The 57671-nt window shown below is 42.8% G+C and carries 48 protein-coding genes, 4 pseudogenes and 1 riboswitch (1 of these 53 running past the window's edge); of the genes and pseudogenes, 22 read left to right on the forward strand and 30 right to left on the reverse strand.

Annotated features, from left to right (window positions below; translation table 11 throughout):
- Nucleotides 1-118: 118 nt before the first annotated feature.
- The 7 genes and pseudogenes from ACESLK_RS06525 to ACESLK_RS06555 form a co-directional block, all read right to left on the reverse strand.
- Nucleotides 119-307, reverse strand: a pseudogene (locus ACESLK_RS06525) (peptidase); the annotation flags it as partial.
- A gap of 96 nt (nt 308-403) precedes the next feature.
- Entirely contained in the window at nt 404-604 is a 201-nt protein-coding gene (locus ACESLK_RS06530) for a DUF6199 family natural product biosynthesis protein (RefSeq protein ID WP_372663706.1), read from the reverse strand.
- A gap of 440 nt (nt 605-1044) precedes the next feature.
- The gene (locus tag ACESLK_RS06535) at nt 1045-2562 is read right to left on the reverse strand and encodes a malate:quinone oxidoreductase (RefSeq protein WP_372663708.1); all 1518 of its coding nucleotides are present in this window, start codon (nt 2560-2562) and stop codon (nt 1045-1047) included.
- Between the two features lie 82 nt (nt 2563-2644).
- Complete coding sequence (locus ACESLK_RS06540) at nt 2645-3106, reverse strand: SRPBCC family protein (protein WP_373228543.1); 462 nt, start codon at nt 3104-3106, stop codon at nt 2645-2647.
- 30 nt (nt 3107-3136) lie between these two features.
- Entirely contained in the window at nt 3137-3979 is an 843-nt protein-coding gene (locus ACESLK_RS06545) for a bifunctional 5,10-methylenetetrahydrofolate dehydrogenase/5,10-methenyltetrahydrofolate cyclohydrolase (protein WP_373228544.1), read from the reverse strand.
- 59 nt (nt 3980-4038) lie between these two features.
- Nucleotides 4039-4117, reverse strand: a riboswitch (ZMP/ZTP riboswitch).
- Nucleotides 4118-4725: 608 nt separating this feature from the next.
- Nucleotides 4726-5244 (reverse strand): RNA polymerase sigma factor, encoded by a 519-nt coding sequence (locus tag ACESLK_RS06550; RefSeq protein WP_372663710.1) that lies wholly within the window; start codon nt 5242-5244, stop codon nt 4726-4728.
- Between the two features lie 46 nt (nt 5245-5290).
- Nucleotides 5291-6035 (reverse strand): annotated as a pseudogene (locus tag ACESLK_RS06555) (ABC transporter ATP-binding protein); the annotation flags it as partial.
- A gap of 61 nt (nt 6036-6096) precedes the next feature.
- Here ACESLK_RS06555 and ACESLK_RS06560 point away from each other — a divergent pair.
- Nucleotides 6097-6285 (forward strand): LacI family DNA-binding transcriptional regulator, encoded by a 189-nt coding sequence (locus tag ACESLK_RS06560; RefSeq protein WP_372663712.1) that lies wholly within the window; start codon nt 6097-6099, stop codon nt 6283-6285.
- Nucleotides 6286-6429: 144 nt separating this feature from the next.
- Here ACESLK_RS06560 and ACESLK_RS06565 read toward each other — a convergent pair whose 3' ends face one another.
- From ACESLK_RS06565 to ACESLK_RS06580, 4 genes are all read right to left on the reverse strand, one after another.
- Entirely contained in the window at nt 6430-11181 is a 4752-nt protein-coding gene (locus ACESLK_RS06565; RefSeq protein ID WP_372663714.1) for a LamG-like jellyroll fold domain-containing protein, read from the reverse strand.
- A gap of 119 nt (nt 11182-11300) precedes the next feature.
- Complete coding sequence (locus ACESLK_RS06570) at nt 11301-12134, reverse strand: carbohydrate ABC transporter permease (protein WP_372663716.1); 834 nt, start codon at nt 12132-12134, stop codon at nt 11301-11303.
- Nucleotides 12127-13146 (reverse strand): carbohydrate ABC transporter permease, encoded by a 1020-nt coding sequence (locus ACESLK_RS06575; RefSeq protein ID WP_372663718.1) that lies wholly within the window; start codon nt 13144-13146, stop codon nt 12127-12129. The genes ACESLK_RS06570 and ACESLK_RS06575 overlap by 8 nt, the downstream gene beginning before the upstream one ends.
- Before the next feature lie 102 nt (nt 13147-13248).
- Entirely contained in the window at nt 13249-14637 is a 1389-nt protein-coding gene (locus ACESLK_RS06580) for an extracellular solute-binding protein (protein WP_372663720.1), read from the reverse strand.
- 256 nt (nt 14638-14893) lie between these two features.
- On the opposite strand from ACESLK_RS06580, the gene ACESLK_RS06585 reads away from it, so the two are divergent.
- The 6 genes from ACESLK_RS06585 (at nt 14894) to ACESLK_RS06610 (ending at nt 22956) form a co-directional block, all read left to right on the forward strand.
- Nucleotides 14894-16213, forward strand: a complete 1320-nt coding sequence (locus ACESLK_RS06585; protein WP_372663722.1) for a response regulator transcription factor — start codon at nt 14894-14896, stop codon at nt 16211-16213.
- Nucleotides 16214-16256: 43 nt separating this feature from the next.
- Nucleotides 16257-19109, forward strand: coding sequence for a sensor histidine kinase (locus ACESLK_RS06590; protein ID WP_372663724.1), 2853 nt, complete (start codon nt 16257-16259; stop codon nt 19107-19109).
- Between the two features lie 1291 nt (nt 19110-20400).
- Complete coding sequence (locus ACESLK_RS06595; RefSeq protein WP_372663726.1) at nt 20401-21468, forward strand: alkene reductase; 1068 nt, start codon at nt 20401-20403, stop codon at nt 21466-21468.
- Nucleotides 21469-21495: 27 nt separating this feature from the next.
- Nucleotides 21496-22014: a MarR family winged helix-turn-helix transcriptional regulator gene (locus ACESLK_RS06600; protein ID WP_372663728.1), complete on the forward strand. Its 519-nt coding sequence runs from the start codon at nt 21496-21498 to the stop codon at nt 22012-22014.
- Nucleotide 22015: 1 nt separating this feature from the next.
- Nucleotides 22016-22342, forward strand: a complete 327-nt coding sequence (locus ACESLK_RS06605; RefSeq protein WP_372663730.1) for an alcohol dehydrogenase catalytic domain-containing protein — start codon at nt 22016-22018, stop codon at nt 22340-22342.
- Nucleotides 22339-22956, forward strand: coding sequence for an NADP-dependent oxidoreductase (locus ACESLK_RS06610; RefSeq protein WP_372663732.1), 618 nt, complete (start codon nt 22339-22341; stop codon nt 22954-22956). The genes ACESLK_RS06605 and ACESLK_RS06610 overlap by 4 nt, the downstream gene beginning before the upstream one ends.
- 452 nt (nt 22957-23408) lie before the next feature.
- Here the strand turns inward: ACESLK_RS06610 and ACESLK_RS06615 are convergent, their stop codons facing one another.
- The gene (locus ACESLK_RS06615) at nt 23409-24302 is read right to left on the reverse strand and encodes a Rossmann-fold NAD(P)-binding domain-containing protein (RefSeq protein ID WP_372663734.1); all 894 of its coding nucleotides are present in this window, start codon (nt 24300-24302) and stop codon (nt 23409-23411) included.
- A 767-nt stretch (nt 24303-25069) separates the two neighbouring features.
- A complete protein-coding gene (locus tag ACESLK_RS06620; RefSeq protein WP_372663736.1) occupies nt 25070-27667 on the reverse strand; it encodes an adenosylcobalamin-dependent ribonucleoside-diphosphate reductase in 2598 nt (865 codons plus the stop codon).
- Between the two features lie 573 nt (nt 27668-28240).
- Here ACESLK_RS06620 and ACESLK_RS06625 point away from each other — a divergent pair.
- The 3 genes from ACESLK_RS06625 to ACESLK_RS06635 all read left to right on the forward strand — a co-directional run bounded on the left by ACESLK_RS06625 (nt 28241) and on the right by ACESLK_RS06635 (nt 31847).
- On the forward strand, nt 28241-29905 hold the full coding sequence (locus ACESLK_RS06625; protein ID WP_373228545.1) for a DEAD/DEAH box helicase: 1665 nt from the start codon (nt 28241-28243) through the stop codon (nt 29903-29905).
- A 3-nt stretch (nt 29906-29908) separates the two neighbouring features.
- On the forward strand, nt 29909-30784 hold the full coding sequence (locus ACESLK_RS06630) for a YqhG family protein (protein ID WP_372663738.1): 876 nt from the start codon (nt 29909-29911) through the stop codon (nt 30782-30784).
- Nucleotides 30785-30938: 154 nt separating this feature from the next.
- Nucleotides 30939-31847, forward strand: a complete 909-nt coding sequence (locus tag ACESLK_RS06635) for a hypothetical protein (protein WP_372663740.1) — start codon at nt 30939-30941, stop codon at nt 31845-31847.
- Here ACESLK_RS06635 and ACESLK_RS06640 read toward each other — a convergent pair.
- Nucleotides 31838-32071, reverse strand: coding sequence for a YqzE family protein (locus ACESLK_RS06640; RefSeq protein WP_372663741.1), 234 nt, complete (start codon nt 32069-32071; stop codon nt 31838-31840). The genes ACESLK_RS06635 and ACESLK_RS06640 overlap by 10 nt on opposite strands.
- A gap of 159 nt (nt 32072-32230) precedes the next feature.
- Between ACESLK_RS06640 and ACESLK_RS06645 the strand changes: the two genes are divergently transcribed.
- Nucleotides 32231-32896, forward strand: a complete 666-nt coding sequence (locus ACESLK_RS06645; RefSeq protein WP_372663743.1) for an N-acetylmuramoyl-L-alanine amidase family protein — start codon at nt 32231-32233, stop codon at nt 32894-32896.
- Here the strand turns inward: ACESLK_RS06645 and ACESLK_RS06650 are convergent.
- The 3 genes from ACESLK_RS06650 to ACESLK_RS06660 form a co-directional block, all read right to left on the reverse strand.
- Nucleotides 32868-33695 carry a divergent polysaccharide deacetylase family protein gene (locus tag ACESLK_RS06650; protein WP_372663745.1) on the reverse strand — a complete coding sequence of 276 codons (828 nt, stop codon included), beginning with the start codon at nt 33693-33695 and terminating at the stop codon, nt 32868-32870. The genes ACESLK_RS06645 and ACESLK_RS06650 overlap by 29 nt on opposite strands.
- A gap of 130 nt (nt 33696-33825) precedes the next feature.
- Nucleotides 33826-34596 carry a peptidoglycan recognition protein family protein gene (locus ACESLK_RS06655; RefSeq protein ID WP_372663747.1) on the reverse strand — a complete coding sequence of 257 codons (771 nt, stop codon included), beginning with the start codon at nt 34594-34596 and terminating at the stop codon, nt 33826-33828.
- 207 nt (nt 34597-34803) lie between these two features.
- Entirely contained in the window at nt 34804-35214 is a 411-nt protein-coding gene (locus ACESLK_RS06660; RefSeq protein WP_372663749.1) for a WGxxGxxG family protein, read from the reverse strand.
- Between the two features lie 176 nt (nt 35215-35390).
- On the opposite strand from ACESLK_RS06660, the gene ACESLK_RS06665 reads away from it, so the two are divergent.
- Nucleotides 35391-36266, forward strand: coding sequence for a ComEC/Rec2 family competence protein (locus ACESLK_RS06665; protein ID WP_372663751.1), 876 nt, complete (start codon nt 35391-35393; stop codon nt 36264-36266).
- On the forward strand, nt 36266-36478 hold the full coding sequence (locus tag ACESLK_RS06670; RefSeq protein WP_372663753.1) for a DUF3006 domain-containing protein: 213 nt from the start codon (nt 36266-36268) through the stop codon (nt 36476-36478). The genes ACESLK_RS06665 and ACESLK_RS06670 overlap by 1 nt, the downstream gene beginning before the upstream one ends.
- A 240-nt stretch (nt 36479-36718) precedes the next feature.
- Here ACESLK_RS06670 and ACESLK_RS06675 read toward each other — a convergent pair whose 3' ends face one another.
- The 4 genes from ACESLK_RS06675 to ACESLK_RS06690 all read right to left on the reverse strand — a co-directional run bounded on the left by ACESLK_RS06675 (nt 36719) and on the right by ACESLK_RS06690 (nt 38370).
- Nucleotides 36719-37057, reverse strand: a complete 339-nt coding sequence (locus tag ACESLK_RS06675) for a DUF2512 family protein (protein ID WP_372663755.1) — start codon at nt 37055-37057, stop codon at nt 36719-36721.
- 86 nt (nt 37058-37143) lie between these two features.
- Nucleotides 37144-37374 carry an alpha/beta-type small acid-soluble spore protein gene (locus tag ACESLK_RS06680; RefSeq protein WP_372663757.1) on the reverse strand — a complete coding sequence of 77 codons (231 nt, stop codon included), beginning with the start codon at nt 37372-37374 and terminating at the stop codon, nt 37144-37146.
- A 137-nt stretch (nt 37375-37511) separates the two neighbouring features.
- Nucleotides 37512-37691 (reverse strand): DUF3973 domain-containing protein, encoded by a 180-nt coding sequence (locus ACESLK_RS06685; RefSeq protein WP_372663759.1) that lies wholly within the window; start codon nt 37689-37691, stop codon nt 37512-37514.
- Nucleotides 37692-37839: 148 nt separating this feature from the next.
- Entirely contained in the window at nt 37840-38370 is a 531-nt protein-coding gene (locus ACESLK_RS06690; protein ID WP_372663761.1) for an SRPBCC family protein, read from the reverse strand.
- A 155-nt stretch (nt 38371-38525) separates the two neighbouring features.
- Between ACESLK_RS06690 and ACESLK_RS06695 the strand changes: the two are divergent.
- From ACESLK_RS06695 to ACESLK_RS06725, 7 genes and pseudogenes are all read left to right on the forward strand, one after another.
- Nucleotides 38526-40033, forward strand: a pseudogene (locus tag ACESLK_RS06695) (spore germination protein).
- A complete protein-coding gene (locus ACESLK_RS06700) occupies nt 40017-41099 on the forward strand; it encodes a Ger(x)C family spore germination protein (RefSeq protein WP_372663763.1) in 1083 nt (360 codons plus the stop codon). Before ACESLK_RS06695 ends, ACESLK_RS06700 begins: the two are co-directional and overlap by 17 nt.
- A gap of 1 nt (nt 41100) precedes the next feature.
- Nucleotides 41101-42186 (forward strand): GerAB/ArcD/ProY family transporter, encoded by a 1086-nt coding sequence (locus tag ACESLK_RS06705; protein ID WP_372663765.1) that lies wholly within the window; start codon nt 41101-41103, stop codon nt 42184-42186.
- A gap of 96 nt (nt 42187-42282) precedes the next feature.
- Complete coding sequence (locus ACESLK_RS06710) at nt 42283-42717, forward strand: DUF6173 family protein (RefSeq protein WP_372663767.1); 435 nt, start codon at nt 42283-42285, stop codon at nt 42715-42717.
- 487 nt (nt 42718-43204) lie between these two features.
- The gene (locus ACESLK_RS06715) at nt 43205-43465 is read left to right on the forward strand and encodes a hypothetical protein (RefSeq protein ID WP_372663768.1); all 261 of its coding nucleotides are present in this window, start codon (nt 43205-43207) and stop codon (nt 43463-43465) included.
- Nucleotides 43446-43841: an aspartyl protease family protein gene (locus ACESLK_RS06720; protein WP_372663770.1), complete on the forward strand. Its 396-nt coding sequence runs from the start codon at nt 43446-43448 to the stop codon at nt 43839-43841. Before ACESLK_RS06715 ends, ACESLK_RS06720 begins: the two co-directional genes overlap by 20 nt.
- A 44-nt stretch (nt 43842-43885) precedes the next feature.
- Nucleotides 43886-45166 carry a HEPN/Toprim-associated domain-containing protein gene (locus tag ACESLK_RS06725; RefSeq protein WP_372663771.1) on the forward strand — a complete coding sequence of 427 codons (1281 nt, stop codon included), beginning with the start codon at nt 43886-43888 and terminating at the stop codon, nt 45164-45166.
- 145 nt (nt 45167-45311) lie between these two features.
- Here ACESLK_RS06725 and ACESLK_RS06730 read toward each other — a convergent pair whose 3' ends face one another.
- The 6 genes from ACESLK_RS06730 to ACESLK_RS06755 all read right to left on the reverse strand — a co-directional run bounded on the left by ACESLK_RS06730 (nt 45312) and on the right by ACESLK_RS06755 (nt 53184).
- Nucleotides 45312-46340 carry a hypothetical protein gene (locus ACESLK_RS06730; RefSeq protein ID WP_372663773.1) on the reverse strand — a complete coding sequence of 343 codons (1029 nt, stop codon included), beginning with the start codon at nt 46338-46340 and terminating at the stop codon, nt 45312-45314.
- Between the two features lie 37 nt (nt 46341-46377).
- A complete protein-coding gene (locus ACESLK_RS06735; protein ID WP_372663775.1) occupies nt 46378-48444 on the reverse strand; it encodes a protein kinase domain-containing protein in 2067 nt (688 codons plus the stop codon).
- Nucleotides 48445-48534: 90 nt separating this feature from the next.
- Nucleotides 48535-49737, reverse strand: a complete 1203-nt coding sequence (locus ACESLK_RS06740) for a hypothetical protein (protein WP_372663777.1) — start codon at nt 49735-49737, stop codon at nt 48535-48537.
- Between the two features lie 53 nt (nt 49738-49790).
- Nucleotides 49791-50132: a hypothetical protein gene (locus tag ACESLK_RS06745; protein ID WP_372663779.1), complete on the reverse strand. Its 342-nt coding sequence runs from the start codon at nt 50130-50132 to the stop codon at nt 49791-49793.
- 340 nt (nt 50133-50472) lie between these two features.
- Nucleotides 50473-52176 (reverse strand): ATP-binding protein, encoded by a 1704-nt coding sequence (locus tag ACESLK_RS06750; protein ID WP_372663781.1) that lies wholly within the window; start codon nt 52174-52176, stop codon nt 50473-50475.
- An 18-nt stretch (nt 52177-52194) separates the two neighbouring features.
- Complete coding sequence (locus tag ACESLK_RS06755) at nt 52195-53184, reverse strand: SIR2 family protein (RefSeq protein WP_372663783.1); 990 nt, start codon at nt 53182-53184, stop codon at nt 52195-52197.
- 663 nt (nt 53185-53847) lie between these two features.
- On the opposite strand from ACESLK_RS06755, the gene ACESLK_RS06760 reads away from it, so the two are divergent.
- Nucleotides 53848-54108, forward strand: coding sequence for a hypothetical protein (locus tag ACESLK_RS06760; RefSeq protein ID WP_372663785.1), 261 nt, complete (start codon nt 53848-53850; stop codon nt 54106-54108).
- Nucleotides 54109-54120: 12 nt separating this feature from the next.
- Nucleotides 54121-54552, forward strand: a pseudogene (locus ACESLK_RS06765) (IS21 family transposase); the annotation flags it as partial.
- A gap of 63 nt (nt 54553-54615) precedes the next feature.
- On the opposite strand, the gene ACESLK_RS06770 reads toward ACESLK_RS06765, so the two are convergent.
- The 3 genes in view from ACESLK_RS06770 to ACESLK_RS06780 are tightly spaced (at most 41 nt apart) and all read right to left on the reverse strand, a layout consistent with a single transcriptional unit that may run on beyond the window.
- Nucleotides 54616-55926, reverse strand: coding sequence for a copper amine oxidase N-terminal domain-containing protein (locus ACESLK_RS06770; RefSeq protein ID WP_372663787.1), 1311 nt, complete (start codon nt 55924-55926; stop codon nt 54616-54618).
- A 41-nt stretch (nt 55927-55967) separates the two neighbouring features.
- Entirely contained in the window at nt 55968-56183 is a 216-nt protein-coding gene (locus ACESLK_RS06775; RefSeq protein ID WP_372663789.1) for a hypothetical protein, read from the reverse strand.
- 34 nt (nt 56184-56217) lie between these two features.
- Nucleotides 56218-57671, reverse strand: partial view of a hypothetical protein gene (locus ACESLK_RS06780; RefSeq protein WP_372663791.1) — the 3' portion only. Its footprint extends 175 nt past the window's final position; 1454 of the gene's 1629 nt are visible here — the last part of the coding sequence; its start codon lies off the right edge, out of view; its stop codon occupies nt 56218-56220.

Raw genomic sequence — 57671 nt, forward strand, 5'->3', positions numbered from 1 at the left:
TGTGCACTTTTTTTTTGCTTTCACCAAAAAAACAAACGGCACAGGACTTTACCCATGCCGTTTCGGATTTCATTTTTATTCCTGTTCTTGTCTTTGAGCTAAACTAAATGACATTGCCCAGTTGATAGCCCGGTTTTTCCGTATAGGTTTCCAATCCCTCGAAATCATGCACGACAGTGCGCAATACTTTTCTCTTCGGTGAAGCAATTACGGCCTCATAACCTTCTTCCAGTATCCGAAAGTACGGGTAATACACTTCTAAGGCTTCTACCGCATCACCTGTTAAAATCAGAATTCTCTTAGTCATAAATGTCACCCCTGTAAAAAAATCACATTCCCCTTATTCATACTCCTCCTTAAAAAAGATATTCTATGTCCATTAATTGCATCAGCTGAACATTTATCACATAATTATAAAACCCAATATACCTGCCAAGCCAGCAAGAGTACACATTACCCCACCAAAGCGTGTTGACCAAATATAAAGGTGAGAGGGTTCTGTTCCGTCGTTGGATTTCCAACTTTCAGTGATCGACCAAATTAATGAAGGCTTGAAAAACATTAATATTCCGAAAAGTGCAAGAATAATGCTTAGAAAACCCATTGTAGTCCCCCTAGAAATGTCAATAGTACAGCGTATTAACTGATGATCAACCTTAATCGGTATTAATCAATCTTAAATAACTTCCAGCCTCCATCCGTATTGACAAATATGAAGTTAAGAGAGTCTATTGTGCTACCCTTAGTTTCTATGTGTATTTTTACAATCGAAGATTCTTTTGCTGCTTTTATTGAATACTCCTTAATCAAATCGATTTTACTATTACGATCAGCATCTAACTCTACCTTTTACCTGGTATGTTTTTGTCGACCTGCAGATTTTTCATAGAAATTTGTATATGGTCTTTATTACTACTCTTATTTCTCAGATCTTTAACATTGGTTCCCTGTACCTTGACGCAAAGTACTTTCTATTGTTGGGTAAACAAAAGGCCGCCGATCATGCCGGCAGCCTCGTCTTGGTCGATTATTGAACTTTAGTTTTTATGATACGGTTCGACGTGCTATCTGTAACGGCAAGTTTTCGCTTAGACCAAGCGTCCGCGCTGTTGAAGTATGAATTTCGCGGATAAGCTCTGGGTTTTTCAACAGTGACACGCCATAAGAAGGAATCATTTCTTTTATTTTCGACTCCCACACTTTTATATGTTGCGGGAAGCATTTGTTTATTATCTCAAGCATGACGGAAACGGCGGTAGAAGCACCCGGAGAAGCGCCGAGCAATGCAGCTATCGAGCCATCAGCGGCACTAATAACCTCCGTACCGAATTGAAGCGTTCCTTTGCCGGCAGCAGTATCTTTGATAATTTGCACACGCTGGCCTGCTACTAGTAGTTCCCAATCCTCGCTTTTGGCGTTCGGGACAAACTCCCTTAAAGCTTCCATGCGCTTTTCTTTTGATAACATAACTTCCTTGATCAGGTATGTTGTCAATGGAATGTTTTTTACACCTGCCGCCATCATAGTTACAAGATTATGCGGTTTTACCGAAGTTAACAAATCAAACATTGAACCGTATTTTAAAAACTTTGGTGAGAAGCCGGCAAACGGTCCAAAGAACAATGATTCTTTCTTATCGATAAATCTTGTGTCAAGATGCGGAACAGACATTGGAGGAGCACCAATCGCAGCTTTTCCGTATACTTTTGCACGATGTTGCGCTACAATATCAGGTTTCTGACACACCATAAATAGTCCGCTTACCGGAAATCCTCCGATACCCTTTCCTTCAGGAATACCGGATTTTTGCAGTAAATGCAGGCTTCCTCCCCCGCCGCCGATAAAGACGAACTTTGCAGTCTGGCGTTCGACGGTACCGTTATCGACATTCCGCACTTTCAATTCCCACGAACCGTCGCTAGTACGTTTAATATCATCAATGTTATGTTTGAATTTTATATCGACGTTTTTACTCTTTAAGTGGTCAAACAATGTGCGTGTTAAAGCGCCAAAGTTGACATCAGTTCCAGATTCGATTCTTGTTGCCGCTATAGGTTTACTTAATGTCCGGTCTTTCATCATAAGCGGAATCCATTCCATCAGTTTTCCCGGGTCATCGGAAAATTCCATCCCTTCAAACAGGGGATTGTTAGACAGAGCTTCAGAACGTTTCTTTAAAAACGTTACATCTTGATCCCCCTGTACAAAACTCATATGAGGCACTGATACGATAAAGTCCCGCGGATTACGTATCAGATTGCTGTTTACAAGATAAGACCAAAACTGCTTTGAAACCTGATACTCTTCATTAACTTTTATAGCTTTGCTAATATCTATGGAACCGTCCGGTTGTTCGACGGTGTAGTTAAGCTCACACAGCGAAGAATGCCCCGTTCCCGCATTATTCCATTCATTAGAACTTTCCTCTCCTGCGTTTGCACACCTATCAAACACTGTAATTTCCCAGTCCGGTGCTAATTCTTTCAGTAGTGACCCCAAAGTAGCACTCATGATACCAGCACCAATTAAGATAACGTCTGTTTTAGTTTGTCTGCTGCTCATTTTTACCGTCCTTATACCCTAAGATCAATTATAACTCTATCATAGTGTATCATTATTATTTATAGATGATAATATTTATTTACTAACGATTAACGTGGGAGTCCGGAGCCTTATCTGCTACGAGATTCAAGACGATGTTATGCTCAAGAAGCGCCTTTAGCCCGCAGAGAACAATCGTAAATCCTTCTGTTGAATCTATAGCTTGCTTTACGATGTCATCCCCATCTCCCTCAAACCCTGTGTTTATAATAGAAACGAAAGTTTCGTTCTCTGCCCGAGGAGTAAAAATCCACTCAACCGTGGTGCCAAGTTCGATGAGTATTCGCTTGTTTTCCTCAACTTCTTTTACATCAACGTCTGCAGAAGCACCGTACATCTCCCAATCCCACTGGACATTTTTTCCCGATTCTAATCTTCCGCTGCTTTTGGTGAACCAGAATTTTGTAGTAATCGCAGGGTCGATAAAAGCCTCAAACACCTCTTCCACAGGTTTTCTAATAAGCATTTCTGCCTTTGCAATCGGTACATGATTCAGGGTTGGCATCATTATTTCTCCTTTCATCGGGCAAGGTTCCTAGGCTAATTTTTCTGCTGATTCAACAGTGTGTTTGAGCAATATAGCTATTGTTACTGGACCTACCCCTGCTGGAACAGGAGTAATCGCGGATGCGTTTTTTAGACAATTATCATAGTCAACATCCCCAATGTTACCTTCGTTGTAACCAGCATCTAACACAATAGCACCTGGCTTTATCCAATCACCCTGAACAAATTTGGGCTTACCAACCGCCGCCACTACAATATCGCCTAAACGAACCATATCTTCTAAATTAGTTGTTTTGGAATGGCATGTCGTTACCGTTGCATTTTTGTTTAAAAGCATTAGGGATACAGGCTTTCCAAGGATTGGACTTCTCCCAATTACAACAGCGTGTTTCCCTTCGATAGGGATATTGTAATAGTCTAAAATAGCAATTATTGCTGCTGGTGTACAGGAAGGAAAATCGGCGAAACCAAAGGCGTTTTGAGCAAATCCCAGAGTTGTTACCCCATCTACATCCTTTTCAATACTTATTGCTTCAAATGCTGCTCTTTCGTCTATTTGATTAGGAACGGGGTGTTGTAACAATATTCCGTGTACTTTTGGGTCAGCATTAAGCTTGTTAATGGCTGCAACTAATTCACTCGTTGAAGTATTCTTAGGAAGATCAACACGAATTGAATGGATACCGAGTCGCTTACATGCGTTACCTTTCATCCGTACATAGGTGGCTGATGACGGATCTTCACCGACTAAAATAGTTGCCAAACAGGGTACAATACCTTCTTCAGACAGACGATTAATTCTGGCCAACAAGGTTTCCTTAATGTCAGCTGCAACTCGATTACCATCCAAGATTAATTTTTCTGCTGTCATCATATCATTCCCTTCTAGATGGATCAAAAAATAAAGAGGTAAGGGAATCATTCTCCCCTTACCTCTGCCCAGGCGTACGGCTAATTATCCATGTGCTCCCTCATGGTTACCCATGCTCCGCCAGTCACACACAGTCGATTTATGAGATAATCATAACAACGAAATACAAATATTTCAATATATATAAGCGGGCAACCTGAGCTCAACAAATTTCCTTATGCTGGGCTACCAAATGGAACTGACTCTTAAAATACGAGCCAATTCCATTACCGAATTATCATTGTTTTTTCTTTTATCATGTTTATATTCGGAATACGTTGTCTGTCTGCTATTCCTTCTCACCTAATGAACGAATTAATAAGATACCAGAAAAAGCAGTAAGCAGCATCTGAATTTCAGGTTTCCATAACATATCTAAATAAAAAGGACCTCCGAGTCCGTACCATTGTACCCAATATATCCTTGGAATGAAGATTATCACCGTTAAATAGTAGTTGGTATAAGTAACTTCCACTTAACTTTAATATGCCCGCTTATCAAGTTGTACAAAGCTTTCCATTCAATTAAAACTCCAAATAAGAACCCCCATAAACTCATCATTAGAAAGGAATTATGATTACTAGTCAATGTAGTAACGGTTACTTGAATTCTATAATAAGTTTCTGTCATCAAGTAAAGTAAAAATGCCATACCGATTATTATTAGTACAGTAAAAGACACTTTCTTTATCAAAAGCCTACACCCCTTTATAGAACACTATTCGATACCCTTATTGTACATCCCTGCCCGTCAATAGAATGAGGAGTTGCCACATAGCCAACTCCTCCACTATCGTTCCTCGCAGTTGGCAGAGCTATAAATCGATTTCCCAATAGTAAGTTCGCTAATTGTGCTTTGCCACGTCTAATGAAAGATTTGACCGTATTTTCGGAGCAACCGAGCTTTCGAGCGAATTCTCCATAACTGAATTGCTTGAAAATACGCAAATAAAAAGCAGTGCGCATCCGAGGCTTAAACCGCAAAAGCAGTCGAAGCACGAGCGTCTCGAATTCCTTGTCGAGTAAAGCTTGTTCCGGAGTGGCCTCGCTTGACACGGCATAATAATCCAACGGCAGCCATGCTGCCCGTTTATTGCGGCGCCATCGGTCGACAAACAGACGATATCCCGTCAGGGACAGCCACTCCTTCGGATGTTCGGGCATTCTATCCTGTTGACATAGCTTCAGAAAAATCTCCTGTACCAGATTGGTCGCGACTCGTTCCATTCGTCCGTTCGCCTCCCGCTTTGAGAGTTAGATCAAGAGTCATATCAGGTGGACCTACGTTGAATCGTTTACCGTCAAATTCGAGCACCGCTTTACCGTCGACGTTCATCGCTTCCAAGTAAGCTTTGGGTATTTGCAACCGGCCAACACGATCGATGATAACAAATTCCTCATGCTGAGCACCAAAGCTGGCACCTGCTGAAGCTAGAGTCGAATCTCCGTTCGAAGCTTCAGAAGTGCTAGGCGCAGGTTCAGCGCCGTTGCCGCGCTTAACCCATTCCGTGCTTGTCAATCCATCACGAATGGCGACAACGCGGTCTACTTTGTCCGCGACGGAGAGATCGTGGGTGACGATCACGATCGTCACCCACATATTCCGATTGAGGCGGCGGAAGATATCGAGAACCTGCTCTCCCATTGCGCTGTCTACAGAACCCGTGGGCTCATCGGCGAGTACAAGCTTCGGGCGATTGGAGAGCGAAATCGCGATAGCGACCCTCTGTTGTTCGCCGCCGCAGCTGTGTCAGACGGTTACCCATCCGATGCTCCAGCCCGACCGCACTCAGCAGCTGTTTGGCGTAGGTACGATCTGCCTTGCCCTGAATGAGCATCGGCAGCTCGACGTTCTGAAGGGCGGTGAGGTAAGGCACAAGATTTCTTGCATTATTTTACCAGATAAAACCAACGGTTTTCCGCTTATATTCAATGAGCTGCTCCTTAGTCATCTTCAGCATATTCCACGCCCCCACGACAGCCTGACCTGCGGATGGTTTGTCGAGACCGCCTAGAATCCATTGACTTATCAAGCCAATAGCAAGCACTCTTTAGTAACTCTGAAAGGAGCTCATCCCGATGGCAAAAATGACTATGAAGGAAATAGCAAAAAAGGCGAAAGTGTCCCAACCGACCGTATCCCGGGTCCTTAATGGCCATAGAGGAGTCAGCGAAGAAATCGTCAATGCCGTTATGAAAGTGGATGATGAGGCTGGCTATGTTCCCAATAAAGCGGCTCAAACGTTGAAACATGTTGAACAGCAGTAGCTTTACCACTTCGCCTACGGTGGTTAAGCACTGCTGTTCGAGAGGCACAAGTTGATCCATTTTCTTGCTTAAGAATATCCATTGCCGCACCTCATGTGAGGGTGCGGCAATGGACTTGTCAAATGAAGACGATTTACAGCTAAATCATTTCACCAAGATATTATCAAACTCCACTGTGCTCAACTTCGTGTTATCGTGCGACGACACAGCCAGTCCAATATAGGCTGCAGACGACATGGAAACCGTCGTGGAACCGAGCAATGTCCAGGCTGTTCCATTCGATGAGATATAACCGGTGAAAGTGTTGCCGGTGCGCACCAACTTCAACCAATATGGCGCAACTGGTCCCGCGGTGCTTACATTGGAGGTCGTTCCACCCGTAGCCGCACGGTATTGGAAGATCGCTCCGTTGGAGGGTGTAATCGCAACCAACACGTTCTTGGCATTCGCATCCAGCGATTCCCGGATCATCAGCCCTGCCTTTGCCCATCCATTGGTGTTCGTCTGACTGCTCACGCGAGCGATAATGGTTTGATCTCCGGTCACTGGGCTATAGGCGAACTGGAATGCATCGGCTATATCCCAAATATCGGCCCCGGAACCTTGAAGAACAGTTTGAGTTCCATTATTCGTTGTACTTCCCGCCAGCCCTGTCGATCCAATATCCTGATTTGCTGCAAAATTACTAGCCATCGATTTGAATACTTCCTGTGAATTGGCGCTTTCATGACCAGGACTTACTGCACTTACGACATAATAATATGTTGTGTCGGGAGTCAGTCCCTCATCTGTATATGCTGGATTTGCGACTGAAGCGATCGTTGTATAAGGGCCGCCGCTAACAGTCGCGCGTTTGACGTTATAACTGGCCGCATTGAGTGAAGGCATCCAGTTTAACTTGATTGCCGAATTGCTTAGTTTTTCGGCTGATAAACCTGTCGGAATCGTCGGTTCATCCCCGTTCATTACTAGCGATACTTCCTCAGCAGATAAAGCACGATTATAAATGCGGAACTCATCTACCCGTCCGTCCAGATAGGGATCGACAGACCACTGGGAGCGGCCGATCCAATTCTGCGTGGTGACGCCGAGTTGTGATGGTCTGATGTTTACGCCACCACTGCCCACCTTCTGGCCATCGACGTAAATCGTTCCCGTAGCGCCGTCCAGGGTAACGGCCACATGATGCCACCCTCCTGCCGCGAACGCAGCGGTTGCGTCAACGGAATTCACTGCTGAACCGTTCTTGATCTCAAAACGGATGTTGCCTGTTGCCCCGCTCTTCGGCGTCAGGAACATGTACTTGGACGTTCCGGAGCCGATGTCGAAGATCCTCGACCAGTTGCTCACGGTATCCAGATTGACCCAGGCCGCGATAGTGGTCGTGTCAGCGCCAGAGACAACGCCGGCTGGCAGAGCAACATAGCCGTTCGTTCCGTTCAGGTCCACAGCGTTGCCGCTGTTGCCGGTCACCCAAGTGGCGCTGCCCGTCAATGTTCCGTTCCAGCCATTACCGGACACATCGGTTGCCGTCGTTCCGCTTGTTTCGTTAAACGGAAGCTCTGCAATCGGCAACGCGGTTTGCCCTTCCATGACATGCGTGACTTCCGAAGCGGTCAGAGCGCGATTATAGATGCGGAAGTCATCCACCCGTCCGTCGAGATAAGGATCGGGATATTGGGAGCGGCCGATCCAGTTTTGCGTGGTAGCTCCCAGAGTGGACGGTTTCAAGGTCATCGCGTTATTGATTCCTACTTGTACACCGTTAACATAGAGGGTACCTGTCGGGCCGTTCAAGGTGACGGCTACATGATGCCAGCCGCCGGTCGGCAGCGCCGCCTGCCCGTCAATGATTTGTTCAGCTGAGCCATTGTACTTGATCCCAAAGCGGATTTTGCCGTTCACTCCATTTTTCGGCGTGAGGAACATATTGGTAGCCGTTCCGGAACCGAAATCGAAGATACGCGTCCAGTTGCTCGCCGTATCCAGATTCACCCAAGCCGCTACGGTGATCGCATCATAGTTGGAAACGACACCTGCAGGAAGTGCGACATATTGATTCGTTCCGCTCAGATCCACTGCGCTGCCGCTTTTGCCGGATACCCGATTCACGCCGCCAACCAATGTGCCGTGCCGGCCATTGCCGGTCGCATCGATAGCCGTCGTTCCGCTTGTCTCGTCAAATTGCAGCTGCGCCATCGTCACGGTATCGCCTGTTTCTCCGAAAACCTTGAAATCGTAAAAACTAGGGATATCGCCGCTTGATACTCCAGTAACGGTAATCCGGACATACCGGGCGGTTGCAGCAAAGGAATCGAATTGGACTTGGGCGTTGATTCCATTGCCGCCCTTATCAACTTTTTGAGTCCAGTTGACATTATCATCCGATGTTTCAATCTTATATTTGTAATAGGTGTCAAGCTTCTCCCACATCACTTGCGAACCGGCAATCGGTCTGCTTGATCCAAGATCTACCGCCCACCAGTGCCCAGGGTTTGCATCACCCGCGCTCCAGCGAGTCGAAGTGCTGAAGTCGTTCCCATTGGCAGCCGGATTGGCCGGATCAGCGCTATCCGTGAAAGCATGCTTGCCAAGCGCCAGATTGACAGGGTCTTCGCCAAATACTTTGAAATCGTAGAAGCTGGCATTAGCCCCGCTTGGCACGCCTGTTACCGTAATTCGGACATACCGGGCGGAATCGGTGAAATAATCGGTTTGCACCTGTTCCGTGCTCGTATTCGCCGTCTTGTCAACCTTTAAGGTCCAATTGGTATTGTCCTTTGATGTTTCAATCTTATACTGATATGCGACACCGCTCTTTTCAAAGCTTACCTGGGTTCCATAGGAAATATTCTTGATATAGCCAAGGTCCACCTGCACCCAGTGACCTGCAGCTTGATCAGCGGCCGACCAACGGGTTATCGAGTTGCCGTCAACTCCACTGGAAACTGGAAATCCAGTAAGTATGCTATCCGTACTGGAGGCCTTGTTCTCCGCCAGATTGACCGTTTCTCCAAGCACCTTAAAATCGTAGAAGCTGGCCCAAGCGCCAGTTGGCAGTCCGGTCACGGTAATTCGGACATACCGGGCAGTTTCGTAAAAGGGATCGTTCTGGATTTGGTCCGTACTGGTATTATTGGTCTTGTCAACCTGTAATGTCCAGTTGACATTGTCATTGGATGTTTCAATCTTGTATTGATAGGCTTTGCCGCTCTGTTCCCACATCACCTGGGTTCCACGGGTAATATTCTTGCTCGAGCCCAGATCCACCGTCCACCATTGACCGGTACTCCCATCAACCGCACACCAACGGGTCGATGTGCTGCCGTCGTTTCCGCTCGAAGCCGGATTACCTGCTTGCGAGCTGGACGCACTGGCGGGCCTGTTCAACGCCAGATTGATTGGAGCAGGGGATGGAAATTCCGGCGGCGCAACAGGCACCGGATCTCCGGAGGCAATGAAGTTAATGTTCCTGGTATAGCCGTTCGGGGTAATATTCCCTTCTGCGGCATTCGTAATGACCGTTCCGTTAATTTTTAAATTTTCAAAGGTTATGTTTTGAATCATACGACTGGAATCGTAGCCTGTAATTGGATTACCGGCATCATTACTGCCCGTATAGGAGACATTCTTGAAATGAACATTGTTAATTCCACGACCAACACCATAATCCCATTTCTTTACATCCATAATTAAAAATCGGCCTTGTACGGTATCATTGATCCGAATGTCCGAGAAGTTAACATTCTGGATCAGATTTCCGTCCGCGGAAATGAACTGTATCCGATGTCCTGAATTGTGTATCCAGAGGTCCAGATTGGAGAAAGTAAGATTTTCTATGGTATGCCCGCCGCCAGGTGCCCATGGAAAACCATGAGTTCCGATATTGATGGGACGAGCAAGATCGGGCTGAAGAATAGAGTTCGATACCGTAATGTTTTTAGTATTGCCATAATAGACTTTGCCGCCAAAATTGCGTGCATTATAGATCGCGATCGAATCATCATGACTGCGTATATAGGAGTCATTGATGGTTACATTGGTAGCGGCAAAGGCATCTATGCCATCCCCCCATTTATTAATACCAAAGGTTTTATAGTTATTGACCAGGACATTGGTTGCATTTCCGAGCATAATCGAGTAACCGCCATTATTTCCATAACCGTAATTATTAACGATGACCCCATCAATCGTGACTTGGTTTGCATAGTCAGCGATTATGCCTACATACTGAGGCCGATCAATTACACCACGGCCTATAACTTTGACATTGGTGGCATTGCTCATATCAATGCCGCCCTGGACGACCGCTCCGCCTGCGATGTAAAGCGTCTTGCCGCTTGGCACGGTATAGTTCTGTTGATAAAGTCCCGGTCCGAGATAGATAACATTAGGATCGGTAGGACTCGGAGGATTGACTTCCAATGGGTTGGCAAAGATCATTATATTGCGATTTAATTCCCCGTTCACCTCTACAGAGAGCTTCATTGGACCAGACATGGCAAATGTCATCGTATTGCCGTTGATGGTAGGGGTAATCTCCGTGTTCAAACCACGAATTCGAGTCGATGTAATGGTTCCGGCATTATAGGTCACGGACATCTCGACCTGACCGTCCGTATCGAAATAAACAAAGGAAGCATTGGATTTCGTAGGATGGCCGACAGTTGTCCTATACTCATCCAGACCCTTCCAGACCCCGCCCGGTTCCCGTACTTGTGCCGTAAAGTCAGCGTTTAATGCGACACCCGAAGGTGCTGGATACACCTTTAATGTCGTAGCCGCTTCAACATGTGCCGGAAAGCTTAACGCCACAGGAAAGAAAGATACCAGGATCGAGAATACGATGAAAATCGATAATGCTTTTGACCTCATATTACCTCTGCTTGCAAACATGCTGTCAACTCCTTCTCATTCGAAATTAGTAACGACATATGGTTCATGCCCGGCATCGGTCGGAATTATCAACCGATGAATCATCGATTATTACTTACCACCTCCTCTCCAGTTGCTGGCTACCCTTTCAAACCGGAAGTGATCATGCCTTCTTTGATATACTTTTGCCCGGCGAAATAGACAATCACTGAAGGGATCATAAACAACAGCGAAGCCGCCAGCTGTAGAGGCACCAATACGATACTTGCGTTGTTGGGCAGCGTGTATCGAACGCCAAGAAGCGCAGTCGAGAGCGGCCAACGTTCTTCATTAAGAAACATAAAGGGCTGGACGAAATCCCCCCATGAATTCAGAAACTCGAACATGAAGACAACGGCAACGACAGGAATCGTAAGCGGCAGGAAAATGCGGAACATGATCCCGACTGTTCTGCAGCCGTCTATTGTCGCGGCTTCCTCAAGCTCCTTCGGAATCGTCTGCATGAATTGGCGAAACAGGAAGGTATAGAAAGGACTGCCGCCGATGCCGTTTAATATCCAAATCAAATAGGAATCCGTAATTTGCATTTTGCTGAACAAGACATAGGTTGGGATGGAGGTGGCGAACCCAGGCACCATCATGAGCGAGATGAGAACGCCGAACCAGATATCCTTTCCCGGCGCTTTCATTCTGGCGAACGCATAGCCGAGAATAAAATTGATCCAAACCGCGAAGAAGACGGAAATACCGACGATGATCATCGAGCTTTTGAAATACCGCCAAAACGGTATGCGTGTGATGGCCTCGACAAAATTCTCCGGATGCAGCGTCTTGGGCAAGGTCAACACAGGTGTGGACGCCAGGCCGTTCAGTGCGTTTATAAACGTAAAGTACAGCGGAACTAAGAAAATAACGGCCAATCCAACAGCAGTTGTGTACCAAAGAAAACGATCGAAGCTTCTTTTCCTAAGCAACGGAAGAGACCCCCTTCTGCCTTGCTGCGGGCTTCTTCTTTATCACTCGTTCGCTGACAGTCTCATTCTCGTAAAAGACCCAAAATTTGCTCGTATAAAAGACGAGTCGCGTGCAAACTATGCTAAATACAAAGAGCAGCCAGATCATCGACAGTCCATAGCCAAACCTTTGATTGACGAAGATTTGCTGATAGACATGCACGAGATAAACATAGTTCGGTTCATAGGGGACCGCAAGCAGGCTCCCGGCGTTGGCTGCGAGAAAGATCGGCTGGGCGAAGAGCTGCCATGCGGCAATCAATCCATTCACCAAGTTGAAAAAAATGACAGGGGTAAGCACAGGGATCGTTATTTTCAACAATTTCTGCAGGCCGTTCGCACCGTCGATCGATGCGGATTCATAGAGTTCTTTCGGAACGCCCTTTAATGCGGCCAAATAGGTCAAGATGCCGCCGCCGGCAGACCACGCCATGAAGATGATCAGCGCTCTGCGGCACCACTCCATTCCCAGCCAGTTGATAGGAGCGATCCCGAATAAGCCGAGCAGCTCGTTGAAAGCTCCGCCGTCGTTGTTGAACAGAATGCGCCACATCAGACCGGTTGCCACTACCGGTATAATTGATGGGAAGTAGTAGATCGTCCGGAAGATGCCGACCCCCTTCTTGTTGCTGTTAAGCAGAAGGGCGAGCGCAAAACTGAGGAACAAACCTAAAGGCACGGTGATAAGCCCGATCACCGCCGTTGCTTGCAGCGATTGAATGGCGAAGTTGTCCGTTACAACGCGCTCATAATTATCGAAACCGATATATTTCAAGTTATCGTAATTGAATCCGGTGTAATTGGTGAAGCTCATGATGACTCCCCATGTGAACGGGAACAGCTTCATTAAAAAGAGCATCACGATAAACGGCGAAATCAGAATATAAAACGTGATCGCTTCCTTCGTGCGGAAGTTGATTCGTGACTTAGGCTCGAGCCGCTGCGGTTTATTCAATAGCACTTCTTTGCTCATGTCTTGCACCTCATATTTCAATGTTTTAGAGGGGAAAAAGCGTCATGAGCAGCCTTTGGATGGCTGCTCATGACATTGGCCAGAGCGGCTGCGGTCTGCGCTCTATTGTACCCCGGCGATATCCATCCCTTCGTCAATCAGGGCTTGTATTTGCTTCTCCAACTCCGGCAGCGCTTTCTCCGGAGTATCCTTGCCAAAATAGATAGGCGTGATGAGTTTATCGATTAAGCCGTTGACTGCGCTTGCATTCAAATAAGGATTGAATTGCAATACGTTATCGGTTTGACCATTTTGGATTTCGTCATTCAAGACTTCGTAGGATTGCTTATCGAAGTTCGTTTGCTGCGGCATAAGGCTCAGCTTGGATTTGAAAATCGGCACGCCCCAACCGCTTTTCGCGCGGTCGTCAGCAGGCTTGCCTGCCATATACCACTCCAAGAATTTGAACGCTTCTTCAGGGTGCTTGGATTGCTTTAAGATAATAGCGCCGGTTCCGCCGGTGACAGGGCTGTATCGGGTTCCGCCGTCAACAACGGGTGCAGGCAGCAGCATATACTCATCCAAACGATCTTTCGTCTTCGGATCGCTGCGCAGGATACCGGTGTACCAGTAACCGAACTGTGCGATTGCGAGTTGGCCATCAATAAAGGTGCCGCCAGTCCAGTTTGGCGCAGGATTGATCGGGCTATAAACCGCTTTGGCTTGGACGAATTGGTTGATCCGGTTAAGGACGTTATTCACATCATCATTGTTGATATTCGCTTTTTTCATATCGCTTGACCAAAGGGATTTACCGAGCTGCTGAAGCTGCATCTGCACGTTGGTCATCGAGAACAAGTCGTCTCCATCCATCCCTTCGATGATCACCTTGCCGTTCTCAATCTTCGTGAGCTTTTGCGTCATAACAAGAAGCTCGGAATAAGTGAGCGGAGTCTTGGGATCCGGGATCGGAACGCCAGCTGCCTCAAAGATCTTCTTATTAATATACAGCGTTTGGTCCGGGCTCCAGTCTTTCAGCAAGCCATACCATGATCCGTTAAATTTGAAAATATTGGCTACCGGAAGCAGGTCATCCTGCTTAATCAGCTTACTTTTCATAAAATAGGGGTCCAGGTTGAGCGCAAGGCCGCGCGTTACATAGGTCGGCAGCTCCTGGACCCCGCTGATGCGGATCACATCTGGCGCAGTGCCGGCAGCAATCATGGCCATCAGTTTCGTTTCGTCGGCGGGGATGAGTTCGACATTAATATTCGGATTTTCGCTTTCGAATTCTTTGATCTGATCTTCACTAAGCTCGCCTGGCGGCATGGTTGTGCGAATGGTGACGACACCTGTTGATGCTTTATTATTTGTTGAAGCGCTTTCATTTGTTCCAGAGTTGCCTTGCGTGGCAGCAGGCGAGCTGGAACCGTTTCCGCTGCCGCAGCCCGACAAGGCGAAGGAAGCGACGAGCAGTAAGGTTACAGCGAGTGAGATCGTACTTTTCTTCATGGTGACCCTCCTGAATGGTTTGAAAGTGGGATATCATTTCGCGGCCGCAAATGATCATGGCTTAATGATAGATTAGGAGGTGCGGTGGCCGCAATGCTGATAAATTTGGATTTCGTCCGTTATTTTTGGCTTTTATCGATACTCCCGGGCTGGGTTATTATTACCATTTGTCGATTTTTCGAAAAAAACTTTTCACTGTCCATGAAGTAATATAATCTATTTATAAATGAGTACCTCAAGATAAGGGGAAATGAGCATGTATTCGCTGATGATAGTTGACGATGAGATGGAGATCCGCGAAGGGCTGCTTTCTTTCGATTACCACGCACTTGGCATCGGCAGGGTGAAAGCGTGCGAAAACGGTCTTAGTGCACTCGAGGCTCTGGAAAACGAGTCGTTCGATCTGATCATTTCAGATATTCGGATGCCCTTTCTGGACGGCTTGGCGCTTTCACAGCAAGTCTCCAAAAAATATCCGCAAGTGAAGGTCATTATTTTGTCGGGCTACAGCGATTTTGAATATGCCCGGAAATGCATTTACTACGGCGTGGTCACTTATCTTCTCAAGCCTGTAGATTTTACGGAACTGGAGGAAGCTTTGGCCAAGACGGTACAGCTTCTGGATTCGGAGAAGGAAAAGACCTTCCGGCAAAACGCGATCGAGCGCAAATTGCTGCTGTCAATTGCCGTTCACCGTAAAAAGTTTCTCCAATCCATTACGACTCGCCCTATGGGGGACGAAGAGATGGAAGAGGGAAGCGTGCTGTCGGAGGTTCGGCTCGACAGCGGCCGATACACGGTTGTGCTGCTGCGCATGAACACTTATCCCAAGCGGCCTCCCTCCTGCTCAGGCAATGACTGGAGGCTGGCCATCTTTGCCCTTGATAATATTTTGAAGGAATTTTGGGTCGAACAGGATTACGGCTATCACGACGTAGATGCGGAAACCGGGGAGTGTCTGCTTCTGGTTACGGACACTTCCCTGCAGACAAATGAAAGCGGTTTAAACGCCTGCATGGCGGCTCTCCTGTCGGAGCTTGCCCGTTTTCGGGGGCTTTTCCGGACTGCACTGACCTACGCCATCGGCAGCTGCGTTCAGGACTTACGGTATTTGCCGCTTTCTCGGCATTCAGCGGCTTGTCAGATGGAGGGAGAACAAGAGGATGTGCAGACGAGTCCGCCTGCGATTCATTCCGGCATCGAGGTTCCCGGTTGGGACGAGGCTGTGGCTGACGTGAGGCCTGCGGATGAAACGACAAGAAAACAGATTCAAGAGGCTAAGGCATATATATTGGCAAATTTCAAACGCCCCCTTTCCCTGCAGGATGTCGCGGATCACGTTTATATGAACCCGAGCTACTTAAGCTACCTTTTCAAGGAAACCACCGGGCAGAATTATATCGATTTTCTTATCGCTTGCCGTGTGCAGGAAGCTCAGAAGCTGCTTAATGATGTCCAGTTGAAGATCTATCAGGTTGGAGAAATGGTAGGGTATGAGAACCCGAGGTATTTCGCCTATATCTTCAAGAAGGTTACGGGTAAAACGCCAGTCGAATTCCGCAATCAAACCACCTGAGCGGGTGCCGTCCGCTCTTGACCGAAGGAAGGGCCGTCGTAACATGACTTTTGCGAAAAATCGAAATCTGCTCGTGGGCTGGGCTGTCCTCTTGTTTCTCGCATCATGCGGTCTGCTTGCGGCCATTAACCTGATCAATGCGCGCGATGTCAGCTCGGAAATGACAGGCGCCGCAGAACAGAATTTGTCCGCTTACATGCATGATAATGTAATGACTTCCTTAAAGGAAGCATCCACATTGCTAAACCAGCTGGACTCGCCCGCATTCATGAAGTATTCCAGTTCTTACGCGAATCTTCTGCCAGCTGACGACGCAGAAGCCCTGCGGCGGGATCTTGTCGCGCATCTAAAAAACCTTTCCCTGTCGCCAGCGCTGTACAACACGATCACTTTCCTGGGGAATAACGTCAACCAGGCAGGATTCAGCATGGTCGTCGATTCGGGCGAATGGATTGGAGCAAACAAGCTGCCTTCTATCGATGACTTGAAAAGCGCTGGTTTAACCAATACATTGCTGCAAAATTATGGCACCCCAGTTTACATCGCGCCTGGGCAGCTGAGCGATGAATTGGCGGCTGCCAAACCTGGATTGAGTTCGGAAAGCTACTACCGCTTGATCCGCTTTGTGCAGGAAATCGAGGGGCATGTCGTCATCAACAACGGCATCAACTTATCAAATGTCATTTCCTTCGTGGTTCTGAATGATGATTTCTTGAAAGACATTGTGGCCCAGCAGCGGGAAAGAAATCGAGATCTTTATAGGCTTACAGCCGGGGACCATGTCATTTGGAGCAGCGAGCCAGCAGGCAGCATCGAGCCGGGAGCAATCGAGGCAGCAGCCAAAGGAAACCGCGGCATGTACAAGCGCCAAACAATCAGCCTGACGCCTTTTTCCTTGCAGCTCATTGTTTACCAAAACAATGAAAAGGAGACCGCGCAGCAATGGGCGCTGCTAGCAAATTTCTTGAAACTGCTCGGCATCGGGCTCGTCTTATCAAGTGCTCTAGCCTATTATTTCGCAAATCGCTTCTTATACCCTTTCCGCGTTTTAGCCAAAGCAGCGAGGCAGGCGGGCAAGCATACGCCGCTGAGGAAAATTCCGGAGGAGCCCTTCGAAGCCAAACGCTTTTCCTCCATTTCTATTCGCCGAAAAATTTTGCTGCTTCTGGCCGTTTCGGTTATCGTCCCCGGCATCTTTTTCGGCATATCCATCAATCGGGTCATGTATGCTTATAACATGGACCAGAACAAGGAAATCTCCCTTGAAACCTCGCGGCAGATGGTGCTCAAGCTTCGGAATAAGATGAATGAGTATGAAACGATGACCAGGCAGCTTTCGGAGGATCCGCAGTTAACGACGTTCCTGAAGGCTTCTTCGTCCAAGCCGCCCTCGGCGGAGGTTTATGTTCCTTCGGTGTCCTATTATCCATCGTTGTATAGCATTTCGTATTTCATTCTTTACGATGATGTTGGTACTCCCAGGTATTCGTCCATATTCTCAAACAACTTGTCTTTGTTTAATGGAACCCGATACTCCGTGCAGAACGCTGATGGGAATGGAGCGGGAAAGGTTTTCTGGGTAACTGATGCCAAAAATATCTATAACCGTTCTGCGGTTATGCTTGTTGAGCGTTTAAATCCTTTGGGCGGCGATTACCGGGGTACACTTCAGATCGTATTAAAAGATGAAGCGCTTGAATCGATCGATTTGGACAACCGGCACAGCTTCTTGGTGATGAATCGCACAAACGAGGTCATCTACTCAAGCTATACTGCGCAGGAGCCTTTCAAGCAAGCGGCAAGCCAACTGGCTGTTACTGACCCCGTGCAGACTGGCGGTTCCGTTAAAAACGGCGTTATCACCATTAACGGAAGCCATCAAATCATGGTTTCGCAGCCAATCTCTAATACGGATTGGAACTTGATTGTTTTTCATGCGATCGACGATGTGCTCTCTAAATATAACGAGTTGCTGTACCGGAGCGTCATCGTGTTTATCGGAGTCATGCTGATCATTTTCGTTGTGATGGGGCATGTCTCAAGCAGGTTTGTTCGTTCCATCATGGCCTTGCATCGATCGGTAGATACACGGGGGCAGCTCTCCATCGTCGAAGACGGCGGTCCCAAGGACGAAATTTCCGAGCTTGTGATGAAATTCAACCAAATGGTTCTGCAGTCGAATGAGTTATCGGAGCAAAATGTCAACAACCGATTGCGGGAACAAAAGCTGATTTCTATGAAGACCAAAGCCGAGCTCGCCATGCTGCAGCAGCAAATCAATCCTCATTTTCTCTATAACACGCTGGAAGCCATTAATATGCGCGCACGGCAATATGGCGCAGAGGAGGTTGGCACAATGGTCGTTTCGCTTGCGAAGCTGTTCCGCTTCAGCATTGACCGTGGCAAGGAGGATGATACGGTTTCGTTGCAGGAGGAGATCGATCACGTTCAAAATTATATTCTCATCCAATCGATTCGCTTCAAGGATAAATTCACTACGCATTGGGAGCTGGAGCCGGCCGCTCTGGAAGCCAGCGTCATGCGGTTTATTTTACAGCCGCTGGTGGAAAATGCTATTCAACATGGCATTAACGATTATTCCAGCGGTGGAGAAATTTCTATTTCGGCGAAGTATACAGGCCTGGCCCTTCAGCTTACCGTGGCGGACAATGGCATCGGGATGTCCGCCGAACAGCTGGCAAGGGTGCGCCAGAAGCTGGAGAATTCCGATGATGCCGCTGATAATTCAGAAAACGAACGGCACGAGTTCAAGACTGGGGTAGGCCTCAGGAATGTGTATCTGCGGTTAAAGCTTTTTTATCGCGACAAAGTGGATTTTCAGCTCGACAGCAAGGAATACGAAGGCACCGTAATTACCATTCGAATCAGACAATGAGCGTTAAGCATTGAATTACTGGGCTTATCCAAATTACCAGTTCAGTTTAGTGCTTTTGTTACCACTATGAAATAGACTCCCGGAGATTAGGGGGCGATCATGGCTGAAATGTGGCTCAAGAAATGAAAAGCGCCGATCGTAGGGCTATTCTCGAACAGAGATTCCGTTCTGGAAAATGCATTCGACGAGCCGCTTGACTTTACCGTCAGACGTGGCGGGAGAGTTATCTCCCGTCTTGCCTTTCAGCGGCTTACGCCGCTTTGGTTTCTTATTGGGTTTAAAGTTAATCTCATCGGCCGACCTTAAACCCCTCGCTAATTTTTGACACACATACTTATACATATAAAAGAATATTTACTTGTTTTTTCATCAATTATGACAATCCGTTCTCACTAATTTTGAAAATTATCTCAATAATTCTGACGACACACACCTAACAACTTTGTCACCCAACAAAAAAAGAAAGACCCCTGTATGGTGTCATAATTGTTGAGAAAACTGTGGCAATAATCGTTGATTTATCAAGTGGTGTTTTCACAATTAATGAGAAAGACATTTGCCTAGAAAGCCCGAGAACGTGCTAATTTACATAATCGATGAGAATATCCGGCAAGATCCGAATGCATATTTATGCATGAATTGTATGATGATCCAAACATACTGTATTTGGGCCGGAAGCACAAAAAAAGTGCTTGCCATTGACTTATCAAGCCAATAGCAAACCAGATCAGGAGCTTCTATTAATTGAACCTATAAGTTGTCAAGAACTTGATGTCATAAATGACAAGAACTTGACCCCGTTTCCTTGCAAAAAACCATCGCCCAGGACGATGGTTTTTTTTAATAATCAAATCATATTGTCAGTCTCGATACATATCGTTCTAACACCTTACTTATATGTTTACGTGTTTGAAAATTATAAGTTTAGTTCTGTCCTTCTGTTGTTATATTAAAAACCGGCTGCTTACTACTCAGCAACCGGTTTTTGTCAGTATATCTTACGATTTATTATTAAGAAAAGTTTTAATTCCTGATGCGATACAAATCGGTTTATTATGACTTCATGGTTTTTGAGATGGTGTTCTAATAGCTTGTCTAGACTTCCTTCTGCTGTTTGCAGAGGCGTTAAGTCGTCAGGATTAAGAAGGTTGATTAGGTTTAGAAACTCTAACTCATTATATAAAACCTGTATTACCCTTCATTTTCCTATACACGAAATTATGTTGACGGCAACATATCTCCGTGCTATATTTATGTTGCCGGCAACATATTCGAAAGGAGCGAACTGGATATGACAAAATTATGGGAAGAAAATAGAGTGGGGCGAATGCAGTTGCCTCATCGATTAGCTATGGCCCCAATGACTCGATCGCGAGCACTTCATAACGGAGTGCCAAGCAAACTAGCAGCTGAGTATTACGCCCAACGTGCATCGCTTGGATTGTTGATTAGTGAAGGATCACAACCCTCCGAAGATGGTCAAGGCTATCTGAATACGCCTGGCATATATACCGAAGAGCATGCCGCAGGCTGGCGTGAGATTGCAGACCGTGTCCACGAGTCGGGAGGCCATCTGTACATTCAATTAATGCATGTAGGGCGTATGTCCCATCCAGACAACACACCGCATCACCGGCAAACCGTCGCACCTTCAGCCGTTGCACCGAATCCAGAGATCGCAAGCATGTATACACCGACCGGAATGCAGGCTATTCCAATCCCTCGAGAGCTAAGCTATGATGATATCAAAGCCACAACCGCAGATTTTGTGCGTGCTGCTGAGACAGCAATCCAAGCTGGTGCCGATGGTGTAGAAATTCATGGAGCCAACGGTTATCTCATTCATCAGTTCTTATCCGAAAATGCGAACTTAAGAACTGACAACTATGGCGGCTCAATCGAGAACCGTTCCAGATTTGCAATTGAGACAGCTTTAGCAGTGGCCGAGGCCATCGGAGCGGATCGTGTAGGATTCCGGATTTCCCCAGGCATTCCTTTTGGAGATATCCATGAAGGGGAGCTTGGACCTGATGTCTATCGCTATCTTGTCCAGGAATTAGCCAAACTGCGCTTATCCTATCTTCATGTGCTGCATGTAGGCAATGATGAGCTGCTTCACGATATTCGCAAAGCTTGGCCAACCGCATTGCTTGTGAATCGAGCTGGCCGGCCTCTCGAGCAATTGGCGGCTGATATCGATTTAGATCTTGCAGATATTGCGCCTGTGGGCTCCTGGGCGCTCGCGAATCCTGATTTTGTAGCGCGCGTTAAAGCAAGAGCATCGTTGAATGAAATAGATCGCTCCACCTTTTATGAGGGCGGAGAGAAGGGTTATATCGATTATCCAACCATGAAATAAAGTACAACTATTACAATGGAGGTAACAATGAAGCGGGATCAAGGCGATGTACACATGGAACGAAAAGATGAAGCATTAACCGCAACGGTAAGCTATTCGATATTTGCGTTAGCACGTTCTCATCGAGCTCTGGCTGCTCAACTGCTTCGAGAAATCAATTTATTCGCGGGTCAGGAAATCATGCTCATGTACCTGTGGAATAATGACGGTCAATCCCAACAAAGCTTGGGCCGTTCGATTGGTTTGGATCATTCTACAGTAGCCAAATCGATGAAACGCCTGGAGGAGGCCGGCCTAGTCACGCGCACCCGTTCTAACCAAGACGGTCGAGTGACACTGGTCTATCTAACAGAAACCGGCCGCAATCTCGAAGCCAAAGTAAATGACATCTGGAAAGAGCTCGAACAGATTACAACACGAGGTTTAACGTCGTCGGAATGCGATATCATCGTTTCGTTGGCACACCGGATTACCGCCTCAATTGACGCTGCAGATGCCCCTTTTGGCGTGAGCAGCGTACCTCCCATCATTAAGGAGGATATATGAAATGTTAAAAGAAACAATGAGCGCTATACAGGTAAATCAATACGGGGGACCTGAAGTAATGATGCTGGACAGAGTCGAAAATCCCGTCCCTAAAGCAGGTGAAGTCACGGTTCAGATTCATTATGCAACCGTCATGCCAATCGACTATAAAATTCGAAACGGCTGGTTGCAGCAGGTATATCCTAAGACATTTCCGTATGTTCCCGGCAACTATGCAGCAGGTGTGATCCATTCAGTCGGATCAAGCGTGACTCAGTGGATCCCCCCGGTGATCGTGTGTTCGGTGCTGTTAACGGAGGGTATGCGGAGTACGCTACAGCTGAGGTGAATCGTCTATTCCCTTTGCCTGATTCACTGAGTTTCGAACAAGCAGCTACCATTCTAGGGGGTGCTGACTCGGCTTGGAAGGCATTGTTTACGGAAGGTGAACTGGAAGCGGGACAAACGGTATTGATTCACGCTGCAGCCGGCGGTGTCGGTCAATTCGCAATACAACTGGCCAAATGGAAAGGCGCTGAGGTGATCGGCACAGCTTCCGCACGAAACCTTGATTTCATTAAGTCGCTTGGAGCCGATGTGGTCATCGATTATGAGACCTCCCGCTTTGAAGAAATCGCTCGTGACGTTGATTTAGTCGTCGATACAGTGGGTAGAGATACCGAAGATCGCTCGTGGTCTGTACTGAAGCGCGGAGGTCGTCTGGTTTCACTGGTACAACCACCGAATCAGAATCAGGCTGAGTCACATGGTATAAAAGCAATGTTCAATTCAAAATTCCCTACCCCTGAAGATCTGGTGCTAATTGTGGAATTGGTGGCCAATGGAACCATTAAACCTGCCATCGACCGCATCTATCCTCTAAGCGAAGCCGCACAGGCTTTGTCTCGAAGCGAAAACCGTCACGGCCGCGGTCGGATACTGCTAAGCACTCTCTTACCATAAATAAACGAGCCAAGTTTCTAGGCCAAATCCACTTTGCTTTGCTCGTCTTCGCAGGAGTCTGCTAATTAAAGAAATTGTTCATGGGTATCGTGATACAATTAAGAGTTTTGATATCGATGACAATCATTCATTAACAATGACAGAGGATTTCTTTGAAGGCACCTGATTGGTGCCTTTTTCGTCGTAAAAATCGCTATTCGGTGTAACGTGTAACGCTCGTAACGATAAGGTTTGAAGTCACGTCGTTACTGGTGTTTAGGTATGAATTGGGATTATGAGGATTTAACGCTAACGGATGAGCAGACTGCCGCAGCGATCTGACGTAAAGGGCAGGATAGTGTAATATCAAACGGTTCACATCGTTCCTGACTTTACCAGGAAATAAACAAGACCCTCGAATAGGGTCTTGTTTTGATTGAGAAGTTTATTCGCTATTAGGCCAAGCAAGATTGTTACTTTAGTCGATTAGTTTTAACACGATTGACAAGTTCTTCGGAAGCTTTTATAAAAGCACCAACGTAATCATTAGTCATCGTAGTTGATGGATGAATTGCAATAGCCTTTCGGTTAAACATCGCACCGTTGTGGCCTTCAATCTCAGGAGTGAAAAGTAGTGGTACGACACGCTCAGCATATGTCTCTGGACTTTGCGACAAAAGACCAACTAGAGACTCAATAATTCGAAATTTTATGCTGTCTTTACCAAGTGTATTGCTGCGAATATTTGTTTTAATTAGTCCAGGATTTAGACCATAAAAGTTAATGTGCGGGTAACGTTTCACGGAATCAAGAACGAGTGCTTCGTTACCAATTACAGTATTCATATGTGCAACCATGGTTTTGTAAGTGCGTTCGGAATTTAGATCATCTATGCTCGCGGATTGGTTTGAACCTGGAAAACCCATAATAAAGACACGGGGTTTACTTTTAGCGTTTAATCGATCATTGCCAAGCCGTGGGGCAATTTCCCGAAGCAATACTAGCCTGTTTAAAAAGCTTACAGCCATATCTCGTTCGAGACCCTCACTTGTTTCTTGGCGTTTCGGGGCGGCCATGATTCCTGTAGTCAGGACAAGTAGGTCGAGAGTTTCCGCAGGTAACAGATTGCTGACGCGTTCCGCTTCTGAAAGTAGACTCAGGTCGGCCTTGATGAACGAAATGCCTTTTATATCTTTATCTCTGAATGTTTGTCCTACTACAGTAACATTCGCACCTCGTAAAGCCATCAGGCGACTGAAGGCTCGGCCTAAGCCGCCAGTTCCACCAACTACTGTAACGTTTCTCCCTTTTAGGTCAAGTTTATTTGCAGCAATTGCATTCCATGTAATGTTTTTATTTCGTTTCATATTGCACACCCTTCTTCGTGTCTTATTAATTAAGTGGAGTTAGAAAATATTGGGATTAAAATTGATGGATACAACGAACTGGTAATTGATGATAATACTCCGCACCATCGCCTAGGGGTTGCTCCTTCTGCGATTGCGCCTTTTATATGTTGCCGACCACACTAATATAGCATATGATTATGTGGTTGGCAACATTTCTTGTGAAAGATAATCCGTTTGTTTGAATTTCATTCTATATTTTATACTTATTTAAATTTTTGAGATTTCAATAAATTTCTACCGCAAAGACATCTCAAGTAATTCCCTTTAATCCAAGAGTTATTTTCATTACGCTTTTCACATTTGTGCTCCAAAGCCCAAAAATATTCATTCATTTTCCAGAACAAAAAAGGGCTTACCTCTGCTTTACTCTTTGACAGCGTTATTTTATTCGGTTGAATTTCAGCATTCATAAAAGTCTAAGATTGAACTCCTCAATAAATAACCATTTTAAGATTCAACATCAAACTGTTGAAGGTGTATCAAAATCATGATCGTTTTTAAACACTTTCCTAACAATATTTCATCGGTTGAAGTAATTAACTTTCTTTCAATAAATAAAAGACCAAGTTACCCGTTAATTAAAAGGGTAACTTGGTCTTTTATTTATTTATTCATTATTATGCATATTGGTGTAATTCTAACAAATTACGAAACAGAAATTCTAATCAATTCTGGAATATCATCAACAAAGACCGACCCCGAAGGGTCTTTTTCCTCACCTTAAATTACGAACACTTACTATAACCACAGTTCCCACAAGTTTTACATCCCTCTACGTTCAGCAGCGATGCTGATCCGCAGGATGGGCATAAGTCCTTTGACGTGTATGCAAGCTTGGATTTCTCCGTGCTAGCGGTATAACTAGTTGCCGCTATTGGTGTTTCGACGGCTGAAGTATATTCCTGCTCCATGATTCCGGCATGCGTCTCGAGCGCTTGGGATACAGCGTCCGCGATGGACTCGACTCTGTTCGGACCAAAGCCGACTGCGCCGGAGCCGCCGATACCCTTGAGATGCTTCACGAGCAACGAGACTTTATTGCCATGATCGCCGTAACGCAGGAACAAGGAGCATACACGGCCAAGCGCTTCCGCCATTGCGAATACGTCGGAGCCCGCTTTACCAACGTTCAGGAAGATTTCCCCAGGAGTGCCATCGATGTCGTTCACTGTAATGTAAGCCATACCGAATGGCGTATTGTATTTGTATGTCGCCCCGCGCAATACTTTCGGACGGCTCTTGTATTGCTTGTCGAATACTTGCTGCTGAGGTGTCACGTTGACATTCAGAGCGGCATTCAGAGAATCGACTTGTGCGGATTCCACTACTGAAGCCACGTCTGCTGAATCAACCTCGGCAACAACCTCCGCTTTAGCATCATCTTTCTTCTCATCCTTAGCCGTGCTAAGAACTTGAACGTCGCGACTTCCGTCACGATAGATGGTTACACCCTTACAGCCAAGCTCGAATGCCAATTCGTACAGCTCAGCCGTCTCTTCGACTGTGAAGTCCGCTGGACAATTCGCCGTCTTGGAGATGGAGCTGTCTACCCAACGCTGAATAGCTGCTTGCGTACGGATATGGTCCTTAGCGGACAGGTCCATCGAGGTGACGAACCACTCTGGAAGCTCCTCATTCGGATGAGCATCCTTCCATTCTTGCGCAATAGGGACCAATTGCTTATCGAAGCCTAGTCGGCTCTGACGGAAAAATTCAAACGCGAAGTAAGGCTCGATTCCAGTGGAAGTACCTACCATCGTACCTGTGGAGCCTGTAGGCGCCTGCGTAATAATGGTAACATTACGAATACCGCGCTTCGTAATGGCTTCGCCAACTTCCGGATACTCTTCAACCATATTTTTCATAAAGCCGCTCTGCATGAATGGCTCCAAATCGAAAGCTGGGAAGGAGCCTTTCTCTGCTGCGATTTCCGTTGACGCAAGGTAAGCCTCGCGCGCCATGAAACCATACAGCTTATCGAGGAATTCCAAGCTCTCTGGGCTGCCGTAGCGAACCTCAAGCTTGATCATCAACTCCGCCAAGCCCATCGTACCCAAACCTACGCGGCGCTCGTTCTTCTGATTGCGTTTATTCTCTTCGAAATGATACGGCGTCGTATCGATAACGTTATCCAGAAAACGGGTCGAGTACTTGACAACCTTAGCTAACTCATCCCAAGCTACATCTTGTTTCTCCGCATCATAGAACTTGGATAAGTTAATAGCAGATAAATTACACACTCCCCATGCTGGGAGCCCTTGCTCGCCACACGGATTCGTGCAAATTATCGGATTGAAGTACCAGCTGTTGGACATTTGGTTGTAATATTCCATGAATACTACACCAGGCTCAGCGGACTTCCATGCGCCATCGATGATCGTGTTCCACACATCGCGTGCGCGAACTGTCTTGTAATGAACGACATTCTTGCCAAGCTTCTTCCACTTCTCAAGGTCGCCATCCCACAGCTCGTTATATTCCGGATCCTTAGCATCTGGGAATACCAGCTCCCAATCCAGATCTTCTTTAACAGCTTTCATGAAGGCATTGCTGACGCAAACCGAGAGATTCGCATTGGTAACTTGGCCCATCGTCTGTTTAACCGTGATGAAATCCATCACATCTGGATGCCAATCGTTAATCATGAGCATCAATGCTCCCCGTCGGCTTCCACCTTGCTCAATCAATCCAGTTGTATAGCTGAACAACCCGCCCCAGGAAACTGCACCGCTGGAGGATCCGTTTACTCCTTTAACCACTGAACGACGAGGACGCAAGGAGGATAAGTTAATACCTACGCCGCCTCCGCGAGCCATAATTTCAGTCATCTCAGACAAGGTTTCCATAATACCGCCGCGGCTATCATGAGGAGAAGGGATGACGTAGCAGTTAAATAACGTAAGCTCATCGCTCGCGCCCGCTCCTGCTGCAATCCGGCCGCCTGGAACGAGCTTCCAGTCATCGAGCAGCCATCGGAATTTGTCCGCCCATTCTTTCTGCTTCTCTGGAGTGGATTCTGCCGCAGACAGTGCTTTAGATAACCGTGTCCACATTTCCTCAGGTGTCTTTTCAATGGTTAAAGTTAGCTTCTCAATAGTCGATTGTACTAACTCTCCGTTGCGCAGCTTAACCGTTACATTCTGTCCTTCGCGGCTAACGACTTCACCAACATCCTTAGCTGGGAACTTCGGATCGTCCTTCGTTAGTACCAGAACAACATCGCCGACTTTAGTGTTCGTAGTATCGGCATTCTTCCAAGCGTAACGATCTAAAAATATTTTCTCGCTTAAGCCTTCCAAGCGTCTAGACTGCATTGTTTTCAATCCGGTACACCCTCCCGAACTTCATGATTTAATTGCTTTTAACTGATATACATTATTGTGCAGTGTATGTAAGTCACACAATATATTGGTATGCTTACGATTATACTACACCACATCTGGTGATTCCATAGGACAATAAGCACAATGATAAAAAACTGGCGAAAAATCGCGAACAACCTCGAATTAAGGCGTTTGAACCCTGCTGATAAAGATCATCTCCATCTATGGATCGCAAAGTATTCGCACTTGATGAATGAGTATTGTTTTGAAAGTCTCTCGTTTGCTCATACTAAGGAATGGCATCCAAAAAGGATTCATACTCATACCCTGCGATACTTGTCTCATCCTTATTCATGATGAGAAGACGATCGCCTAGGAGGTACTTAGGTGCACATCCCGTATTCCTCTCCCGCCGATTCTCCGTCTGGATCTGGCTCCGCATCTCTTATCGGGCATCCCTCACAAGAGAATCTCTCTGTTGCCGTTCCTGAGGGAGGGACTTTCGTTCCTTTCAGATCTCCCTCTAGCTTCTCTTCCGATCCCGCTCCTCGTAAGCTGCACCCGTTAGTGGATATGCATGTGGATCGCGGGGCTTTCGAAGAATTGGAGCGCAGAATCGAGCGCAACGGCCCATGGGATGATTGGAACATGTATCAGTTAGCCTTGGAGGCAGAGGAAGTTTCACTGGTCCCTGACTTCCATGCTTTGCTATGCCTGCAGCTTCTCCCGCATTTCAATCCGCTTCCTCATCAGATAGATACTGCACGCAGAGTGCTGCATGAGATGCGAGGACGTGCCATCTTGGCGGATGAGGTCGGGCTGGGCAAGACAATCGAAGCTGGACTAATTCTTAAGGAATATCTCATCCGCGGCTTGGTGAAGAAGGTGCTTATCCTCGTTCCCGCCTCCCTCGTGCTTCAATGGGTTCGGGAGCTTAACAGCAAGTTCGATATACCCGCCATTGCCCAGAGAAAAGCCTATACCTGGAACAATGATATCGTCGTTGCTTCCATGGATACAGCCAAACGCGACCCGCACCGCTCGATGCTTATGAATGAAGAGTTCGATCTACTCATCGTAGATGAAGCTCATAAATTGAAGAATAAGCGCACTGGGAATTACCAATTCATTAATGAGCTCCGCAAAAAATACTGCCTGCTGCTAACGGCTACCCCTGTTCAGAACGATATGACGGAGCTGTATAATCTCATTACGTTACTCAAGCCTGGCCAACTCGGTGGAGAAGGCGACTTCGCAGCCAACTTCGTAGCTGATCGCAGAGTGCCCAAGAACGAAGCCAAGCTTCATGAAGCGCTTGGACAGGTGATGATCCGCAATCGACGAATTGATGGAGGCGTGGAGTTCACTAAACGTATCGTCACGAACGTTCCTCTTCGCCTATCCGAGGAAGAGATGGCTCTGTACGAAGGAGTAACCGATTATGTCCGTAAGAACGCAGGTGCGGAGAACGGTGATCTAACCAGTATGCTTTCCCTCGTTACCCTGCAGCGAGAGGTATGCTCGAGCAGAGATGCCGTATTCCTTACGCTTATCAATCTATTTAAGAAAACAACGGAGGACTCTCCGCTTCGCGCGAAAATCTGGGAGCTTGTCGAGCTCATACGCAGCATCAAAGCGAATACAAAAGCAGAGAAAACGATGGAGCTCATCCAGAGCATGAACGACAAAGTGATCGTCTTCACCGAATATCGTGCAACCCAGGATTATCTTCTTAAGTATTTCAAGGAGCATGACCTATCAGCAGTCCCTTACCGAGGCGGAATGAACAGAGGCAAGAAGGACTGGATGATGGATTTATTCCGTAGACGCGCACAGGTAATGGTCGCAACCGAAGCAGGGGGCGAAGGAATAAATCTGCAATTCTGCCACCATGTGATCAATTTCGACTTGCCTTGGAACCCAATGAGAGTTGAGCAGAGGATTGGACGCGTTCACCGATTAGGGCAGACCGAGGACGTTCAAATCTATAATTTATGCACACTTGGAACTATAGAGGAACATATCGTACACCTGCTTCACGAGAAAATCAATATGTTTGAATTGGTCATCGGAGAGCTGGACGAGATCATTGCACAGTTCGAAAAAGAAGATTCCCTAGAGAAAAAGTTAGCTCAGCTCGTACTGGAATCCAGCAGTGGCGAGGAGCTCCGCAAACGAATTGATGTACTAGGCGATTCTTTACTCGCTAATAAAAATCAATCAAAGCAGGAGAGTTAAACCATGAATGCCAAACAAGTCCAGAAATTCGTTCTCTCTTACCTGGATTCCACAGGCTGCCAATTAATAGAAAAGAGCCCAAATCGCATAACCGTGAAGCTGTCACCCAAAGCGGATCGCTCCTTGACGAACCGACCCTTCTATTGGAGTTTTGTCGATCGGGCTGGAGTCGATCCAGAGACCATGACCTATGGTTGGTCCTTCGAGAATCCTTCCACAGAACAGGGATCATCCGGCTCATTGATTTCTTATCTCATGACGGATAATGGAAGAATTGTTCAGGAGGATATTTACTTTGGCTCAAGACGTCTGCATCAGCTGTTCGAAGCCGTTCGACAAGAGGGTCGTTGTGTCACCATGTTCGAGGAGCCTTCTCGCGGACGCCTTGATCCTCTTGGTTCTCAGCCCTACACGGCGTGGTTAGGCGTAAATTTCAAGGTTAGCTTCGAATGCGATATGAAACGCGAGGAAATATACGGTTGGGGAATATCCCTGGCAACGGGGATTATTGACGAGAATTTTCTAGAAACACTGAAGGATAGGAAGCTTTCCTCCCGTCTCCCTTCTAATGTTCATCTCTTAAGAAATGGATTATCCCTCCGCAAAGGGATGTCGCAACTCGAGCTTACAATGGAACGGAAGCTCAAAAATGTTGACTTTTCGTGGGCGGAGGATGCGGAGAGGCGGCGACAGGATGAACTGCAACGCATCAAGCATTACTATGCTCCGATGTTAGAGGCTATGGAACCCTCCGTGCAAAGGGAGGAGCTTGCCATTCGGTCCCAGCAGCGCGAAGCAGAGATTGATTGGCAATACCGGCCTCGAGTTTCATTATCCGTCATGAATTGCGGTATTTTTCATCTTCCCGGCATTCATTAGCGTCAGATAGTGGAATTATTTGTTTTCTCGGCACAATTAGAACCTTGGATACTCATGTGTATAGACAGGTTCCAACAGCCTTGGCATAGCCTGTCCATTAGAATGAATGAGATAGCTTGTTTAAACCCATCCCAATTACAACAGGTGAGTCCTTATGAAAAGCAATCGACAAAGCATACGAATACGAATAATCAGTGCTGTTACCTTATTACTCATGCTTTTTGTTTGGTCCTTTCCTTCTCAAGCTTACTCGAATCCATCTACCGCCGCACCAGACGCGGCTCCATTACCGTCGAAGCTTGAACAGCAAGTTAAAGAATGGGCGGTCTTACTTGCAAAACAGAAGCCCTTCGCCGTATATCAAACCGCCGATCCGCAGATCGAAGCACTCGGTCCGGGAACGCACAGCTGGCTGGTACTGTTTACTAAAGAAGGCAAAGATATCGGCTATATGGTTGTTCATGCGGTAACGGACGGTTCTTTCCGATTAGGAGAATATGGTCTTGGACCTTATTCCCTCTTCTCTCAGCAGCTGCTTACGCGATCGTTAATCGATAATGGCCTCCTATCCGAGGAAGACAGCCATTTAATGACTAGCGTCAAGCATTACATCCATCCCTTCGCCGCTGCATGGGAAGTTACAATCGGAGATGATCGCTATTGGCTCGATGCCAAGACCGCTGAGCTGCTGCCTGTCGACGCTTTGACATGGCAGCAATTCATTGCTGATTCTGCCGCTCCCCCCGACAAAGATATCAAGGAAAGCGCACGTATAGATTCACTAATGTTGAATGAATCCTTTGACGCATATGAAAGGCTTCCTTGGTTAACCAAAGAAGCCCCTTTTCCGGCAAAGGACGCCAAAAAGCTGCAGAGTCGCCTCAAGAATAAGCAACATTTGCGTTATGTAACCGAACCATTCGGAGAAATCATGCTGTATGCCGTTCCCGTTATCGGCTATCAGCAATGGTCAAACGGCCGAATGGATCTAGCCTTAGACATGGAAGGTACTCGTTTTATCCCTTTAAAGGCGTTGCTTCGCAAAGGGTTGTTTTATCGATAGTTAGATGAATCCAAGGAACGCACTTCAGGGTGTGTTTTATTTTTTTTGTCCGCTTTCTGACCCCACCACATCATTAGACCCATAGGAAGAACTCCGAACCAACGGGTTAACCAAGGCTCACGGCTGATTTTCTTATCCGACTTCTTTTCTTCCTCAATTCCGTTGCTGTCCAAGTAACTAACGACCCGTTCAGTCATGTATTTCAAGTATTCAGAGCTGTCCATTGTCTATCGCCTCCTTGGCATTAGCATGCCCGGAAAACGCAATCGGCAATCCTATTGCGGCGGCGTTCGAGGGATATAATGTTTTTCGCTTGAATGAGGAATGCTTGTTTAAGCCACGATACATAAGTGAAGATCATTTCAGGATTGGAGGAGATCAACATGTTCCGAGTTATGATTATCATATGCTCATTCCTTCTGCTAACAGGCTGGGAAGCTCAGTCAGAGCCCCCGCAGATACCTACTGCGGATGTGCTAATCGATGCTGGCCATGGCGGGATTGATGGGGGAACCCATTGGAATAAAATTATGGAGAAAGATATTAACCTTGCCATTTCTCGTAAGCTTTATTTGCTTTTGCGCAGCAAAGGGCTTAAGGTCGTTCTTAACCGCACTGGCGACTATGCCCTAAGCGACGATAACCGCTGGCATCTTACACGATCAAGACATCGCCGTGATTTGTCCCAGCGGAGAGGCCTATCTGAGGAAATAAGCCCCGCTCTGTTTGTAAGTATCCATGTGAATTGGTCGCCTAAGGGCGGCAAGCGAGGGCCGCTTGTTATTCATCAATCCGAAGGTCGAAGCGCATTGCTCGCAAGTTTTATTCAGAATAGTCTCAATCAGCAGCAGGGCCTTAGGCGACGACTCCCCATGGAGGCGAAAAAGTACTATTTGCTTAACCGGGTACAGCTCCCAAGTGTTATCGTAGAAACGGCTTTCCTAAGCGACCCGATGGATAGAGCGATGCTTACTTCTATTCCAGGCCAGAATCGTCTGGCGGCAGCCATAGCTAACGGAATTATCGGTTATCGCTGTCTAGCTCCATGAAAGGCGCGGGTAAGGGAAGGAGCTGCGATAACGGAACGAAGGTAGCGCTCCCCTGAAGCTCGGGGATAACATTCTTCAATACACCTGATGTGTTAAGACCTGATGGTCCAACATGCCCAATGACAACGCAGCGTTCATTTTTCTTCAAGAATTTCTTCAGGACAGCAATCTGTTTCCTCACATGTCTCTGTGTATACACATCATCTAGGAATACATCATTATGTAAGGTAAATACACCTAGATCCTTTGCAACTTTCGGTATTACAGTCTGGTAGGATGTCCGGCTATCTAAGAAAAATAATCCTTTCTCCTTGCACACTTGCAGTACTATCTGCATGACTCTTTTGTCCGATGTAGCTCTTGATCCCATATGATTGTTCATGCCCACCGCATGCGGGACATCAGCGATTGCAGCTTCGACTCGTTTACGAATTTCATCGTCCGTTAAATCCGTAGTAATCGCTCCTGGACCCAACCAGCTCCGTGAGCCTCTGATCGGTTCCATAGGAAGATGGACAATAACATCATGTCCTTTGCGGTGAGCGGCCTCTGCATCCTGTCTGGTGCTAGGCAAAAAAGGCATTACAGCTACTGTCAGCTTAATCGGCAGCTCCAGCATTTGCTCCGTGCCTTTCATTCTATTTCCCAAATCATCGATAACCACCGCGATTTGCCTAACAGGCTTGTTCGATGTTACGGAGTCTGGTGTTGCTGCATCGGCTGTTAACCCTCCACAGACGATTCCTGTAAATATGGTTACGGCTATTTTCCAAACCTTGATGCGGTTAACTAGTTTCAATGGCTTTTCCCTCCAAGCTAATAGTAAATCAAATGCACCCCTTCTCTTATAGCATTTGTAAAATTGGTAAAATTTATGTACCTGGGCACGTAAGAACAGTTTCTCACGTGCATTTCGTTTACTTTCATTACTATTCTGGTTTCAATCCTGCCGCTTGACGTATTTCATTGGCAATCCGATGAATTTCATCTTTTTCTTCTTTGCTTTGCGCTGCTGCCCAAGCTGGCTGGAGATAAAGCTTGATGATTGCATTCGCATCTTTCGTTGTTAATGCTGATTTCGTAGGTTCAGACGGAGATGGCGGTTTTACAGCTTCAATGGGGGATGGAGATGATGTGGCCGAGGCTTCTAAAACAGCGGGAGCATAACTTGTCACCTGTGTTATAAATTTCGCCTTATCTATACCGGAGCCCGGACAAGATTTACCTGATTGCATTTCCCTGTGAAAATGAATGTTTGAAGTGCTTAAGCTCCACCTTTCCATAATTCCGCGGCATAATCCCAACGTTGTGTGTAGCTGCGCCCCTTTCAAAACCTCCGCCCCTGCATCGAAATTACCAATCATCTCGAACATGAACGGATGAACGCCATCTCTGTCCGAATCGTTATGGTTATAGGCAGACGCGGGTGGATTCAATAGGGAGCGCCCTTCCCAAATATAACCGTTAGGATCTATAGTCGCATGCTGGGCAATGTCCGAAAATTTTCTTGTTGCTGTATGGAAACGCCACATCGCCTGAATCAAGGACTCCTTATTCGATGCCTTCCGGTAATCTGCTATTGTCGGCTTCCAGGTGCCATGTACGTGAATCCCATTGAACCGCACCTTATTCACATAATTATCTAAGACAGCAAGAAATTCAGGCAACGTGTACCGATGAAAAGCTGCATGCTTAGCCATCATGTCCCTCCTCTCAGCTTGTCATTTATAGCTTATGCCTGTCACTGTTCAGTGTCCACTGCATTTGCCTAAATGAACCAGCTCATAGAAAAAAACATAACCGTGCATACATACCGACTGCCCGTTAAGCATGCTTTATTATAGAAAAAATAGGAAATCCCCGCGAACCCATAGGCTTTGCGGGGATAGCTTTTTTACCAACTTACTTTATCGTGCTTCATCACGGTTTCTGCCGCGCATGCCGGCTAATCCAATTAGCCCTAGGAGACCAAGCCAGCCCCAGTCGAAATCATTATCTCCTGTCGCGGCTGCTCTGAAATTGTTTGCCCCAGCCCTTGCACGCGTACCATTCGCTGTACCGTTCATTCTATTCGTGTCGTAAGCACCGTAGTTATTAACTGTGCCATTGCCTACCCCTGTACCCACAACGCCATCTACACCTGTTCGATTACCGATTGTTCTGTCGAGCATCGTGTTGCCGCCATTAGCCATCGTTCCATTGATCCCCGTATAGCCGCCGTAAGTCGTGCCACCCGTTGTGTGTTCTGCAAACGCTGGAACCATGAGAATCAAGGAGAGGCATGTAATTACAGAAAAGCTGGAAAGAAATTTTCTCAAGACTGAACCTCCTCAGAAGTAATTGTTTTGACCTCCATAATCTCTCCCGCAGGGTTCAAATTATTCAAAACAACTTCTAACAGTCACGATGGACAACAAAAACCGCTAATCTATAGAAGTACACTTACAAAGTGGTTTGTTGTACAATTACCATGAACATCGAATGGGGGCCCATCATGATTAAATCACTCATCTTAGTTGGTCTAATTATTCTTTCTTTCCTATCTCCAGATAACTCTGATGGATCAAGCAGCGGCTCCGAGCTTAAAGCGGATAAACTCAAAGCGCCAGCTAATGGAAAGCTCTCGGTCTACTTCCTTAATATCGGGCAAGGAGATGCAACTTATATCAAAACAGCAGCTGGGGACGACATCCTAATCGATGCCGGTAAGAACCAAGCTGGGGAAGTCGTAGTCAATTACCTAAAGCAGCTTGGAATTGATGATATCGAGATTATGATCGCCACGCATCCGGATGCGGATCATGTTGGCGGACTAGACACTGTATTAAAGAGCTTCAAGGTTGAAGCTGTGTATGCTCCGAAAGTATCGCATACAACCGATACCTTCAGAGACTTTCTTCTTGCGGTGAAGAACGAGGGGCTTTTAATTAAGGAAGCCAAAGCAGATGTTACCCTACCCTTGAAAGGATTAACAGCCAAATTCATCGGTCCTGTTAAAACCTATGATGACGATCTAAATGATTGGAGTGCAGTGCTTCATCTTGCTTATGGGAAAAAAAGCTTCCTCTTCACAGGCGATGCCGAGAAGAAATCAGAAGCAGATATGCTCCAGGCAAAGCAAACGCTGAAAGCAGATGTACTTAAGGTTGGACATCATGGCTCTGTCTCCTCAACTACACCTGCTTTCCTAAAAGCTGTTGTACCTAAATATGCCGTCATCAGCGTTGGCAAGAATAGTTACGGGCATCCAGCGAGCACCATTCTGAATCGACTCAAAAGTGCAAAAGCGACTATTTATCGTACGGATCTGAACGGGACGGTAACCGCAGTAAGCGATGGAAAAACGATTTCCTTTAGGAAGGTGAAATAATGGAACGCGGAATCATTGATCGGTTCGAAAATATGATTGTTGTCATCGAGGTTGATGGATTAACACGAGACTTACCGCGTGCTCTTCTCCCGCGAGATGCTAAAGTCGGGGATGTTGTTTTATTAGATAATGGAGAGATTCGCCTCGATCAAGCAGAAACAATTCACAGACAAAAGGAAATAAAAGGTTTGATGGACGAATTATTCGAATAGCCAGCCTACGCTAATATATGCGAAGAAGGGGACTCAGCTTCAACTCGGACGAAATCCCGAATGAATTTCCCCATTTGTTCGCCATTCCGCCACAGCCTGCGACTACGATTCGATGTTGATTAGACATAATGATCACTACTCCATTATTTTATTAAGAGTTTCTATAGGCAATTGTAACTTCAGTATACACAAAATAAGAGCAGTGAGGTCATCCCCCCTGCTCCTTATTTTTTATATAATTTACGCCACCTTAAAACTATTCGGTTTAAAGATATAACGGTGAATAACCCATTCCGCTATTGCTAATATCGCTGAGATAGTCAATATTTCCCCTAGATTTAAATCCCATTTCATTGAATAAGCTGCGATCCATAAAATAAAAAATCCTAAAACCCCGTCTGAGAAAGTTGCAACCGCATTATTTGTTGACCGCAATATAAGCTGATCTCCCACTACATACGCAATTATAGTCAGGGCCGTAGCTGCAATAGCCGCTTCAAAAAAAGGAACATCCGCAAAGTACATGAGTAACAACACTACAACTGCTCCATTTATAAGCCATTTCAAAATAAACTTCACTATGTTAAACCTCCTTAAAGTGTTCGGCTGATTATCGAAAGAGGAATAAGAGCAGGTGAGGGTGATCGCCTGCTCTCAACAACTGATTACCGATTGAACTGGGCAGATTGTCCAGCTATTTGTTGCTCAGCCATTTGGACCAAACGTCGAGTGATGTTACCGCCGATCTGTCCGGTTTCCCGAGTAATCATATTTCCGTAATAGCCATCCTTGGGAAATTGAATGCCAAGCTCTTGAGCAATCTCAAATTTCAATTGCTCTAAGGCTTGGGCGCACTGAGGAACGAGAAGCTGATTTCTATTGCGATTATTTGGCAAAAGTCTCACCTCCACTATTTACCACGTATTATGCTTCCCACTGTTTCCTCCTATGCATATGATTACCTAATTATTTGATCAAGCTTTTAAATGAAAAAAAGCACCGGTTAGGGCGCTGTTGCTAACTGTATATTTTATCATCCACATTCATTCATGTTCTCATCCTCTGAATTTTGTTGAAGGAATGCCATTTGAACACAAATACCTACACTAAACACTTCACCTGATGAAATTGCTCTAAATCCAGTTGAAAACAAAGTAAAGCTAGTATCTCCTTTATGAACTTCATTACATAAAATACAATAATAATGGATCATACAGTTTCCTCCGTGAATGCATAGTAAGCTTTATATAAACAGAAAGTATATGATTCAAACATTGTTCCGTATCCGCTAATCTCTCCTTAAACAAACGAAAAGGAGTGTCGACGTTAGCCGCACTCCTATAGATGATTTTGTTCTATAGTCAAACTTTCGCTAAATATTCATCGAGTTGATCGAAGGTTCCACCGAATCCTTGCTTCATAGACTCGAACATGCCTTCAAAAAAGTTTCGCTCTTCTTCTGTAGCATTGATCGGACCACCGCGCAGGGTTATCGTTGTTTTGCCTTCTAATTCAGTAAAAGTCAGAAGATTGTGTATTTCCAGCGGGAAAGCAGCGCTGAATGGAGCCCGGACAATGTTGCCCTCCGGATCTGAAAAGGAGTTGACGTATACGATCTTCTCCGGCGACTCAATTTCGTGATATACGAACTTACCCCACATTTCGTAGCCGTCAGGGGACAACATATTGTAGTGGAAAAAGCCGCCCGGACGGAAATCAAACTCAACGACACCCAACTTGAATCCTATCGGTCCCCACCAGTTCTTCAGATGCTCGGCCTCGGACCATACCTTGAACACTAGATCGCGTGGAGCGTCGAAGACCCGGGTAATTACCAATTCATTATCTTCCATCTTCGTTGACATGTTGTTTGTTGCTTTGTTTTCAGCCATTTGTAATCCTCCAAATTTTATTCTTGCATCAAACATACCTCATAGGGAATATATCTGTCAAGGAATATTGTCTGCCAGAGAGCGAGGTAAATGAATATTTAAGGATAGCAAAGAAAATACTTTTACATAGTCATATATCCAAGGAGGTTGCCGTCCTGTTTTCCTCTCGTCATGAAAAACCCAAACAGACTTCTCAAGAAGCATCCAGCTTACCGGAAGTACTCCAACAAGCTTCGAAGTCTGATGACTTTATACAGTACGCACTATCTGAAGATAAGAATGGTTTAACCTTATCGTGTTATCAATCGTTGGTGGATGAAGAGAAAATCAATCGATTTATACTGTCGCCGCTTCAATTGATCGATAATAACCAAATCATTCATATAGAAGAATTAATTCGAATTATTCCTATTAAAGATATTCAGATCAGTTCCGATCCGGCTGAAGTTGAACTGAAACTGACACAAGGCTATATTGCGGTGCAATTAAACAATCATACGTCGCCGCCCTAATTAATACTCAGAATTCCAAAAGAGGATTTAGACAATATAATGACACCGAGAATGAATTCAGCGTAGTTGGTCCAAAGACAGGCCTTGTTGAAGATATACATACGAATATAAATTTGCTGCGAAGGCAAATTGTAACCTCCAAATTAATCTTCGAAGAGATCACCATCGGGTCCCTATCTAAATCTAAGGTAATGATTGCTTACATTGAAGAGATTACCAATAAAGAACACGTCAACACTGCTAGACAAAGATTACAGGAAGTTGATGCCGATGTGGTTTTTGACAGTTCGATACTGGATCAACTCATTTCGGATAATTCGAATAGTCCATTTCCTTTGTTCTTATCTTCAGAAAGAGCAGACCGTGTAGTGTATGCCTTACTTAGTGGGCAAGTCGCCATCTTAAGTGATGGTTCACCTTATGTCATTACAGGACCCTCCACGATTTTTGATTTTTTTATTTCCCCCGAAGATTATTACTTGCCATGGGTTGTAGGATCCTTTTTCCGCCTCATCCGATTTCTCGGTGTTTTCTTCTCTATATTCGCCTCACCCATCTATGTAGCTGTAGTAACCTTTCATTATGTTATTGTACCCGTTGATTTATTAGGTCCACTTATTGAATCAAGGGCTAATGTCCCTTTCCCGCCTATTATTGAAGTCCTATTCTTGGAAATTACAATTGAACTTCTTCGTGAAGCTGGTGCACGCTTGCCTACAAAGATTGGTCAGACATTAGGAATAGTTGGAGGTATCGTTATCGGTCAAGCAGCGGTAGCTGCCGCTTTAACTAGTAATATTTTGCTTATTATCGTAGCACTTTCAGCCTTGGCTTCGTTTACGACACCTATATTTAAAATGTCTAACACGATACGGTTGTTACGGTTTCCATTTATCGTTTTTGCAACCATTTGGGGAGGATTAGGTATTGTCTTTGCGCTAACAATATTACTTACTCATTTATTACGCTTAAAGTCACTTGGTACCCCTTATATGGTTCCGCTATTTCCATTTAGAATCAAACAATTTGCTGATAGCTTCATTCGATCATCCCTTAGTATCACTTCAAAAAGATCAGCATATCTTCGCCCGCAGAATCTAATCCGTTATCGTGTTAAACAGGGAAAGGATGATTATGATGATGATGAGTAAGGCACTCTGTTTATTTTTACTATTAGCCATCATAACCTCGACCGGATGTGAGAGAGCAAGGATAATTGATGATATCGTTATCCTTTCAAGTAAAGGTTATGATTTTAAAGATGGGCGTTTACATGGAAGTGCGGTTTTTTCAACATATGTTAATAAAGATGAACAAGATATTCTTATCGGAAAAGCGGAAACCGTACATGGGCTGTTTATAGAATATAATGATCAAACTTCCTCTCCAATTGAATGGGGAAAAACGATGGTTATTGTCATTGGCCAGCAATTTGCTACGAAAGGGTTATCCGATCTTATTAGTTCCTTGAATAGTGATCAGCAATTGGGGAGCAGTATATTCCTCGTCGTGTCTAATCAGGAAGCCGAAAAAATAATGCAGGTTGAGAAGACAAAACCTCCCTTTTATTTATCTCATTTAATTAAACAAAACATGGAACATAACAATACGCCAACTACAAATTTGCATTCAGCGCTTTATCAATACTTTGGTTCAGGACAAGATGTTTATTTACCCAGTATTAGAATAAACCAACGAGGAGCCATAGAATTGAATGGGTTGGCGGTTTTTCAGAAGGACAGAATGAAATTACATCTCAATGCAGCTGAATCCTTATTTCTAAAGCTGTTAAAAGATGATAAGAAGAGTGGCAAATTTAACTTTCCATTCGGTGAAGGTGAAAGGAAAGTACAATTATTTGGGCAAGCCCTGTCTGGCAGTACGAAGATGTCCGTTAAGAATCTGAAGAACAGTCCACAGATATTATTCAAGCTTTCTTTGAATTGTAAGATTACTGATGTACCCTTAGGGATAAATTTGAACAATAAACGAGATCTTCAATCGATTCAACAGGCTATGGAGCGATACATATCAGAAGATACAAAAAAATTATTAATTAAGTTCCAGAAGAGTAACGTTGATCCCGTGGGGATAGGAGATTTTGTAAGAGGACGAGATAGGGACTGGAAAGAGGATGAATTTGATTCAATTTATCCTAACTTACCATTAGATGTTGAAACGGTGGTAAAGATACTGCAGTCAGGGGTTGGGGAATAGAATGGAGCAGACCATAAAGGAAAAATATTTAGTCTCCACATTTATGACTTTTTTCCTTATTTACTCTTCATTAAAAGGTGTAAGTATTCTTAACTTTCAAAGAATCATTGCAAAGTATGCAGAGCAAGACGCATGGTTATCCGTAATAATTACAGGGTTAAGCGTCCATATTATCATTTGGATGATCTATAAGATGTTATCTCCTTCCAAAGACATACTTCAAATTCACCATTTTTGTTTGGGTAAATTATTTGGGGGAATTCTGTCCTGCTTGTTAAGCGTATATTTTATACTGATTTCGACAATGGTTTTCCGTACGTATATTGGAATACTCCAATTATGGGTATTTCCGTATCCAACATGGGAGCTGGCATTGATTATGATTGCAATTATTTATTACATCGTGTCAGGAGGCTTTAGAGTTCTGGTCGGCTTAAGCTTTATAGGGGTGATCGTTGCCGGAGGCTTACTCCTTTTATTGTTATTCCCACTCCGGCATGCACATTTGAATAACCTGTTACCTGTCTTTAATCATTCTCTTTCGGAAATCATTCAATCATCAAAATCTGCAAGCTTTTTATTCGTGGGATTTGAAACCTTGTTGATTTATCTTCCTTTTATCAGGGATCCCCAGAAATCAAAAAAATGGGCTCATTTCGCATTGTTATGTTACATATTATCAAGTCTACTAATCAGTATTGTAACCATTCTTTTCTTCAGTCAAGGACAATTGCTTGTAACACTTTGGCCTACACTATCCATGACGAAAATTATAGAGATGCCCTTTGTGGAACGGTTCGAGCTTATCTTTATCTCCATGTGGTTATTAGTGATCATTCCTTCCATCTGTATTCCTATCTGGTCCTCTACAAGAATCTTAAAGAAAACGATACATATTAAACCCAATATTACTTTGCCTTTCCTTCTCGCTATTATATTTATTACTACAATTCTGATTGATGAACGCGTAGAGCTAGATGCATTAAATGACTTTATATCGGAAATTAGTTTCTATTTTGTATATGGATATATTCCATTGATCTTTATTCTGTTTTTTATTAAGAAAAAGGTCGTTAAGCGAATCTGAATGGAACACTTACCCATTAAGCCAAAAAAGGAATATGTTAAAGAATGTCGAAATTTAGTACTGAATTACATTTAATTTTGAAGGGGGGAAAAACACTTGTCCGATCCTATGGATCCTATTAAAAAATTAGGAGAACAGTCTATGCAGAGAGATCGTCAACTCAATTTTAAGATGCCAAAAGTTTTAGAAGCTAAAGATGTTAGTTCTCTATCTGTAAGGAACTATCAATTCGCTGACTATCAATATGAAGTTATCATGAAGTCAATAAATGAGTTCGAAGCGACACTCGATGACAATTTGGAAGTTGCGGTTCAGCTAGCAGCATTTGGGCAATCAATCGTATTGCAGGTAAGTAGTATTGGATATAGCAACCCATCGCTTATACATTTCTATGGTTACGTGAATGGAACTAAGTCAGAACTAATTCAGCACGTTAGTCAACTTAGTTTTCTTTTGACTACCGTCCCAAAATCAAACCCAAACGAACCTGCTAAACGTATAGGATTCGTAATTGGAGAGAAAGATGATTAATTCCATGGCTTCCAATTCCTCCGTACGCTCTCCCTAACTCTTTGTTCGTTCATCCTCTTAAGGAGATAGTACCTATGGCGTTTTCGTTGCAGGAAGTAAAAGCAAAAAATACATATTCACAATAAATAATTATTGGGTAGTTCATGTGCTGGGCGACACTAAAATAAAACCCCTTACTGGGTAAGGGGTTTCCGGTTTGATAGTATGGTGCGGCCAAGAGGACTCGAACCTCCACGGCTGTTACACCACTAGAACCTGAATCTTGAAAATGTCGTTTGGGCGGTCACTCTGCGTGTCGGATTCATCGGCTTTAAACCCAATCAGGACAAGGGATTTCAGCTGATGTTTCTGATTTTTTTGTGATACGTTCGAGGTATTGCTATCGTACTGAAGTTAGAAGAAATGTTAGAAAGAAATACGAGTTAAAGTGGCGTGTCCTGCAGTCCAATGATATGATCAAATTATCAAATACTCGGGGGTGTTCTCCTTGCAATGGCAGGAAGTTAGACAGTTGTATCCCGATCGCTTCGTGAAAATGCAAATCCTAAAATCTCATATTGAAAATCAGGTCAGATATGTTGAAAATGTGGCCGTCATCCAAGCCTTTGACGATGAGCAGACCGCAACCAGAGAACTCGTTCGCTCGAAAGATGATGTGCTTGTCTACCACACAGGCAAAGAAAAAATCGAAATCGAAATCAAGCCGCTATTCGGATTCAGAGGAAGCTATGATAAACATCGAATATAGGGACGGTCTGCTGTTCACTTCATTGGAGATTGAGTTTAGAGGCTCCCGGAAAATCATTGACAATATAGTCATCGACACGGGCGCTGCGGAAACGATTCTTTCGCCCGACGCAGTCGAAGATATTGACTTGTTTGCCGAGTCTGACGACTTTGTTCATTCATTCTACGGTGTCGGCGGCAGCCTGCACAACTTTTTCTCCAAATCCGTTGACAGTGTGCTTTTGGGAACGGCTCGTTTAGAGGAAATAAAATTGGACTTTGGTATGATCGATCCTCATGGCCATATTAATGGACTACTTGGATTGGATATTCTAATCAAATTCAATGCTATTATAGATTTAAAAAGGTTCACTTTATCACTCGATAACCTTGAATAGAATATTCAAGCCTTTTAGTAATAAAAAATTATCGCCTTACAATATTGCTTGATCAGTCAAAGAAAGCAGGTGTAATTAATATAGGATCATATTGTGAGTTGTCGATAAATGGAATACACCTGTTCGCTGTCAAAAATACGTTTAGTGGGACCCATTTAAGATTATTTTCACCACTTGAATTCATAAGAGTCAAGGAAAATTTAGATGAAGATGAACGACTCTTATTTAGAACGTCTGTAAATAAAGCCAGAACACGATTGGAAATTTTGGGTTGCAGTGAAGAAAAGTTAAAAACCTACTTCAAGAGTGGTTTAGAGTATCAACAATCAAATAACTTAGAGCATAATTGTGATGATGATGATGAACAAATGTATTATAGGGATTTAACTTTTGAAAACTATTCTAATTGTTTAAGGTCTATTTTAGAGATTTCAAATTTAGATATTTATAACGATGATATAATGAAAATTTACCCACACTTGTCCATTCAGCCTATATCAAAGGTGATAATCGAAAAACTATCTTCAGGTGGTTATTTAAATCCTTTTTTTTATGATGAGATATATGAAAATGAAGAGCACTTACTTGATTATTTACTCGACATCTATATGTGTCTTATAAACTCACAAGATGATACTTTTGTCGAATATGATTTAACTCATATTATTCACGGCAGATGGGTTGATGAGTTTGAAGTTCTAAAATATTATGATAATTTCATGGATACTACAGTAATCGTGACAGAGGGAAAAACAGATATTAAGATTCTATCAAGGAGTCTGGAAATACTATTTCCTGAATACAAGCATTTATTTACTTTTTTTGATTTCCATAATTATAAGGCCGATGGAGGAGCCTCCTATTTAACGAAGTTGATTAAGTCATTTTCTGCTGCTAGAATAAGAAACCGTATAGTTGCAGTATTTGATAATGATACAGCAGCTGAGGCAGAAATACAAAGTCTTTTAACAATACCTATACTCAAAAATATCAAAATTATAAAGTTGCCCAAACTTGATTTTTGCAGTTCTTACCCTACACTAGGACCCACAGGAAAAAGCTATTTAGATATTAATGGTTTAGCTGTAAGTATCGAATTATTTTTTGGGGAAGATATAATTAAGAACAATCACGAATTTTTTCCAATCAAATGGACAAATTATGTTGAAAAGTTGGATATGTACCAGGGGTCTATCGTCAATAAAGGAGAGCTTATCATTAAAATGGAAGAAAAATTAAACAATCCTGATCTTAATAATCAAGACTGGAGCAAGCTTATATTACTTTGGGAATCAATCTTTTTAGCCGATCTGTCAGCAAATTAAAAGGTGCGAGCTATATCAAGCATAAGATTTAGTATGTTACACACTTGCAAATGCTTCGCCCACTCTCTCTCCCAAAACAAACTACCTTCTAATTAGTAGATTTGTAAAGCATAATTAACCGTGATTTTGGGAAGATTATGAGCGTTCACAATAAATCATAGATTTCTAAACTCCGAAGTTTAGAATCTAAGTACCGGTTTACAGACAGATTCTTACTCTCATTTACTTTTGATTGGCAGTAATCATATATTTTGCTACCGTTACCCGTAAAGTCTTGAATTACACTTTGGTTTATTCCCTTTTTAATCATTTCAATTATAGCGAATTTGATAATTCCTGTAGTATCTCCTCTACCTGTAAATTGAACCAAAGTATCAGAGACAAAAGAAGTTCCTTTAAGTTTTTCCCCATCAGTACGAATAAACAATGATTTAGAGTTTTGTTTATAAAAATCACTTTGTATCTTTTGCTTTATCTTCGTATATTCTAGAAGCTGTGTGAAGAGATTAATAGGTAGACGAATACAATATCCATTAATGATTATTGTTTGTTGACTCAATTTTAAATCTGATGATCCAAGGTTAATGATTATTTGATATTTCGCCCCTGTAAACAATAAGAGCTTAATTATTAAGCATGACGTGAAATCATTATACTGGGAGGGATATTTTTTATACTCTAAAATTTTACCGCCATTTAACAACTCTTTGATTTGCTGATCACATTCCGAAATTAATACTTCAACTTCTTCCTGTGTCAGCTCTGTTTTTGAATCTTTTCTCTCTAAATTACTATTTTCGAAAATTTCTTTTTTTATTTTGTACGCAAATGAGTCAATATTATCTTGGGAAAGGCTAAATGATTTAATTAAGTTTTCATTTTGAATTTTCAAATTTTTAACCTCATAAATAAATAAAAAATATCTTTTTACCACTGATATGTAATGCCAAGCAACACTTTCACTATTAATTTTGTTGCTAATAATATAGTCGTTTAAACTCTCAATAATTTCCTCAGTTTTCATTCCTTCAAGATATGATTGATAAGACTTATCATTTATTCCTTTTTCAATAACTAAAAATTTGTAAAAAACCGTTATTTTATTTTTATAAATATCATAAGAATTCTCAGATACTTGGTCTAAAAATAATTCAATGGTTTCCTTAAAAGTCATAATATCACTCTTCCTTGATTAGGGCTTTCCCATTTAGTTATTTTTTATCAAAATCAAATGCATAGATTCCATCATCGCCACTAAAAACCATTATATTGGATACAAAAACAGGTGGTTTAAATTCAATACTAAATGGAATTTTACAATGAGTCGTACTCCATGAATATAGTGATTTTATCTTTTCGAAATAGTTAAAATCAATCACCTTTATCTCCAACTCACTAAAATATAATATTTGATTGTCAGAAATAATTGGTAACACACCTTTTATTTTTTCATTGTAGTGATGATCTATTTCAACCTTTTTTAATGTCGCTCCAGTCCTTTTATCACACATATACAAGTAACCTGCATCAGTTGTAAAACAAATATATCCTTTATACGAGTATGGTAATGATGGGAATTCAGCAGTTTCTATTTCCCATATTAAACTTCCAGACTCTATATCACTACAGCAGACCGCACCATTGCTAGCAGTTGCATATATATTTTTATCATCAATTGTAAACCCCACAAAATATTCCGAAAAATTTGAATAGCGATAAGTTACAGTTGGTAAGAATACATGCATTATTTTATTGCTGTTAACAATGTCCTTAAATATTTTTATATGATCACCAAAACATACATACAAGTTATTTTTGTGTTGCATCAACATATTTATTTCAACATATTTGACGTTATCTTCTTTTTTCAAGTGATTATATTCAATTTCAACTTCTTTAATAATTTCCCTTTTGTCAATATTGTACAACAAAATCATATTTTCATTTGTAGTTAGAAAAAGTAAATCTCCCCACATTTTCAAGGGGCTTGTACATTCTTTGTTAATATTTTCTTCCCAGATCAAATTTCCTGTGTATAAATGCACACATATTATTTTTCCGACTTCATCAACAAAAATACATTTATCTTTATATATAATTGGAGTACTGATAATTGGATTCTCAGAAATTTTTTTACACCAACTCATTGTACCCCTCATCAAAGATACAGCTGTTGCATAACCAGTTGACCAACCTACTACTACAACTTGGTTTTTAATTACTACTTCTGTTGGCTTGCTGAAATCTTCGGTCTCAACTTGATATTCCTTCAATACATCAAATAAATCAAAAGACCAAAGTTCACCTTTAAATGTGATTTTATCCAAGTTTATTTCATTTATCAAATTTGAAGAACAGTACTCGGTATTAACGATTATGTCTCTCTCTCTGACCCATTCCGGAAATTGAATTTTTTCGAAGTCCCACCTCCCTTTTTTTATTAATGGTTTGAAATCGAGCAAAATATCATTAACACTTTCGTATCTAAATTTCAAATCATTTTCACACATTCGTCCTATTATATTTTGCAATAAAAGTTTGTCATTATAATCAAGGTACACCCCATACTTTTGTTGATTTAATCTAATTTCATAGGTATCATTAATTAATAACTGATAAAAGATTAACCCTAAAGCGTATATATCAGTTTGGCAATTTAATTTTTTACCCTGTCTTTGCTCAGGAGATATGTAAGCAAGAGATCCAAATCTATCTTGTATTTGTGTCTCAGGATTTTTAGAGATGTCAGAGATATCAAAGAAAGTTCCAAAATCAGATATTTTAATCGTGATATTTCTAAATTCTAGATTGCTGATTAAAATATTGTCCGGTTTTAAATCTCTATGAACACCTACCTGATGAATATAATTCAGTCCAGAACATATTTGAAAGAAAATATCAATTTTGTCACTTAATTGAAGATCATGCTGACTTCTTATTAATTCTTTTAGAGTTTTATGTCCACAGTATTCCATCGAGTAACAATGAAAACCGTTAATTGTAGTGATATCATATATATTCACAACATTAGGATGTTTAAATTCTTTGCCTCTTGTTGCCTCGTGATAAAATCGTTCTACTATTTGTTCAAAGTGAGGTGCGTATTCTTTCCTTGGGTTTAATACCTTGACACATATCTTATGATCATTTGCAACATTGGATGCTGCGTAGATCACTCCGATACCCCCTGAACCTAAAAGCTCTGTAATTCTAAACTTCTGACTATTTAATTCATATTCTCCGTTTAAGATAATATCTAAATCATACATTCTCTCCATTTTGAACACCTTTTCACTCAACTATTTTCCAAAATGTATTAATAAAACATAAGATAGGATCTCTTCTGGCAATAAATATTGAACTACGAATCATTTTATCAAAGACATCGCTTGACTCAGAACTGATGGAGTAGAACTTTGAAAATGCTGAATAATAATTGCAAAAAGACCACTTCCGAATATAATACTGACTATGATTAAATAACTATTCAAGAAAATCAAAGATTGCGAGAATGAAGTTCGTTTATTAATCCAACCAAGGATTTTTGACATAATACTCTTAGAATTTTTACGTTTGTTCAGAATAATATGCGTAGTATGAAATACTTCAAACGTGAGTAGGAGCAAAGATAAAAAGGCAAGAAGCCACAAAGATAGTACTTGTCCTAAAAGAAAAACAAAATCCATCGGATTCTTAACGGACATCTCAACAATACGCGATACAATGCCGTTCATTCCATTCTGTATTATTTCCTCTTTAACCATTTCAATTTGTGCAGAACTGTAAAAGGGGAATATTGTAATGCTCATAGCCCCCATAGCTCCTACCCAACCAAATACAGGAGTCCAAAGTGCCCTCTTATATTTAGAATTTAATGTTTCGAAAACATTTTTCTTTTTAAGAGTGTAAATTCGGTATATGGCTTTAAGAGCCATTACAACAAAAATGGAAGTTCCTGTCCAGAAAATAAGAGGTTGATGTCTTAAATAGATCACCATTGTAATGACGCTCAGAATCACTCCTATTCCAATAAAAACTCGGGGATCTGAAGATGGCTCAATCTTCTGTAATGGAGTAACCAAAACCACTTTATTACTTTTATTAATATCCGGTGTTATATTTAAAAAATATTCTCGTAAATCGTGGTTGAACACTTGATTCAAAGCTTTTGCAATTTTACTATTATGGAAGATTTCAAATCGGCAGCCATTCTGTTGGCATAATATCTGACATCGAAGTACTTCATTAGACTGAGGTTCGGTATTTACAAATGCTATACAAAGTGCACCTTCAGCTCTGTTTTCTTCCAAAAGTCGCTCGACGCTTTTTGCAACATCCTCATACATTTTCCCGAATCTGGAATCAGTCGTCACTTGAACATAAACAAGATTACCTTCGTCAGACTCCTTCCACATATCAGGTGTACCCTTCCTGGTTTTGTGGGTACCTTCAACAGCTCCACTATGAATAAGTCCTTCCAATTCATGATTCATTCTTGGTAATAGCTCAAATGCAAGCTGCTGTAATTCTCCTCCACTTAAACCCTTTAACATGTACTCTGTATCTTTCAAACCTTCTACCACCTTTATTAAAATTAAATGAAGTCAAGTGCTCTTAGAGTTGATCAAAAAGCAAGCATTTTTGTATATTTTAACTTTCCTTTTATGTAATACTCCATATATACTTTCCCCTTCGCGGCATTGATTTCATAATAAACGCCTAATCCGTATCTACAAACATGTTCAGGAAGACTTGTACCGTCAAACGACCAGACATCATCAAACTTATCTTTAGTTAAAGCGATTAGCCTGTTCTTATCCTTAATTTTTTCTGATTCTCTATTTACCGATTTTTTCATTTCTAAAGCAATCAAATTATCTTGATAAATGATCTCGCCTCTACTATGAATTATTATGTCGCAATTAATTGGTATCACTTCAATGTTTTCATTTATGATAGTCTTCACTTTTCCATTATTTCTGTTATATTCGACATCTACATAGTACCTTGAATATGCAGATCTTTTCAGTTCATCTTGTAGATAAATCATCAACGATCCGCACAAAGTTCGTTCAGCTACACCACTGATGATTAATTTATCTTGTCCTAGGAGAAACCTTTTATTGGCTTTCTCGAAAAGAGTGATTAGCTCCTTAATAATCTCACCTCAATGACATGTAATAAACGTCCAGAATCTATACACGAATAGGAAATATTGCGACCGTTCAACACTATTCAAATTTTACATGTTGCAAACTAGAAAACCGAGTGCTTATCCTGAATCCTCTGTTGAGCTAAGTTTTCATTTACTTGGACTGTTTTCGCAATGATTCTACAGCAATAGATATTACATCTGGAACTTGCCCTTCTGACCACTTATCCCAAAATTTAACTGTGGCACTATTAGGTCGCTGCGTAGGTTCAGCTATTTTAACTCTGCTCGGTAGCAAACTAGCATCACCGACAACCAATGCTTCTCCAATATCCAAAATAGGTAATAATTCCGCAAAGTTCCCCAAGCTATCTGGAAGGAGTTTTCTTACAACACTTTGATCATCCGCATTGGTTAATCGCATTGCGATAAAATTGCTACTTTGACTAAGTACTGTACGATTAACCTCAGATGGTCTCTGGGTAATGACTACTAAACCAACCCCATATTTTCTTCCTTCCTTTGCAATTCGTTCAAAGCTTAATAAACTTGAGGCTTCAACCCCTTGTTGTACATTAGCAGGGATATAGAGATGAGCTTCATCGCAAAATAAAGCAATAGGATGAATTTTATCTTTGTCTACCCATTGTTGAATAGAGAATACCACTCTTGCTATCAAAGACACCATTAGTGGTAAAATATCGGATGGCACTTCTGAGAAATTAATAATTTTAATTCCCCCTCCCTGAGAAGCGGGAGCCATCAATTCCTTGCATAGTGAATTCATATAATCATACGATAGTAAATCTGGTTCTTGGGAGAATATAAAATTTAAACGTTTGTCTTCTATTTTTGCAGAAAGCCTTTGGATGAATCTAGACAATTTACCATAGAACTCTCCTTGTTTTTCTTTACCGGCTGATGCCCCAGGTACCATCTTTGTATCCAAATCTTCTAAACCTTTAATAAGATCATTAATCTTATATGGGACCGGACTGTCTATAGTTAGATTTTCAAGTAAAAATAATTTATCATTCTCTTTTAGGAACAGTTCCTTTTCTTGTAGAACTGTTCTACTAAATATCATTGCCTGATTGGGAGCGTTGTTATCACTACGATCAAGCATCAATGATAACATTTCATCATAAGTGAGTAGCCAATACGGCAAAAACATGCTGCCATCTTTAACATTGTCTGCCGGCCCAGCAATTTTATAATGTCTGATTCCTTTTCCTTTAATTGGCTCATATTCCCCATGAATATCAAACAGAATTGCATTTGCCGAGTCTAACTGCGCAATCTGTTCAACTAAAGAGGCCACAGTATAAGACTTTCCTGAGCCAGTACTACCAGCAATAACGGCATGGCGTTGAAACAACTTATTACCATCTAACCAAGCTTTCGCATTATCATTGATTGTATAAGTACCAATGAACAAAGGATTTTTAGCATCTGCGTTACTTTGGGATATTACCCCCATAAAATTAGTAAGAGTTACATCATCCATGATAAAACAGTCAGCATCAATTTCTGGTACAGACTCTAAAGTACGCTTGAATTGGTTATTAATCAGTCCAATTTTATCAAAAAACGTTCCAATTAAAGTTATTTTGACGATATCGTTAGAACGAGCATCCTCGTCATTATTTGGTTCTATTTCCTCATCAAATTTTCGCATAATCTTAACAACTAGACCAATAAGATGCTGACCACGTTTAGAAGCACGAATAGCAACTAGATGATTAACTTGTAATTTTGAAAGCATGTCACTTCTATTTACCTTCACAACAACTGAGGAAGTATCCACACTTTGTACTTTTCCAACTGATTGAGCATCAGGAAAATTCAAGATTGCCATTTAGATCTCTCCCTAAAATTAATATAAAATATTATAAAAATCTTCTATTTTCCAAAATTCGCCTTTCTCTGTATGCATCGCATCTTTCATTAAGAAATCCGTGTAGCCAGATGTAATACTTTCTTGTATGACTACATATTTAACAGCATTTTTAGAAATCATTGTGAGTGCAGTATCTGATAATTTTTTTGTTACGACCACTATAGGCTTACCCTTGCGAATTGCACTGATTATGTTTGTCTGAATCTGCTCATCGTTGAAGCCATAACCGATGCATAAAAAGCTCTCGGCCTTTGCTATGAAATTATCAGCAATATGTATCACATCTCTACAAGGTGGTTGAGCAATTGATCTATACTTTTCAGAACCAGGTGGAATAATTTTAGGATGCATTTGCTCAGGAATATTACTCTGCAATGGTAATGAGTAGACATTACCATTCTCATGTTCAAACCAATCTAAAGATCCATGGACTTTTAATAAATTCACTTTATGGTTCCGTTTAACTAATTCAGTATCAATCAACCTCATATATCGACCGTCACAAAGCGTATTAATAGATAAATTGAATTGGTCGCATGAGTATTCAATAATTCGATCATAATTTGTAGTGATCACATTGACTTGCATTGGGTGGGGTACACACATTGCTCTTAATAGTTTCCCTAATGTCAAGGTAATCTCGTTTTTCAGCATTTTATAAAAAAGTTTCAAATCATGTTGAGTAATTAGTTTCCAAGTACTACTAGTGATGTCATACATGGTCTGCTCAGACAAATTTAATCCCGTTAATGCAGATTCCAAATCCAATCCAGCCGTTAAACGTTCTTGAAATAGAGACCAATCTTTATCAGAATTATGCTTCGCACCAACTTGAGCAATTAAGTGGTCTGCTAACTGTGACATGCCGGGAATTCCATAAGGTATTGTACCCCCAGTACCAATTAATATTAGTGGCACATCTTGAGTATATTTTTGAATAATCTTAAAAACATCTCCTTGTTCCATCTTAAAACCATCCTTAATTACGTCTCAATTAGTGATAATTGAAACGTAGAATTTTCCCGTGTGTGAAGATTCGGTGAAATCATTTTTTTGTTTCCCAATGTTACTCAATTCGACAATTATTGGTATTTACCTTTATAATTACGTTAATTTCAACGTATTAACGTAAATTTAAAGCTGATGAACTGAATTATTGAAAATCACTAAAAAAAGATTCAGGTAATGCTCCTTCGCTCCGTCCTCGCGGAACGCCCCACTTTGTTCGATCTGCGCAGAAGTCATTCAGGGGAACCATCTCATGACTCCCCCCGGCGAAACACGTAACTCAGATCATCTTGTGGAACATGTTAACAGACAGCTTTCTAAGTTTATTGCTGCACCTGTCAACACAAATAAAGGGTTCAGCGAATATGCTGAATGCGTATTCCGATAAGTTTTAGCCACCCATTCCGGAAAGTATTGGTCATCGGTTCCGGAAAGTCTTAGCCAGTCATTCCGAAAAGTGTTGGTCAGCCATTCCGGAAAGTTTTATCCACTATTCCCCTTCCAGTTTTCCTCTCAAACGGCTATCCCATCAGCAAAGGTTGTAGTAATTCACTGGTCGAATGTCTAATGGACATCAACCGAAAGGAGTACACAGCTTTGCCGAAACGAAGGAGGATAGCCTTGCCACGTGTATTAGACACTCTACGTTTACACGCCGAATCGAGTTTAAGTGAAAGAGCAATGGCCCGAAGCATGTCCCTCCCACACGGTACCGTTAGTAACATTCTAGCTCGTGCCAAGGAGGCCGGATTATCATGGCCGCTGCCAGCTAATCTGGACGAACGTAAGCTGGAGTCCCTGCTTTTTCCTAAGGCAATGGGCAGACCCAAGAACCGCAAGGAACCCGCTTGGAATCTCATGTGCAGAGAATCTAAAAAGTAAGGTGTCACTCTCAAGCTCCTTTGGATGGAGTACAAAAGCTTGTACCCAGAGGGCTATCAGTACAGTCAGTTTTACGAGCGGTTTAACCAGTGGAAGAAGTCCCTTCAGCTTTCCTTGCGCCAAGAACACAAGGCTGGCGAGAAACTGTTTATCGACTATGCAGGGCCGAAAATCCCTGTGATTGACGGAGAAACAGGTGAAATCAGGGAGGCCCAGTTATTTGTTGCTACGCTCGGTGCCAGTAGCTACTCCTACGCGGAAGCACAGTGGGGACAGGACCTTCAGTCTTTTGTAAACGGCCATGTACGCGCCTTTCAGTTCTTCGGCGGCGTCCCAGAATTACTCGTTCCAGACAACTTAAAATCCGGTGTGAAGCATGCGGATCGCTATGAGCCCAATGTGAACCGCACTTATTACGAAATGGCTTCCCATTACGGAAGTTGAATAATAGATGGCGAAAAACCAAAAAAAAGAGAGCCATCTTCAGCGCTCTCATACATTAAGGCTTTAATAACCAGAACTACTAATCGTGACCGTTTTGGCCTCAACCCATTGTTCGGAAAGCCATTTAATCCCGAACACTTCAGCAGTCTCTTTTTCTTTTCCCTTATCTACCAAGAAACTGGCATGATTCCAATATACAAGCACCTTTGTTCCGCTGATTTTCTTCACGACTCCATCAAATGTTCCAAGCCCGACAGTGTCCCCTACATAAATCATTTTTCCAGCATAATCAAGTGGATCAGTATCATTGTATTGAATTTTTGAATGCTCATCCTGGATCTCCTTCACAACATCTTCGAGCGTCTTATGGTTGTCCTCTTTCTTCTGATAAGCATCGAGCAAGTTAATCTTATATTCAAAGTTGAATAAATCTGTGTCGTTTTCCGCGGCATCCCCGAAATAGATCAATACCATCTGTGAATCCTTGTACCAACGTATATCAGCGCCAAGGTTTTCAGTTACAAATCTGACTGGTATCATAGTCCTACCGTTAATAGAGGTAGGAGCAACAGTAAGTTCCTTTTCAACTCCATTAACTACTGCCGATTTACGGTCAATCCAAAGTTCGATCGTATCGGAGTTGAGTGTAATCGTGACCTTACGAGCTGCGCCATCCCATTTTGTTTGGCCACCTAATTGACTAATAATCGGTGCGATAGGGAGTAGTGTGATGCCTTGACGTGTAACCGGTGTGACATTATGATCGTTGTCGTCAAAGAGATTACCATCATCTACTGTTAGCAGCCATGGGCTATTGATCTTCATTGCAAGTGTTACTGGATTTATTAGTTGCTTTGAACCAGAATCATCTATTTTGTACATACTGAACTCCAGAGATTTATCTTCTTCAATGTAACGAGTATCAAATTTATTTCCATATTTAGAGTTTGCCGAGATATCGCTAATGAAGCTCAGTGGAACAAAGATCCCAAGACGATAATCATCCAGATATGTGGCTGGTTTTTCGAGTTGGCGGATATCCCCAGTCGCATTAATGCATGCTCCTGTTTCATTCACTTCATATTCCTGAACTTCTGTCATTCCATGCGTAATTTTATAGCATTGCCCTTGAAATGTTATCAATGAATGTGCTGGAGTTTCATTCATGATAATAGTCTCGGACCCACTGATGTCAAGGAATTTGAGGATTTCTCCAATTGGAAACATTGCGATATCGTCCACAACTACTTGAGTATGTACTACACCCTCTTTTTGTCCGACAATTTTTATTCCAATTTCAGATGCATATACTGCTTGGGACAAACTAAGCGTAAGTACAAGGGCAATACTGAAAGCTAATAATTTTTTTATCATGGTTACAGATCCTCTTTTCGTATGATGGAATGGATGACTTTCTACTGACTGTTTTTTTGCTTTGTTAAGCTGCGAATCATTTTGATAATGTAATAGATCAAGTAGAACGGAGTAACTGCCCAACCGATGAACGTGGACAGGATAATCTTGTATACGATGTAGTTCGAGATGGTTGTAAAGACTGTGATGTTCTTTTGTAGTTTGCTTATGAACGCCCAACCAAATGGGATGCTTAGTAGAACATATACTGGGATCAATATACTTCCACCTTTCGTTATTTTAATAGAAGCATTAGTACATGCTTGTGACTTCATAGTGTGTGAGGATTAAACCACCTATATCTCCATCCTTATAAATGGCTTTACCAGAACCGATATAAGCGTATTGGCTATCGTTACCCCAAGCAGATTCCTTAGGTTCGTACCAAGCTAATTTATCCTGACCTGTCGAATCGGGACCGTAGTAGCTGTTGTCCGTGTAGATGCTAACTTCTGCGGAATATGTTCCATCTCCATTATTGGTGAGCGTTTCGACTTGAGAGAATGTATTTGCATAAACCTTGGCCCATCTATATGAACTCCATAGATACTTACCATTTTTGTAGTCATAACCACTGACACTTTTATGACTGATATCGATATCGAAAAGTTGTAATATTGTGTCGCTAATATAAGCATCCGGAATACTTATGAATTCATGGTCATCACTGTCAATACCATATCTATCCTCAAAGTTTTCGATATTATAAGCGATAGCGAATTTTATCAACTCGTCATCACTAAAAAGCCTGATCTCACTTTCTTTAATATATGGATTCGTTCCAAAACCCACTTCACTAAACATACTGAAATATTCGTTGAAGCTGGTTTTTTGATAGTCGTCCAACGTCGCCCACATGTCTATCGGAACAGACTCTGTGTTTTCGGAAGGAAGTAGGGTTGATTCATTTACTGTATACCTTGGTTGAACTTCAATGAACTGAATTTTATTGTTATCGTTATTAACGCTAATGAGGATTAGACATGTGGTGTTCGGACCTTCTTCATAAATATAAGTATATCTGGTGGTGTTCGAAACACCTTTAGAAGTAGTTATAGGGTCTCCAAATATCTGATTTGCTTTCTCTATACTATCGTGCATTCGCAATCCTCGAAAGTTATATACACTTTCTGTTGAAATATTTATGTTTTTAACAACATTTTGTTTATCTACCCAAATATTAAACCCTTCCATCGAATAAAGGACTCCATTTGGAGATGTTTGACGATCTGTAATATTGTAATTTGATTTAGAACCTTCCTCTGAAAATTCGCGCACTAAGAGTCTCCCAAGATCAAGATTTGCAGAGACAAGACTGTCGTTATAAGACGCATATTGGATATCTGAGATTAAATCGGAATTATAAGATGTCGAGAGAATGAAAAGGTAGTCTATGTCTTTGAGAATATATAAAGCAGCTTTTTTTTGATCTGCCACTAATGAGAGATTTGGTTTTCCAAGACGATTTACATTATTATCGAATGATGAACCAAGTCCCACTCCGAATATTTCATATTCTGCCTTAGAATCTTTTTTGATCATAGCTTGTTGTGCAAAGAATTCATAAACTCCTTGCTCAGTACCACTTACGGAAATACCGTTATCATAACCAAACGTATAATTTTCATCATTATTCACAACAATCTCATCCGGTTCCCCTAGAAGTTTGATTACTTGCTCCTTGTTCATCGGCTGTAGAGTGTCCA

Origin of the sequence: Cohnella sp. (assembly GCF_041640265.1) — a bacterium.
In the GTDB taxonomy this organism is placed as follows: Bacteria; Bacillota; Bacilli; order Paenibacillales; family Paenibacillaceae; genus Cohnella.

Excerpts from the sequence above, each read along its gene's own strand:
- ACESLK_RS06690 (WP_372663761.1), bottom strand. The coding sequence starts at position 38,370 with ATGGCTGAAAACAAAGCAACAAACAACATGTCAACGAAGATGGAAGAT.
- ACESLK_RS06750 (WP_372663781.1), bottom strand. The coding sequence starts at position 52,176 with ATGGCAATCTTGAATTTTCCTGATGCTCAATCAGTTGGAAAAGTACAA.
- ACESLK_RS06720 (WP_372663770.1), top strand. The coding sequence starts at position 43,446 with ATGATAAACATCGAATATAGGGACGGTCTGCTGTTCACTTCATTGGAG.
- ACESLK_RS06565 (WP_372663714.1), bottom strand. The coding sequence starts at position 11,181 with ATGTTTGCAAGCAGAGGTAATATGAGGTCAAAAGCATTATCGATTTTC.
- ACESLK_RS06730 (WP_372663773.1), bottom strand. The coding sequence starts at position 46,340 with ATGACTTTTAAGGAAACCATTGAATTATTTTTAGACCAAGTATCTGAG.
- ACESLK_RS06630 (WP_372663738.1), top strand. The coding sequence starts at position 29,909 with ATGAATGCCAAACAAGTCCAGAAATTCGTTCTCTCTTACCTGGATTCC.
- ACESLK_RS06600 (WP_372663728.1), top strand. The coding sequence starts at position 21,496 with ATGAAGCGGGATCAAGGCGATGTACACATGGAACGAAAAGATGAAGCA.
- ACESLK_RS06665 (WP_372663751.1), top strand. The coding sequence starts at position 35,391 with ATGATTAAATCACTCATCTTAGTTGGTCTAATTATTCTTTCTTTCCTA.
- ACESLK_RS06530 (WP_372663706.1), bottom strand. The coding sequence starts at position 604 with ATGGGTTTTCTAAGCATTATTCTTGCACTTTTCGGAATATTAATGTTT.
- ACESLK_RS06640 (WP_372663741.1), bottom strand. The coding sequence starts at position 32,071 with ATGGACAGCTCTGAATACTTGAAATACATGACTGAACGGGTCGTTAGT.
- ACESLK_RS06625 (WP_373228545.1), top strand. The coding sequence starts at position 28,241 with ATGCATGTGGATCGCGGGGCTTTCGAAGAATTGGAGCGCAGAATCGAG.
- ACESLK_RS06605 (WP_372663730.1), top strand. The coding sequence starts at position 22,016 with ATGTTAAAAGAAACAATGAGCGCTATACAGGTAAATCAATACGGGGGA.
- ACESLK_RS06635 (WP_372663740.1), top strand. The coding sequence starts at position 30,939 with ATGAAAAGCAATCGACAAAGCATACGAATACGAATAATCAGTGCTGTT.
- ACESLK_RS06575 (WP_372663718.1), bottom strand. The coding sequence starts at position 13,146 with ATGAGCAAAGAAGTGCTATTGAATAAACCGCAGCGGCTCGAGCCTAAG.
- ACESLK_RS06590 (WP_372663724.1), top strand. The coding sequence starts at position 16,257 with ATGACTTTTGCGAAAAATCGAAATCTGCTCGTGGGCTGGGCTGTCCTC.
- ACESLK_RS06705 (WP_372663765.1), top strand. The coding sequence starts at position 41,101 with ATGGAGCAGACCATAAAGGAAAAATATTTAGTCTCCACATTTATGACT.
- ACESLK_RS06735 (WP_372663775.1), bottom strand. The coding sequence starts at position 48,444 with ATGGAGAGAATGTATGATTTAGATATTATCTTAAACGGAGAATATGAA.
- ACESLK_RS06535 (WP_372663708.1), bottom strand. The coding sequence starts at position 2,562 with ATGAGCAGCAGACAAACTAAAACAGACGTTATCTTAATTGGTGCTGGT.
- ACESLK_RS06560 (WP_372663712.1), top strand. The coding sequence starts at position 6,097 with ATGGCAAAAATGACTATGAAGGAAATAGCAAAAAAGGCGAAAGTGTCC.
- ACESLK_RS06545 (WP_373228544.1), bottom strand. The coding sequence starts at position 3,979 with ATGACAGCAGAAAAATTAATCTTGGATGGTAATCGAGTTGCAGCTGAC.
- ACESLK_RS06645 (WP_372663743.1), top strand. The coding sequence starts at position 32,231 with ATGTTCCGAGTTATGATTATCATATGCTCATTCCTTCTGCTAACAGGC.
- ACESLK_RS06615 (WP_372663734.1), bottom strand. The coding sequence starts at position 24,302 with ATGAAACGAAATAAAAACATTACATGGAATGCAATTGCTGCAAATAAA.
- ACESLK_RS06670 (WP_372663753.1), top strand. The coding sequence starts at position 36,266 with ATGGAACGCGGAATCATTGATCGGTTCGAAAATATGATTGTTGTCATC.
- ACESLK_RS06550 (WP_372663710.1), bottom strand. The coding sequence starts at position 5,244 with ATGGAACGAGTCGCGACCAATCTGGTACAGGAGATTTTTCTGAAGCTA.
- ACESLK_RS06700 (WP_372663763.1), top strand. The coding sequence starts at position 40,017 with ATGATGATGATGAGTAAGGCACTCTGTTTATTTTTACTATTAGCCATC.
- ACESLK_RS06685 (WP_372663759.1), bottom strand. The coding sequence starts at position 37,691 with ATGATCCATTATTATTGTATTTTATGTAATGAAGTTCATAAAGGAGAT.
- ACESLK_RS06585 (WP_372663722.1), top strand. The coding sequence starts at position 14,894 with ATGTATTCGCTGATGATAGTTGACGATGAGATGGAGATCCGCGAAGGG.
- ACESLK_RS06755 (WP_372663783.1), bottom strand. The coding sequence starts at position 53,184 with ATGGAACAAGGAGATGTTTTTAAGATTATTCAAAAATATACTCAAGAT.
- ACESLK_RS06770 (WP_372663787.1), bottom strand. The coding sequence starts at position 55,926 with ATGATAAAAAAATTATTAGCTTTCAGTATTGCCCTTGTACTTACGCTT.
- ACESLK_RS06580 (WP_372663720.1), bottom strand. The coding sequence starts at position 14,637 with ATGAAGAAAAGTACGATCTCACTCGCTGTAACCTTACTGCTCGTCGCT.
- ACESLK_RS06655 (WP_372663747.1), bottom strand. The coding sequence starts at position 34,596 with ATGGCTAAGCATGCAGCTTTTCATCGGTACACGTTGCCTGAATTTCTT.
- ACESLK_RS06595 (WP_372663726.1), top strand. The coding sequence starts at position 20,401 with ATGACAAAATTATGGGAAGAAAATAGAGTGGGGCGAATGCAGTTGCCT.
- ACESLK_RS06540 (WP_373228543.1), bottom strand. The coding sequence starts at position 3,106 with ATGCCAACCCTGAATCATGTACCGATTGCAAAGGCAGAAATGCTTATT.